Origin of the sequence: Sphingomonas sp. SORGH_AS_0950 (assembly GCF_030818415.1) — a bacterium.
Lineage (GTDB): Bacteria > Pseudomonadota > Alphaproteobacteria > Sphingomonadales > Sphingomonadaceae > Sphingomonas.
In genome coordinates this window covers 1,150,932-1,207,806 of record NZ_JAUTAE010000001.1, presented here as the reverse complement: position 1 = coordinate 1,207,806, position 56,875 = coordinate 1,150,932, and the positions used below count along the sequence as shown (strand labels likewise).

Genomic DNA, 56,875 nt, shown 5'->3' with positions numbered 1-56,875 from the left:
GGGGTCGCGCGGCTCGACCCGCGTCGCGTTGCCGAGGTGGCCGCGCTGCCACGTGACTATGATCTGCAATCGACGCTGCTCCGCCTCGCTGCGCAGGCGCGGGCGACGCATATCCTGCTGCCCGCCGATGCGGAGAAGGCCGGGCACGGCATCGTCCACCGCGCCGAGACGCTGGACGCGCGGGGGCGGGCGGTCGTCGCGCGGCTGGTGTCGGGACGGCGGAGCTGGTTCGATCGCTATATCCTGGCGCCGATCGCCCGGCTGGCGCTGCCCCGGCTGGTCGAACGCTCGGTGCCCGCCCATGTCGCGGGCGGGGTCGGGGGCGGCGCCGGGCTGCTCGGGCTGATCCTGATCCTGACGGGATTTCCGGGGCTTGGCCTGTTCCTGGCGATGATCGGCACGCTGGGGCTGGGGCTGGGCGAGACGCTGGCGGGGTTGCGCGACGAACAGGGGGCGGCGCGCGCGCTGTCGGCCGCGATCGCGGTGCTGACGGCGCTCGCCATCATGGCGCTGGGGTGGCAGCATTACCGGGCCTGGGCCGACGATCTGGGGCTGGCCATGGCGCTGGTGCTGGTCGTCCTCGGCATATTGGCGGAGCGCGCCGCACTCTATCGTTTCCGCCGCCGCTGGTGGGCGAGCCCGCCCGCCTATCTGTTAGTGATCCTGCCCGCGACGCTGCTCGGCATCGGCCTGTGGGGGCTGGTGCTGGCCAGCATCTATGCGATTGCGACCCTGGCGTCCGCAATCGAGACATTACGCGCGCAAGTTTAGTGTCGCATTAAGATCAAACGGGTTAGCGGTTCGGAATGGCGGTCGACCCGGACCCTTATCATGCCGTGCATTGGCAGGGCGCGCGATTGTCCGCGCGGGTCGCGTCGGCGCGCGCGCGCGATACGCGGCGGCGGCGGGCGGCGCTGGTCGATCTGGGGCTGGATGACGATGGTCGGTTGAGCGAACGCATCCGGCTGACCGTCATCGCGCGGCTGCACGATCTGGTCGAGGGGGTGGCGCGCGACCTGCGGCACCAGGCGGGGCTGTACATGGAGGGCGAGGTCGCATGGCGCAGCCCCGTGGCCGCCACCGTCGAGCGGCTGCGCCGGGCCGGGCTGCTCGCCGATCCCGAACTGGTGACCGAACTCGTCGCGCAACTGCGCCAGCGGCTGCTGGCCGACGCCCTGCCGACCGAGGCGTTGGCGAGCGACGGCACGAGCCTGCTCGTACGGCTGGCCGAGGCGCCCGACCCCAATGTCTCCGACGCCGCACGTGCCGTGCTGCTGGCCGAGGGGGCGAGCCGGGCGGCCGGGCAGGGGAGCGTCGCGCCCTGTCTGCCCGAAGCGCTTCACCGCCAGCTGGTCTGGACCGTGGCCGCCGCGCTGCGTGATGGTGACGACCCCACGCTCGACCGCGCGCTGACGCTGGCGGCGGATCATCTGCTGGCGGCGCAGGCGGACGGGATTCGGCCGGACGTGGCCGCGCGTCGGCTGGCGGCGGCGATCGATGCGCGGGCCGGGGAATTGCCCGAACTGCTGGTCGAGAGCCTGTCCGACCGGCAACTGGGCTTGTTCATCGCCTTTCTCGCGCGCGGGACCGGCATCGACGATGCCGATATGCGCGACATCGTGCTGGAGCCGGAGGGGGATCGCCTGTGGCTGGTGCTGCGTGCGCTCGACATGAACCGGGCGACGCTGGGCCGGATCGGGCTGGCGCTGAGCGAGGCGGATGGCGCCCGCGATATCGAGGGGTTCGCCGACGCGCTGGACGCGATCATGACGGTCACGGTCGAGGATGCCAGGCGTGCGCTCGCCCCGTTGACCCTGCCGCGCGGGTTTCGCGATGCGATCGACCGACTGGACGGGGCTGTCCGCCGGTGATCGCGATGAGCGGCCCCGGCGAATCGATGGTGGCGCGGGCCATCCTGGACGGCAGCGACCGTATCCTGTCGGCCGACCCGCCGATCGAGCTGTTGCACATCCGCGCGGGCGGCGACTCGTCCGACCGGCTGGCGGTGGCGCCGATCGCGCGGATCGCCCGACTCGCACGGCGGCTGGGCGTGGCGGTGTCGCGCCGGGTCGTCGTTGCCGATGACGAGGGCGATCTCGACCTCTGGGTCCAGGCCCGGCCAGAGACGGGGCAGATCCGGCTGAGCGTCAGTGGCTGGCGCGACCGGGCGGCGTGGAAGCCGCGCGCGACGCCTCCCGATTATGCGACGGCGGGTGCCGACTTCCGCTGGGAAACCGACGCCGCGCTGCGCCTGACATTCCTTTCGCCCGAAGCCGGCCTGCATCATGGCATCGACGCCACCGCGCTGCTGGGGCGTCCGCTCAGCGCGCTGTTCGCCTTCGATACCGGCGAGGCGGGGCTGTTCAACGAGGCGGCCCCGCTCGACGGACGGGGCGCGCGGCTGGTGCCGACCGATGCGGCGGTCCGGCTGTCGGCGGCGGTGCGCCATGACGGGATGGGCGGCATAGCGGGGCTGATCGGCGCGACCTATCTGGTCGATCCGGAGGGTGGGGACGAGGATCCGGCCGCCATGCTGGGCGATCCGCCGCTGACCGAGAGCTTCACCGCCGGGCTGGACCGAGCGCTGCGTACGCCGCTGGCGCGGATCGTCGCCAATGCCGACAGCATCGCCGCACGGGCGGACGGGCCGATCGCGGCCGATTATGCCGAATATGCCAGCGATATCGCGCATGCCGGTCGGCATCTGCTCGGGCTGGTCGACAATCTGGTCGAGTTGCAGGCGGTCGAGCAGCCCGATTTCACGCTGCCCGCCACGCCGATGGACCTGGCCGACGTCGCCCGCCGGGCGGCCGGGCTGCTCGCGGTTCGCGCCGATGCGGCGGGGGTCCGGGTGCGCCGCCCCGATCCGGCGGAGACCATGCCCGCGACCGGCGATTTCGGCCGTTCGCTCCAGATCCTGATCAACCTGATCGGCAACGCGCTGCGCTATTCGCCGGAAGGCGGCGAGGTGGTCATCGGCGTCACGCGCGAGGAGGAATGGGCGCTGGTCCGCGTCACCGACCAGGGCAAGGGGATCGCCCCCGAGGATCAGCGGCGCATCTTCGAGAAGTTCGAGCGGGTCGACCCGTCCGAGCCCGGCGGCAACGGCCTGGGCCTCTACATCGCGCGCCGTCTGGCGCGCGCGATGGGGGGCGATCTGAGCGTCGAGAGCGTGCCGGGCGAGGGCGCGACCTTCACCTTCGGGCTGCGCGCCCAATAAAAAGGGCTCCCGAAGGAGCCCTTTTCCTGTCGTCGCGATCCGTTCAGCGCCGCCGCCGGGGCAGCCTTCGCGCGATCAGGATCATCAGCAATCCCGCCACCGCGACAAAGGCCCCGCGATCGGCCCACTGGCCCTGGCCGAGCATGAAGCTCTGTTCGGGCCAGTGGATATAGCCCAGCCCCTGACCGATCCATAAAAGCCCGGTCAGCGTCAGCATGACACCGATGGCGATCAGGATCGGCCGGAACCGGTTCATGGCTTAGCGCTGCTCGACCGGAACGTACGAACGCTGCGTCGGGCCGGTGTACAGCTGACGCGGACGGCCGATCTTCTGGTCGGGGTCGGTGATCATCTCGTTCCACTGCGCGACCCAGCCGACGGTGCGGGCGAGCGCGAACAGAACGGTGAACATCTCGGTCGGGAAGCCGATCGCCGACAGGATCACGCCCGAATAGAAGTCGACGTTCGGGAACAGCTTCTTCTCGACGAAATAATCGTCGCTCAGCGCGATCTCTTCGAGGCGGAGCGCCGTCTCGAACAGCGGATCATTGACCTTCAGCGCGTCGAACACTTCGCGCACGGTCTTCTGCATCACGGTCGCGCGCGGGTCGTAATTCTTGTACACGCGGTGACCGAAGCCCATCAGGCGGAACGGATCGTTCTTGTCCTTGGCGCGCGCGATGAACTCGGGGATGCGATCGGGCGTGCCGATCTCGCGCAGCATGTTGAGCGCGGCTTCGTTCGCGCCGCCATGCGCCGGACCCCAGAGGCAGGCGATACCCGCCGCGATGCAGGCGAACGGATTGGCGCCCGACGAGCCCGCCAGACGAACGGTCGAGGTCGAGGCGTTCTGCTCGTGATCGGCGTGCAGGATGAAGATGCGGTCCATCGCCTTTTCGACGGCCGGGTTCACTTCATAGGGCTCGGCGGGGACGCCGAAGGTCATGCGCAGGAAGTTGCCGGTGTAGGACAGCGAGTTGTCCGGGTACAGGAAGGGCTGGCCCACGCTGTACTTGTACGCCATCGCCGCGATCGTCGGAATCTTGGCGATCAGGCGGTGCGAGGCGATGGTGCGCTGCACCGGGTCATGGATGTCGGTCGAGTCGTGATAGAAGGCCGACAGCGCGCCGACCACGCCGCACATGATCGCCATCGGGTGCGCGTCGCGGCGGAAGCCACGGAAGAACGCCGCCAGCTGCTCATGCACCATGGTGTGGCGCGTGATGGTGTTGGTGAAGCCCGACAGCTCGTCCTGGTTCGGCAGTTCGCCGTTCAGCAGCAGATAGGCGACTTCCATGAAGCTGCTATTCTCGGCCAGCTCGCCGATCGGATAGCCGCGATGGAGCAGCACGCCCTCGTCGCCGTCGATATAGGTCAGCTCCGACCGGCACGAGGCGGTCGAGGTGAAGCCGGGGTCATAGGTGAACGCGCCGGTCTGCGCATAGAGCTTGCGGATATCGACCACGTCCGGGCCGATCGAACCCGACATGACCGGATAGTCGAACTCTTTGCCTGCGATGTTGAATTTCGCGGTGTCGCTCATGCTCAATTATCCTTCCTATCTGCGGTCATCTGGTCCGCGATCCGACCCAGGCTTTCCTCACGGCCCAACAGGCTGAGCACGTCGAAGATCCCCGGTGACGTCTTGCGTCCGGTCAAGGCAGCGCGGAGCGGCTGAGCGACCTGGCCGAGCTTGACGCCCTCTGCCTCGGCCACCTTGCGTACCGCGTCTTCCAAAAGCTCCGTATCCCAGTTGTGCACCGCGTCAAGCGCGGTGTGTACGGAAAAGAGAATGTGCCGTGCCTTTTCATCGAGAAGACCGGCGGCGGCATCATCCATGGTCAACGGACGGGTCGCGAAAAGGAACCGCGCGCCATCGGCCAATTCGTTCAGATTGGTGGCGCGCGGCTTCAGCGAGGGCATGGCGGCGGTCAGCAGCGCGACGTCCTCCACGCCCATGCGGCCCGCGGTCAGCGCGGCGAGGCGCGCGTCGTCGGCCTCGCGGATATAATGGCCGTTGAGATTTTCCAGCTTCTTCAGGTCGAAGCGCGATGGCGCCTTGCCCACGGCGGCGAGGTCGAACCACTTCACCGCTTCGTCCCGCGTGATGATCTCGGCATCGCCATGACCCCAGCCCAGGCGGAGCAGATAATTGTCGAGTGCTTCCGGAAGGATGCCCATCTCGTCGCGATACGCCTCGATCCCGACCGCGCCGTGACGCTTGGACAGCTTGGCGCCGTCCGATCCGTGGATCAGCGGGATATGCGCATAGATCGGTTCGGCCCAGCCCATCGCCTTGTAGATGGGAAGCTGGCGGAAGGCGTTGTTGAGGTGATCGTCGCCGCGGATCACATGGGTCACGCCCATGTCATGGTCGTCGACCACCACCGCCAGCATATAGGTCGGCGTGCCGTCCGAACGGAGCAGGACCAGATCGTCCAGCTCGGCATTCTGCACGGTGACGCTGCCCTGCACCCGGTCCTCGATCGTGACCGCCCCTTCGCGCGGGGCGCGCAGGCGGACGACGAAGGGCTGGCCCTCGGGCGCGGTCGCGGGATCGGCGTCGCGCCAGGGCGAGCGGATGCGCAGGGGCTGCTTGGCGGCCTGCGCGGCCTCGCGCTGGGCGGCGATCTCGTCCTGCGTCATGTAGCAGCGATAGGCATGGCCCTTGGCCATCATCTCGCGCGCCACCTCGGCATGGCGGTCGGCGCGGGCGAACTGGAACACCGCCTCGCCGTCCCAGTCCAGGCCCAGCCAGCGCATCCCGTCCAGGATCGCGTCGATCGCAGGCTGGGTCGAGCGGGCGCGGTCGGTATCCTCGATGCGCAGCAGGAACTTGCCGCCATTCGCCTTGGCGAACAGCCAGTTGAACAGCGCGGTGCGCGCGCCGCCGATATGGAGGAAGCCGGTCGGCGAGGGCGCGAAGCGGGTGACCACTTCGCCGGCGGCCGACCCGGTGGCGATATCATCTGTTGCGCTCAACCGCGCATACTCCCAATCATGAATTTCGATGGCCTATTCAGCCGCCGCAGCCCCTAGCATCAAGCGCGGCCCTCGCCAAATGCCGCGCTGGACGGCGTTGGAACTTTGGGCGGAACGCGAGCGGACGCAGCTGGCGCTGTGGATGCCGGTGGCCTGGGGGCTGGGCATCGCCTTGTGGTTCGTCCTGCCCGATCCGCGCGGCTGGGCGGCGCTGATCTGTGTGGCGGGCGGGGTCGGGCTGGCGGCGTTCACCCTGTCCGGGGGCGGCCGCGTGACGCGCGCTATCGGCATGGCTGCGCTGCTGGTCGGCGGCGGCGCGGCGCTGGCCTGGGCGCGGGCCGAGTCGGTGGCGGCGCCGGTCCTGGCCCGCCCGGTGCTCGCGACCATGACGGGCGCGGTGGAGGGCGTCGACCGGCTGGCGGCGCGCGGGCTGATGCGGCTGATGCTGCGACCGTTAGAGGCCAGCGTCGGGCGCGGGCGGGCGATCATGCTGCCGCCCCATGTCCGGGTGTCGCTGCCCATCGAGGATGTCCCGGGCGGTCTGGGGCGTGGGGCGATCATCCGCCTGCGCGCGCGACTCATGCCGCCCGCCGGACCGATTGCGCGCGGCGGCCATGACTTTGCCCGTGCCGCCTGGTTTCAGGGGATCGGCGCGACGGGGCGCGGCTTCGCGCCGGTCGAGGTCTTGCGGCCATCGAGCCGGGGAGAGGGGCTTCGCCAGCGGCTGTCTTCCCATATTTTCGCGCGGATCGAAGGGAGTGCGGGCGGTATCGCAGCCGCGCTCGCAACCGGCGATGTCGGCGGTATTGGCGAGGCGGATGCCGAGGCGATGCGTCGGGCGGGTCTCGCGCATCTCCTGTCGGTCAGCGGGCTGCACATCACGGCGGTGGTCGGGATCGTCATGGTCCTGACGATCCGGCTGCTCGCGCTCTGGCCATGGCTGGCGCTGCGCGTGCGGTTGCCGCTGGTCGGGGCGCTGGCGGGCGCGGTCGCGGCGATCGGCTATACCGCGCTGACGGGGGCGGAGGTGCCGACGATCCGGTCCTGTGTCGCCGCCATGCTGGTGCTGGCGGCGCTGGCGCTGGGACGCGAGGCGATGACGCTGCGGCTGGTCGCGGCGGGGGCGTTCATCGTGCTGCTCTTCCGGCCCGAGGCCCTGATGGGGGCGAGTTTCCAGCTGTCCTTCGCGGCGATTACCGCCATCGTCGCGCTGCACGAACATCCCGCCATGCGGCGCTGGTTCGGCCCGCACCCCGACTGGCGCTGGTCGGCGGCGCGGCAGCTGGGGGCGTTGCTCGTCACCGGGCTGGTGGTCGAGGCGGCGCTGATGCCGATCGCCATCTATCATTTCCACAAGGCGGGGCTGTACGGTGCCTTTGCCAATATCGTCGCCATTCCCTGGACGACCTTTGTCGCGATGCCGCTGGAGATGCTGGCGCTGCTGCTCGATCCCGTGGGGCTGGGCGCGCCCTTTTGGTGGCTGCTCGGCCATGCGCTGGGGGCGCTGCTCTGGCTGGCGCGGCAGGTGGCGGCGATGCCGGGGGCGGTGATGGCGCTGCCGGTCGCGCCGAACGGGGCTTTCGCCGTGACGATCCTTGGCGGACTCTGGGTGGCGCTGTGGCGGACGCGGTGGCGATGGCTGGGCGTGCCGGGCGTGGCGATCGGCGTGATCGCCATGCTGGCCGCGCCCTTGCCCGACCTGATCGTGACCGGCGACGGTCGCCATGCCGCGATCCGCACCGGCGGCGGCATGGCGCTGCTGCGGGAGCGGGCGGGGGATTATGTCCGCAATGCGCTATCCGAAATCGGCGGCAGCGACGATGCACCGCTTGCGCTGGTCGACCAGGCGGAGGCGCGGTGCGGCGCCGATATCTGCCTGACCCGGATCATGCGGGACGGGCGCGTCTGGCGGGTGGCGGCGACCCGGAGCGGCTATGCGCTGCCCTGGGCCAGCCTGATCGCGCTGTGCGACCGCGTCGACATCATGATCGCCGACCGGCGGCTGCCCGAGGCGTGTCGCCCGCGCTGGTTGAAACTCGATGCCCTCGCCTTGCGCCGCAGCGGCGGCGTGACGATCCAGCTGTCGGGGCCCGTGGCCGAAACCGCGCGGATGCCGGGGGACCGGCACCCCTGGATCGTGGCGAGCGAGGCGCGTGGACGCTGACCCGCTCGCCCCCTTATCAATCGTAGCGGCGCAGAATGCCCGACAGCTTGCCCTGCACCCGCACCTGGGCGGGCGCGTAACGCTGCGGATCATAGGCGCGGTTGGCGGGGTCGAGCCGGATCATCGAGCCTTCGCGACGGAAATATTTCAGCGTCGCCTCCGCCTCGTCGATCAGCGCAACGACGATCTGGCCGTCGCGGGCAATGTCGGTGCGGCGGATCAGCGCATAGTCGCCGTCGAGGATACCCGCCTCGACCATCGAATCGCCCGACACCTCCAGCGCATAATGCTCGCCCGTGCCGAGCAGGGCAGCGGGGACGGCCAGGGTCGAGCTGCCCTCGAACGCCTCGATCGGGACACCTGCGGCGATACGGCCGTGCAGGGGAATCTCGACCACGTCATTGGCGGGCTCGGCGACCGGCTTCGCGGCGGGCGGGCGCGCATCGGCCGCGCTGGCGGCGGCGGCCACCGGCTTTTCCGGCCGATCGGGCATCCGCAGCACCTCCAAAGCGCGGGCGCGATTGGGCAGGCGGCGGATGAAGTTGCGTTCCTCCAGCGCGGAGATCAGGCGGTGGACACCCGATTTGGACTTGAGGTCCAGCGCCTCCTTCATCTCCTCGAAGGAGGGCGAGACGCCGGTTTCCCGCAAACGGTCGTTGATGAAGCAGACAAGCTCATGCTGCTTTGCGGTGAGCATCGCGATCCTCCGTCCAGAACAGACGTGGAACTTATATGGAACGGAAAGGCTTGCGTCAAGCGAGCATCAGGATTTCCGCCGAGTCGCCCGCACGGGCCGGGGGCGCGTGCGGCGGGCGGATCACCAGGCATGTCGAACGCGCCAGGGTCAGCAGCATCGAGCTGTCCTGGATGGCCGCCGCATGGATGCGCCCGTCGATCATCGCGGCGCGCAGATAGTCGATGCGCGGACCGTTGGCGGGCAGATCCTCACCCAGAATGGCGGGGATCGCGCTGGGGAAGGGATCGCCCGCGCCCGCCATATGCGCGACCAGCGGCTTGACGAAGAGGATCGCGGTGACGAAGGCCGACACCGGATTGCCGGGCAGGCCCAGCACGACCATGTCGTTCAGCCGCCCCGCCATCATCGGCTTGCCGGGGCGGAGCGCGATCCGCCAGAAATCGATGCTGCCGCCCGCCGCCTTCAGCGCGGGCTGGACCAGATCATGGTCCCCCACCGATGCGCCGCCGGTCGTGACCAGCAGATCGGCCGCGACCCCAGCAAAGGCATCGCGCAGCCGTTCCAGATTGTCGGGCAATATGCCCAGGTCGATGATCTCGACGGGCAGGTCGGCGAGCAAAGCGGCCAACATCACGCCGTTCGACTCCGGCAGTGCGTCGGCATCCCCCTGTCCAGGGGGCACGAGTTCGTCGCCGGTCGCGGCGATCGCGATCCGGACGCGCGGGCGGACGGGCAGGGTGCCATGGCCGCCGGTCGCCGCCGCCGCGATCCGCGCGGGCGTCAGCCGCTGCCCGGCGGCGATCAGCCGGTCGCCCTGCGAAAAATCCAGCCCGCGCCGCCGGACATTGCGCCCGCGATGCGCCGGGCCTTCGCCGGTCAGGGTCAGCGTCCGGTCCTCGCGCCCCGCTTCTTCCTGGACCAGCACCGTGTCGGTGCCCGGTGGCAGCGCGGCGCCGGTGAAGATGCGCGTCGCCTGTCCGGCCTCGACCGTCTCGGGAAAAGGGCGCCCGGCGGCGCTTTCGCCAATCACCGTCCACGGCCCCGGCATATCGCCGAAGCGGATCGCATAGCCGTCCATCGCCGACAGGTCGCGCGACGGCTGGGTCCGCTGCGCCAGCACGTCCCGCGCGGCCCAGCGCCCGGCGGCGTCGCGCAGGGCGAGCTCGATCACGGGCCGGTCGGGGGCGAGGGCGAGCAAGCGCTGTTGGGCTTCGGCAACGGGTAGAAGAATGGCGGTCACTCCTGTTGGCGACAAGACGCGTCGTCGGCGCTGGCGTTCCCGCAGGCGGGCCGGTCAGGCGTGCCAGTCACCCGACTTGCCGCCGGTCTTGGACAACAGGCGAATATCGCCGATCGTCATGCGCTTATCGAGCGCCTTGGCCATGTCATAGACGGTCAGCAGCGTGACCGACACGGCCGCCAGCGCCTCCATCTCCACCCCGGTCTGGCCCGCCGTCGCGGCGGTGGCGGTCGCGGTCACGCCTTCGGCATCCAAGGTCAGTTCGATCTCGACCTTGCTGAGCGGAAGCGGGTGGCAGAGCGGGATCAGGTCGCTTGTCTTCTTGGCGGCCATGATCCCCGCGACCCGCGCGACGGCCAGCACGTCACCCTTCTGGACGCTGCCCGCCGCGATCGCGGCGGCGGCCTCGGCCGACATGGTGATCCGCCCCTGCGCCACCGCCTGCCGGGCCGTCACCGACTTGCCCCCGACATCGACCATCCGCGCCGACCCGGTCTCGTCCAGATGGGTGAGGCCGGTCATCCGATCAGTTCGCGGGTCGCCGCCTCGACATCCTGCTGGCGCATCAGCGCTTCGCCGATCAGGAAGCAGTGAATGCCATGCTCGGCCATCGCGTCGAGATCGGCGCGTGTCGTCAGCCCGCTTTCGGCGACGAAGGTGCAACCCTGCGGCGCGCGCCCGACCAGTTCGTAGGTCCGCTGAAAATCGACCGAGAAGTCCCTGAGGTCGCGGTTGTTCACCCCGATCAGCCGCGACTTCAGCCGGGCGGCGCGCTCCATCTCGGCGGCGTCGTGCACCTCGACCAGCGCGTCCATGCCGCACTCGATCGCGGCGGCCTCGATCTCCTGCATCTGGCCGTCGTCCAGCGCGGCGACGATGATCAGGATGGCGTCGGCCCCCAGCGCGCGGGCCTCATGCACCTGCCAGGGATCGACCATGAAGTCCTTGCGCAGCACCGGGATCGACACCGCTGCGCGCGCTTGCTCCAGGAACAGGTCGGCCCCCTGGAACCAGCGCTCATCGGTCAGCACCGACAGGCACGCCGCGCCCCCGGCCTCATAGGCGCGGGCATGGGCGGGGGGATCGAAATCGGCGCGGATCAGGCCCTTGGAGGGGCTGGCCTTCTTCACCTCGGCGATCAGCGCATGGCCGGTCTTGGCGTCGAGCGCCGCGCGAAAGCCGCGCGGGGCGGACACCGTGTCGATCTTGGCATCGAGATCGGACAGCGACATCGTCGCCTTGCGCGCGGCGACATCGGCGCGCTTGGTTTCCAGGATGCGGTCGAGCATCGTCATCGGTAAGCAATCCATCGATCGAGAAGCGCCGAAGCCTCGCCGGTGTCGATCGCGCGGGCAGCGGCCACGGCCCCCTGGGCCAGATCGGCGCTATGCCCCGCGACCAGCAAGGCGGCGGCGGCGTTGAGGAGAACCGCGTCGCGATACGCGCCCGGCTCTCCGGCGAGAAGGCGGCGAAGCGCCTCGGCATTGTGCCGGGCGTCGCCGCCGCGAATGGCAGTGATGGGATGGCGGGGCAGCCCCGCATCCTCGGGCGTGATCGTCGCAGGCGCGGCGACATCGCCGACCGACACCGCGATGCTGGGCCCGGCGCCCGACAATTCGTCCAGCCCTTCCTCACCCGACACGACCAGCGCCGCCGTCGCGCCCAGCTGATCCAGCGCCTCGCCATAGACCGAAGCATAGTCGGGCCGCGCGATGCCGATCAGCTGGCGGCCGACATGCGCGGGATTGGCGAGCGGGCCCATCAGGTTGAAGATCGTCCGCCGCCCGATCCGCCGCCGGATCGGGGTGATCCGCGCCATGGCGGGGTGGTGGTTGGCGGCGAAGAGGAAGGCGATGCCGATATCGCTCAGGCTGGCCTGCGCCACCTGTCCGGCGCGCTCCATGTCGAGGCCCAGCACCTCCAGCGTGTCCGCCGCGCCCGCCTTGGACGAGGCGGCGCGGTTGCCATGCTTGGCGACCGGCACGCCGAGCGCCGCCACGACCAGCGACACGGCGGTCGAGACGTTGAGCGTGTGATGCCCATCGCCGCCCGTCCCGCAGACGTCGATCGTGCCCGGCGGCGCCGTGATGGGGATCAGCCGCTCGCGCATGGCCCGCGCGGCCTCGGCGATCTCGATCGAGGTCTCGCCGCGCTCGGCCAAGTCGGTCAGGAAGGTCGCTGTCGCCTCGTCGCCGGCGCGACCGTCGAGAATATCGGCAAAGGCCGCATAGGCCGTCTCGCGCGACAGCGGGCTGACGGGATCGGGCAGCAGCGCGATCGTGGTCACGCGGGCGTCTCGACCGGCGGACGCAGCCGCTCGGGCAGGTCGTGCGCCACGCCCGCTTCGCGCAGGAAGTTGGCGAGCATCGCATGGCCATATTCGGTGGCGATGCTTTCCGGGTGGAACTGGACGCCGTGGATGGGCAGCGTCGCGTGGCGGAAGCCCATCACCGTGCCATCCTCGGCACGCGCATTTACCACCAGGCTGTCGGGCACGTCGTTGACGATCAGCGAGTGATAGCGCGTTGCGGTGAAGGGCGAGGGCAGGCCCCGGAACAGCCCGGTGCCGTCATGATGCACGGGCGAGGTCTTGCCGTGCATCAGCCCGCCGCGCTGGACCAGTCCGCCGAAATGCTGGCCGATCGCCTGATGGCCCAGGCACACGCCCAGCAGCGGCCGGCCCGCATCGGCGGCGGCGGCGACCAGGTCCAGGCTGACGCCCGCCTCGGTCGGGGTGCAGGGCCCCGGGGAGATGAGAAAGGCTTGCGCCCCCGACGAGAGCGCTTGGCCCGCCGAGATCGCGTCGTTGCGGACCACCTCCACCTCGCTGCCCAATTCCTGAAGATAATGGACGAGGTTCCAGGTGAAGCTGTCGTAATTGTCGACGACCAGGATCATGATCCCGCCATAGCCGATCGCACGGATGGTGCAACGCCCGCCGCGCCGCGCCGGGCGGCCGGAGGTGCGAAATTGTCGGGCCGCGCGACACATGGCCCTAAATTTGCCGGAATTCGGCCGTGGGGAGAGGCCGTTCAGCGTGGAGCCATGCGCGGCGTTCGACGTTGTCGTCTCAAAGGAGTTTCGTCGCCATGGTTCGTGCCGCCCTGATCGCCGCCCTGCTATTGACCCCCGGCGCGGCGCTTGCCCAGCAAGCGGGGCAGGATGCGCAGGCCGCCTCCGGCCAACCGCCCAAGCGGGTGCGCCAGGTGACGCTGACCGGCGACCAGAAATGTCCGCCCAGCACGTCCGAAGAGGTGGTGGTCTGCGGCCGCGTCGACGAGCCCTACCGCATCCCCAAGGCGTTGCGCGACGACAAGCCGATTCCCGCGCAGAACCAGAGCTGGGTCAACCGTGCCGCGACGATCGATCAGGTCGGCCGGGTCGCGGGCGGCATCCCCGACACCTGCTCGCCGGTCGGCACGGGCGGGCAGAGCGGGTGCAGCATGACCTGGAACCGCCAATATTCCGAGGAACGCCGCGCCCGCCGCGCCGAGGCGATCCCGCCGTCCGCTGACGGGCAGTGAGGGCGGTCGCTTAGGGTCGATCAACGTGCGGGATTACTTCTTCTTCCCTCTCCCCTGTCCAGGGGAGAGGGTTAGCGAAGCTTGCCAGCCTGCTGGCTAGCGCAGCTTGGGTGAGGGGTTGAGCGAGCCCAAAGGCTCGCGCGCTCGCCAAGCGAGCGCCCACCCCTCACCCAGCTCCGACTAAGCCTTTGCTCTCGCAAAAGCCAAGTCTGCGCAACCCTCTCCCCTCTGCGAGGGGCGAGGGAAGAAGAAGCTGTCCTGAATGTCGATCCGCCCCAGTTTCCTCGCGTTGTAGCGATACTGGACGGGCGACCCGGCCCTGAGCCGCCTTACTGCCCGAAACCCCCGTCACCCGCCCGCGCGACCGCATCGCGTGCGGCGGCGAGCATGGCTCCCGCCTTGGCCTCGCATTCGCGCTGTTCATAGGCCGGGTCGCTGTCGGCGACGATGCCCGCGCCCGCCTGGACATGGATGGTGCCGTCCTTGACCACCGCTGTCCGCAGCACGATGCACGAGTCCATCGATCCGTCGGGCGAGAAATAGCCGACGCCGCCCGCATAGGCGCCGCGCTGCTCGGGTTCCAGCTCGGCGATGATCTGGCAGGCGCGGACCTTGGGCGCGCCGCTGACCGTGCCCGCCGGGAAGCCCGCGAACAGCGCGTCGAGCGCGTCCTTGTCGTCGCCCAGCTGTCCGACGACGTTGGACACGATGTGCATCACATGACTGTAGAATTCGACCGTATAGCTGTCTGTCACGCGGACGCTGCCCGCCGCCGAGGCGCGGCCGACATCGTTGCGGCCCAGGTCGAGCAGCATCAGATGCTCGGCGCGCTCCTTGGGATCGGCGAGCAGGCTGTCGCGATTGGCGGCATCCTCGGCACGCGTCTTGCCGCGGGGGCGGGTGCCCGCGATCGGCCGGATCGTGACCTCGCCCGCGCGCACCCGGACGAGGATCTCGGGGCTCGACCCGATCAGCGAAAAGCCCGGCAGGTCGAGATGATAGAGGAAGGGCGAGGGGTTGATCCGCCGCAGGCTGCGATACAGCTCGAAGGGCGGCAGCGCGAAGGGCGCCGAGAAACGCTGCGCCAGCACCACCTGAAATATGTCGCCCGCGACGATATAGTCCTTCGCGCGCGCCACCATCTCCGCATAGCGGCCGGCGGGCAGGGCGGGGGCATAGCTGGGCTCGGGCAGCTCGGCACGGACCGGCGGCGGCAAGCGGGTGGAGGCCAGCCGCGCGGCGGTGGCGTCGAGCCGCTCCTGCGCCTCGGCCAGCGCGCGTTCGGGATCGCGGACATTCTCGGGCCAGACCGGTGCGACGAGATAGAGCGCGTCGGCCAGCCGGTCGAACACCAGGATGACGGTCGGCCGCACGAAGATCATGTCGGGCAGGCCGAGCGGATCGACCGGGGGCTTGGGCAGCGCCTCGACCAGCCCCACCGTCTCATAACCGAAATAGCCGACCAGACAGGCGAGCGCGGGCGGCAGCCCCTCGGGCACGTCGGCGCGGCATTCGGCGACCAGCGTGCGCAGCGCTGCAAGGGTCGGCGCGGCACACGGCTCGAACGCGTCGCGATCGGTCGCCCAGCGGCGGTTGATCGCGGCATCATGCCCGTCGGCGCGGAAGACGAGATCGGGGGCCAGCCCGATCAGGCTGTAGCGCCCGCGCGTCGCGCCGCCCTCGACCGATTCGAGCAGGAAGTCGCCGCGTCCGGGCTCGATCAGCTTCAGCGCGGCGGCGACCGGCGTCTCGGTGTCGGCGATCTGCCGCCGCCACACCAGCGCGGGCCGCCCCGCCTTCAGCTGGGCGAGCGCGGCGTCATCGGCGTGGGGCTCAGTTGCCGCCATTGTTCAGCAGCTCCGAGCGGACCTTGGCGATCGCCTTGGGATCGGTCTTGACGCCCAGCGTGTCGCGGACGGCGCGGGCGAATTGCGAGACATATTCGCGGCCGACCAGGCGGCCAATGTCCCCGCGCGCGGCGCGGATCGCGGCGTCATTGCCGGTCGCATCGCCCGCCTCGATCTTCGTCACGCGCAGGATGTACCAGCCTTCGTTCTGCGGGGCCTCCAGCGTGCGCGCCTTGTTCTGCGGCATCGAGAACAGCAGCGCGAGCGGAGCGGCGGCAGGGGTGTTCTGCGCGGCGGCGAGGTCGCGGCGCGACGCGGCGATCGGGCGGACCGGCGGCACGGCCAGCCCGGTTTCCTTCAGCGCCTGCGCCATCGGCATGCCCTTGTTCACCTTGGCGAGCACGGCATTGGCCAGCTTGCGCGCGGCGGCGCGGGCGCGATCGGCGTTCAGATCGGCCAGCACCTGCGCGCGGACCTGCGCCAGCGGACGGGGTGCGGAGCGCTGGATCTGGCCGACGCCGACGATGGCGAAGCCGCCGTCCTGGCCGACCGGAACCAGCTGCGGCGCGTCGCCTTCCTCGGCGGTGAAGGCGGCGGTGATCATCGCGCGCTGTTCGGGCGTCGGCTGGAAAGCGGGCGCGTCGGGCGCGGTGCCCTGCGCGGTGACGGCGGGGGTCGTCTGCGCCTGCAGCTTGCGGTCTGCGACCACTTCCTCGAAGGTCGCGTTGCCCGACAGCGAATCCTCGATCGCGTTGCGCATCTCGCCCAGCGCGGCCGCCTGCTTCTGCTTGGTCAGCTCCGCGACGATCTCGGGACGGACCTGCGCCAGCGTCTTGCCCGGCACCTGGGTCACGCCGTCGACACGGGCGACGACGAAGCCGAGGGTGCCGCGCACCGGGCCCACGACCGTCCCCTTGGCGGCGGCGAACACCGCATCGGCGACCGGCGCGGAGGCGAGCGCGGCATAGGCCGCCTTGTCCAGACCCTTCTGCACCGAAGCCTCGAGCCCGGCGGCGCGCGCCGCATCGGCCAGGCTGGTGCCGCCCTTCGCCTTGGCGGCCAGCGCGTTCGCGCCCGCCTGATCGGCGACGATCACCTGCGTCACGTCGCGCTTTTCGGCGGCGGCGTAGCGCGACTGGTTGCTCTGATAATAGCGGGCGATCTCCGCCTCGCTGGGGGTCGCCTTGGCCGCGACGGCGGCGGGGGTGACCAGCGCATAGCGGACGACGCGACGCTCGGGCAGCGTGTAGCGCTGGACGTTGCGCGTGTAGAAGGCCTGGATGTCGGCGTCGCTGGGCGCTGGGCCGGTGGGCACCAGACGGGTCGGGATGAAGCCGACCTCACCGCCGCGCTTTTCGAGCAGCAGCGAGGCATAGGGCAGCGCCATCTGCATCGCCATCTGGGTCGCACCGATGGTCGGCACGGTCAGCTGCTGCGCGAACAGGGTGCGCTCCAGGTCGGTGCGGACCTGCGCGTCGGTCATCTTCCGCTGGGCCAGAAGCTGCTGGTAAAGCGCCGGATCGAACTGGCCATTGGGGCCGCGAAAGGCCGGGATCGAGGCGATCTGCCCGTCGATCAGGCGGCGCGAGACGACCATGCCCTGGTCCTTGCCGAACTGTTCGAGCGACAGGCCGGTGATCTCGCGCTGGAGCACGCCCTCGAACCCGCCCGCCGCCATGAACTGCGCCATGTCGAAGGTCGGCTGTTCCTGGCGATAGGCGGCGACCTCGTTCTGCGCGGCGGTGCGCAGGTCGTTGGCGGTGATCTTCGCATCGCCGACCTTGGCGACCGACGAGCCGGTCAGCCCGCCCGCCATGCCCGAGATGTTGGACACGTCGCCCGCGGCGAACGCGATCGCGATCACGCCCAGCACGATGAAGGTCACGACGACGCCGGCCTTGGAATTGATGATCCGGCGGAAGAAGCTGAGCATGGACGACCGATCGGCAAAGGATAAAAACGGATGTGCTTTAGGGGCCCGTCGCGCCCGCATCAAGCTTGCGCGGATCGCATGATCCGCTATCGGTGTTGAACACGTATAACAGTCGACAGATGAGGAGCCCGGTTATGGCACGGCGCAAAATGGTGGCTGGCAACTGGAAGATGAACGGTTCGCGCGCCGCCCTGGCCGAGCTGGACGCGATCGCGGCGGCGGCGCTGGCGGCTCCGAATGTCGATGTCGCGATGGCGGTGCCCTTCACGCTGATCGCCGCGGCGGCGGAGCGGGTGCCCGATCTGGCGATCGGCGCGGAGGATGTGCACGAACGCGATTCGGGCGCGCATACCGGCTGCGTCTCGGCCGGGATGGTGCGCGAGGCGGGGGCGCGCTTCACGATCGTCGGCCATTCCGAGCGCCGTGCCGACCAGGGCGAGACGAGCCAGGACGCCTGGGCCAAGGCGGCGGCGGCGCATCGCAACGGCCTGAAGGTCATATTGTGCTGCGGCGAGACCGAGGCGGAGCGCAATGCGGGCCGCGCCGAGCGGGTGGTGCAGGCACAGATCGAGAAGTCGGTGCCCGACAATGCCGATGGCAGCTGGTTCACCCTGGCCTATGAACCGCGCTGGGCGATCGGGACCGGGCGGACGCCGACCGTCGAGGAGATCGCGACGATCCATTCGATCGCCCGCGCCAAGCTGCGCATGCTGATCGGCGATGCGGCGGATGACGTGCGCATCCTGTATGGCGGCTCGGTGATCGGCGAGAATGCCGCGGCCCTGTTGTCGGTCGAGAATGTCGACGGCGCGCTGGTCGGCGGGGCCAGCCTGACCGCCGAGAAGTTCGTGCCGATCATCGAGGCGGCGGCGGGGTTGTGATTGGGGTTGGGGTTGGGCGTGGCCTTCGACTGCGCTCAGGCTGAACGGAAGTTGGGGATCTGGTCCAATCCCTATAGCCGTTCACGCTGAGCGAAGTCGAAGCGCACGCCCCACCGCCGATCAAACCCCCGAATAGCGCCCCTTCAACATCCGATACGCCGCGCGCAGGGCATAGGCGTCACCCCCCTTGGGGCGTCCCGGCTTGCCCGAAGGCCGCCACGCGAACACGTCGAGATGCGCCCAGGCCGTATCCCGGGGCACGAAGCGCCGCAGGAAGAGCGCCGCCGTGATCGCCCCCGCAAAGCCGCCATCGGGGGCGTTGACCATGTCGGCGATGTCGGACTTGAGCATATCGTCATAGCCGTCCCAGAGCGGCATCCGCCACACGGGATCGTCCTCCGCCACGCCCGCCGCGAGCAGGTCCGCCGCCAGCGCCTCGTCATCGGTGAACAGCGGCGGCAGGTCGGGGCCCAGCGCCACGCGCGCCGCGCCGGTCAGCGTGGCGAAGTCGAGGATCAGCTGGGGCTTCTCCTCGCCCGCGCGAGTCAGCGCGTCGCCCAGGATCAGGCGGCCCTCGGCGTCGGTATTGGTGTTCTCGACGGTCAGGCCCTTGCGCGTGCGCAGCACGTCGCCGGGGCGGAAGGACGCGCCCGACACCGCATTCTCCACCGCCGGGATCAGCAGGTGCAGCCGGACCGGCAGCTTGGCCGCCATGACGAGGCCGGCCAGCGCCAGCGCATGCGCCGCGCCGCCCATGTCCTTCTTCATCAGCCGCATGCCCGCCGACGGCTTGATGTCGAGCCCGCCGGTGTCGAAGCACACGCCCTTGCCGACGATCGCGATACGCGGATGGGCGGGATTTCCCCAGGCAAGCTCGATCAGGCGCGGCGCACGGTCGCGCGTCGCGGCCTGCCCGACCGCGTGGATCATCGGATAGTCGCGGGCGAGCGTTTCGCCCGCCGTGACGGTGACGGTGGCGCCATGGGCCTGGGCCAGCGCCTCGGCCTGCGCTTCCAGCTCGGCGGGCCCCAGATCGCCGGCACCCGTGTTGACCAGATCGCGGACCAAGGCGGTCGCGGCGGCGATGCGGAGCATCTCGTCCCGGTGCGCGACGTCGCGGGTCAGCAGCACGCGCGGACCCGCATCCTCTGCCTTGCGATAGCGGGTGAAACGATATTGGCCGAGCAGCCAGCCCAGCGCATTGGCCCCGACCTCCGCGCCGTCCAGGCGATAGCTGCCCTCGGGCAGCGTCTCGGCGAGCTTTGCCAGGGCCCAGGGCGCGGCGGGATCGGCGACGCCCGCGACCACCGCGATGCCGTCATCCTGCGGCACGAGGATATGGCTGTTGGGCTTGGCGGTGAAGCGCTGCGCCGCCGCCAGCGCGCGGGTCGCGGCGGGCTGGCGGCTCAGCCAGCCGTCAAAGCCGTCGGCGGTCAGCAGCGTGATCGCATGGGCGCTCTGGCCGCGATCGGGTTGGAGCAGGGGGGTAAAGTCGGTCATTCGGCGGGACTCACGAGAAATTGTTCGATCTTTCCGGTCGCACCCGGCTCGGCATAGGTGCTGATGCGCAGCGTGCGGTTCGGATAGGTCACGCGGTAGGAACGGTTGACGAACCCGCCACGCAGCCGGGTCTTGCCCGTCTGTTCGATCGTCTTCGGCGCGCCGAGCGGCGACAGGCTCGCCCGATAGTCGGCGATGGTCGCGGGGGTGAAATAATAGGCCGCATCCTCGGTCAGCAGCGATCGGTCGAGGCGCCCCGCCTGAAGCTGGGCATAGACCCGGCGAATGCGGTCGAGCGCGGCGGCATCCCCGGCATCGGCCTTGGGCGCGGGCAGGACGATGTCGGATATGCCCTTGGCGATCCGCCCCTGCGCATCGGCGAACCAGGCATTGACCGCGACCACCACGGCGGCCTTGTCGTCCGGATAGACGATATTCTCGGTCAGGAAGCCGACCGCCTCGCCGCTATGCTCGACCACGCGGCGTCCATCGGCGGTGCCGACCGCGACGCCCAGCCCGTAATTGGTGTTCGATCCGTCTGCCAGCTTGACCGGCGTCTCCTGCTCGGCCCAGTCCTTCGCGGGCAGCAGCGTGCGGTTCATCCGCGCCACGTCCCATTTCGCCAGGTCGCGCGGCGCCATGGACAGCTCGCCCGCCGCATAGAGCCAGCCGGGGGCCGCGGGCGTCTCGACCCGGACGGGACCGAGCGCATGGCGGAGATAGCCCTGGGGGAAGCCCGGCCCGACCGCCTTGTCCTGATCCACCGCGCGGATGCCCAGCGGGCGGAAGACGCGCGCCTGGAGGAAGTCGAGCAGCGGCTGGCCCGATACCTTCTCGACGATCAGGCCCGCGACGACATAGCCGGTGTTGGAATATTGCCACTGGGTGCCGGGCGCGAAGTCGAGCGGCGCCTTGGCCCAGCGGTCGACGATCCCCTGCGGCGTGGTCGGGGTCGCCATCGCCTTGAAGCTGTAATCCTGCGGCCAGTAATCGCGCAGGCCCGAGGTATGGCTGAGCAACTGGCGGATGGTGATTGTGTCGCCGCCGCTGATGCCGGGAATATATTGGGCGACGGTGTCGTCCAGCGACAGCTTGCCTTCGTCCGCCAGCAACTGGATCGCGGTCGCGGTGAACTGCTTGGACACAGAGGCGATCTGATAGGGAAGCGCCGGATCGGCAGGGCCGCGCTGCCCCTCGAACTGCTTGCCGTAAGCCTTGACGAGCACGATTTTGCCGCCGCGCACCACCGCGATCGAGGCGGAGGGGACGCCGGTATCGGCTAGCGTCCTGGTCACCAGCGCATCGATCTTCTGGGTTTCTGCCGGGGTCAGGGCTTGCGCAGCGAGCGGAGCGGGGGCGAGCAGCGCGACGGCCGCCAGCAAGGTCGGGTATCTCATGCGCTCCAAGGAAGCAGGTTTGTGGGGGCGGTGCAACGGGAGTGAGGCGGGTGTGGGAGCGTGGAGGGCGGTCGTGCCCCCCTCCGTTCAGCCTGAGCGTAGTCGAAGGCCATGCTACGACATCTGCCAAGCCTGAAGATCACTGTGTGGAGAACGAGTCCCTTGGCCTTCGACTACGCTCAGGCTGAACGGGGGGATGGGAGACACCCGGCGCTTTTTCCTGGCCACCCCGGCGAAGGCCGGGGGCCAGTTGCGACGTTCTGCGTTGGAGACCTCGTCGCGCGCCTAGGAGCGCTGGCCACCGGACCCCGGCCTTCGCCGGGGTGGACTGCGGGAGACGGACGAATGACCACCGAACTGACCATCCTCGGCTGGTCGATCATCCTGTTGTTCGTCCATCTCGCGCTGCAATCCCAGCTGGCGACGCTGGACCGGGGCATCGGCTGGAATGCGGGGCCGCGTGACGGGACTCCGGCGCCGCTGGGGCCGCTTGCCGGGCGGGCGGAGCGTGCTTCGGCCAATTATCGCGAGACCTGGCCCGTCTTCATCGCGCTGGCGCTGGGGCTGGCCCTGACCGGCCGGAGCGGCGGGATGGCGGCGACCGGCGCGTGGATCTGGTTCCTCGCGCGGGTCGCCTATGTGCCGCTCTATCTGTTCGGCGTCCGCTATGTGCGGTCGCTGGCCTATCTGGTGTCGATGGCCGGGATCGTGATGATGCTTATCCGTTTCCTGTGACGGGGACGCCGTACAGGTCGTGCTCGTCGGCATCCTCGATCGCGACCGCCACGATATCGCCGACCGACAGATGCCCGGCATCGCGCAGGAAGACCTCTCCGTCGATCTCGGGCGCGTCGGCCTGGGACCGGCCGGTCGCGCCGCCTTCGTCATCCACCGCGTCGATGATGACGGGCAGGGTGCGGCCGACCTTGGCGGCCAGCTTGGCGGCGGAGATGGCGGCGGTCTTTTCCATGATCCGCGCGTAACGCTCCTCCTTCACCTCCTCGGGAACGTGATCGGGCAGGGCGTTGGCGGCGGCGCCCTCGACGGGCTCGAAGCGGAAGGCGCCGACCCGGTCGAGCTGCGCCTCGTCCAGCCAGTCGAGCAGATATTCGAAATCCTCCTCCGTCTCGCCGGGAAAGCCGACGACGAAGGTCGAGCGGATCGCGATATCGGGGCAGATGTCACGCCACTGGTGGATGCGCTGCAACACCTTGGCGTCGTTGCCGGGCCGCTTCATGCGGCGGAGCACCGACGGCGCGGCGTGCTGGAACGGGATGTCCAGATAGGGCAGCACCAGCCCTTCCGCCATCAGCGGGATCACCTGATCCACATGCGGATAGGGATAGACATAGTGCAGCCGCACCCAGGGCGCGATCTTGCCCAGTTCGCGGGCGAGATCGGTCATGTGCGGCACGACCTCCTGCCCCTTCCACATCCGGGGTTCCTTCCGGATGTCGATGCCGTAGGCCGAGGTGTCCTGGCTGATGACCAGCAGCTCGCGCGTGCCCGCCGCGACCAGCTTTTCCGCCTCGCGCAGGATGGCGTCGGGGCGGCGGCTGACCAGGTCGCCGCGAAGCGACGGGATGATGCAGAAGCTGCACCGGTGGTTGCAGCCCTCGGAAATTTTCAGATAGCTGTAATGGCGCGGGGTCAGCTTCAGCCCGGCGTCGGGGATCAGGTCGATATAGGGCGACAGGTTGGCGGGCGCGGCGGCGTGGACCGCCTCCACCACTTGCTCATATTCATGCGCGCCGGTGATCGCGAGCACGTCGGGGAAGCGGGTGCGGATCGCCTCGGCCTCCTTGCCCATGCAGCCGGTCACGATGACGCGGCCATTTTCCTTGATCGCCTCGCCGATCGCCTCCAGGCTTTCCTCCTTGGCGGAGTCGAGAAAGCCGCAGGTGTTGACGAGCACGACGTCGGCGCCCGCATAGTCGGGCGACATCTGATAGCCGTCTGCGCGGAGCTGGGTCAGGATGCGTTCGCTGTCGACCAGATTCTTGGGACAGCCGAGCGAGACCATGCCGACACGCGGCGGAGTAGGGAGTTTGGTTGCCATGGGATACGCGCGCACATAGTCCAAATCGTCGCGCTTTTCCAGATGCGCTTGCGCCATGTGGTCGACACGTCCGCGCGATACCGGCATGAGGGATGCAAATTCACAAGGGTTAAGCGCGATGCTGGCGATCGGATTGATGTCGGGAACCTCGCTCGACGGGGTGGATGCCGCGCTGATCGAGACGGACGGCGAGGCGCAGCGGCGCGCGATCGCCTTTCGCAGCGAGCCCTATTCGGATGCCGCGCGCACCGAACTGGCGGAGGCCACCGCCATGGCGCTGACCTTCGACCGACCGCGCGCCAGCCCGCCGATCGTCGCGGCGAGCGAGTTGATCGTGCGCACCCATGCGATGGTCGTCCAGAAGCTGTTGCGCGATGCCGGGATCGGTGCGGAGGCGGTCGATGTCATCGGCTTTCACGGCCAAACGGTCGCGCATCGCCCCGATCGCGGCTGGACCTGGCAGATCGGTGACGGACAGGCGCTGGCGGATGCGACCGGGATCGTCACCGTCTCCGACTTCCGCTCGGCCGATGTCGCGGCGGGCGGGCAGGGGGCGCCGCTGATCCCGGTCTATCACGCCGCACTGGCGGCCGGGCTGGAGAAGCCGGTGGCGATCCTCAATCTGGGCGGGGTGGCGAACGTCACCTGGATCGGCGACGACGGCGCGCTCGTCGCGTTCGATACCGGCCCGGCCAATGGCCTGATCGACAGCTGGATGGAGGCCGAGACCGGGCAGCGTTACGACGCCGATGGCGCGCTGGCGGGCAGCGGACGGGTGGAGCCGACCGTGCTCGACACGATGATGGACAATGGGTGGTTCGACCTCGCCCCGCCCAAGTCGCTCGACCGCAACGACTTCACCATCCAGCCCGCGCGGGGGCTGTCGGCGGCGGACGGTGCGGCGACGCTGACCGCCTTTACCGCGCAGACGGTGGCGCGCGCGCTCGACCATCTGCCCGCGCGGCCCCGGCGTCTGTTGGTCGCGGGCGGCGGGCGGCACAATGCCACGATGCTGGCGATGATCGCGGCGGCGACGGGGCTGACGCCCGAGCCGAGCGATGCGCTCGGCTGGAACGGCGACGCGATGGAGGCGGAGGGCTTCGCCTATATGGCGGTGCGTCGGCTGAACGAGCGGCCGATTAGCTTTCCCGGCACGACCGGCGTGCCGCAGCCGATGACCGGGGGCGTGATCCACCGCCCCGCCGGGGGATAGTTCAGGCGATCGGGTATGACCGTCGTCCCGGCGAGTCCCGCTCCGGCCCTGGGGCAGATCGACATCCAACGCTGCCTTTTCTTCCCTCGCCCCTCGCAGAGGGGAGAGGGTTGCGCAGACTTGGTCTTTGCGAGAGCAAAGGCTTAGTCGGAGCTGGGTGAGGGGTGGGCGCTCGCTTGGCGAGCGCGCGAGCCTCTGGGCTCGCTCAACCCCTCACCCAAGCTGCGCTAGCCAGCAGGCTGGCAAGCTTCGCTAACCCTCTCCCCTGTCCAGGGGAGAGGGGAAGAAGAAGGCATCATGAATGGCGACCGGCCCTAGCGTTGGGGCTTCAGGGGTTTGTCGGCCTTGACCGGCACCGGACAGCCGTCGATCTCGCGGACCACGGCATATTGCGGGTCGGCATCGGGCATCTCGTTCAGCTTGTGCAGGCCGACGCTCGGCGTCTTGCGGCTGACCCGCCTTTCCTTCGGTGCGCAGCGTTCGGGCAACTGGCCCAGCGTCGGGGTGACGGGCCACGCCTCATCGGCGGCGGACAGGGCGAGCAAGGCGAGCAGCGACAGCATCGGCATCCTCCCAGATGACGGGCGTCAGCCTATCATGACGCGCCGTTACCGACAATCAGCGTGCGACATAGGCGTCGATCAGCGCGCCGACATAATCGGGCTTGGCGCCGGTCAGTTCGGGTGCGGTACGGCCATTGCCATAGATGAAGCCGTAGATGGGATAGGTCGTGCTGCCCAGGCCGTCCGAGTCGCGGAACCAGACCTTCACCACGCTCCAGTCATTGGCGGGCGACACGTCGAACAGCGTGACGTCCTGCTCGGCATGGCCGCGTTCGCCATTCTGGATCGACCAGTTGGCATGGGTCAGCATCAGCACCCGGTCCTCGACCACGCGGCTGACCACCGCGACATGGCCGAGCGGCAGACGGCTGGTCTTTTCGAAGACGACGACCGCACCGACCCGGGGGGCATGGCCGCGCGGATATTTCCCCGCCGCCTGCGACCACCATGTCCAGGCATCGCCATAAAGCGAGATGCCCGAGGCTTGCCGCGCGAAGGGGACGCACTGGCCGACATAATCCAGCAGCGAGCGCGCGTCCGAGGGGATGGCGACCGTCAGCGCACAGAGTGAGAGAGTTGCCTTGGACACCACGCCTTTCATCTCTGTCACGGTAACGAGCCTCGCTTAATCGTGAACTGTACAAGATGGTTAATGCGGCCTTAGGGCGATCAGCCGAGCGTTCGCCGCGACCGATCGAGGCTTTGCGGCCGTCATGGGGCTATCCGCGCCGCGCGCTGGCCCGCGCCTCCAGGATGTTCCACAGGCCGCGATGCTGGACGAACAGCTGGGTCGCGCCGAATCCGCGCGCACGCGCCAGGCCGATGGCGGTATCGTCTTCGGGATCGTCCAGGATCGGATCGGGCATCGTGCCGGGCAGTGAGGCCAGCCCGAACCGCCGCGCCGCCTGGTCGAGCACCTGCCGGATTGCGCGCCAGTCTAGGATCAGCGCGGAGACCGCGCCGGTCGCGCAACCGCGCCGGTCCGAGTTGGCCAGCATTTCCAGCGTGTGGCGCAACTGGGTCAGCGCCGCATCGGTCTGTGCCTGTCCCGGCGTCGAGGGCAGCGGCCCCGCCGCCGATGTCAGATGCGCCAGATAGGCGCGTTCATGGGCAAAGGCGGTGGACGACTGGATCAGCCATGGCAGGGTGTCGATCTGGATGCCGCGCGCCATCGCGTAATCGATCATGCAGGGGTGATTGCCATGCACCGCGCAGACCGCATGGACCGCGTCGGTCAGGTCGTGGAGCAACGCCTGCGGCAGCAACAGCGCCTGGACATGCGGGTGCCCGGCGCTGCCCAGGCGCGCCATGATCGCCCCGATATCACCGCTTCGGTCATTCTGTATGTCAAAGGCCGTCGAGCTTGCCATGTCCATTCCGAAAAAGACCGGGGGCCACGTGCGGATAGGATGCGCCTTCCGACCCCGGAGCTTCGGCCTAATCCAAATTCGTTAACGGCCGGTTTACGAATAATGGAAAGCATTGCGATCCGCGGGAAATCGTGGGGAGCGGGACGGGCTGATCGCCGCCGATCCGGCATGGTGTCGATCCGGCTTTACGGAACGCGGTCTCGTCGCGATAACGCCCGGCGACGCGCCGGGGGCGCCCCCGGTGGCAATGAGGCTTGGAGTGGTATGAATGCGCAAATGGGTGCTGGGTCTGGCGCTGGCGTCGGTCGGGGCGTCGATCGCGATGGGATTGGGGGCGCCCGCCATGGCGGCTGAACCGGAAAAGCAGGGCGAACTGACCCTGGCGCGCGTGTTCGGCAGTCCCGACCTGTCGGGGTCGCAGCCGCGCGGGCTGCGCCTGTCGCCCGACGGCACGCTGCTGACCTCGCTGCGCCCGCGCGCCGACGAGCGCGAGCGGCTGGACCTCTGGGCGCGCGACACCCGCACCGGCGCGGAACGCATGCTGGTCGACTCCAAGAAGGTCGGCTCGGGCGCCGAACTGTCCGAGGCCGAGAAGATGCAGCGCGAGCGTGCGCGCATCGGCGGGTCAAAGGGCATCGTCGCCTATGACTGGGCGCCCGACGGCAAGTCGATCCTGGTGCCGCTGGACGGCGACCTGTATCTCGCCGGGCTGGACGGGCAGGTCCGCCGCCTGACCAATACGCCGGGCGGCGAGCTGAACCCGATCGTCAGCCCCAAGGGCGGCTATGTCAGCTTCGTGCGCGACCAGAATTTGTGGGCCATGCCGCTGGCGGGCGGAGAGGCGCGGGCCTTGACCACCGAGGGCGGCGGCACCGTCCATTTCGGCGAGGCGGAATTCGTCGCGCAGGAGGAAATGCACCGCTTCACCGGCTATTGGTGGAGCCCCGACGAGCGTTACATCGCGGTCGAGCGGTTCGATGATGCGCCGGTCAAGGTCGCGGTCCGCGCCGCCATCGGTGCGGCGGGCACCAAGGTCTATGAACAGCGCTATCCGGCGGCGGGCACGCCCAATGCGCTGGTCGACCTCTATGTCATGAAGGCGGACGGATCGGCCCGGGTGAAGGTCGATCTGGGCACCAATCCCGACATCTATCTGGCGCGCGTCGACTGGACGCCGGACGGCAAGACCCTGCTGGTCCAGCGTGAGAGCCGCGACCAGAAGATGCTCGACATGCTGCGCGTCGACCCGGTGACCGGCAAGTCGACCATCCTCTTCACCGAGCGTTCGGGCCAGCGTAGCTGGCTGAACCTGTCCGACGCCTATCGCCCGATGAAGGACGGCAGCCTGATCTGGCGGTCGGAGCGCGACGGCTATGGCCATCTCTATCACTTCGCGAACGGCCAGTGGACGCAGCTGACCAAGGGCCCCTGGGTCGTCACCAATCTGGTCGGCGTCGACGAGGCCAAGGGGCGGCTGTACTTCACGGGCCTGAAGGACGATGTGCTCGAACAGCATCTCTATGCCGTCGACATCGCGCATCCGGGCGTCGTCACCCGCCTGACCGAGCGCGGCTATACCAACAGCGCGACGATGGACTCCTCGGCCAGCCGCTTCATCGTCTCGCGCTCCAGCCCCAGCCAGCCGACCCAGGTCTATCTGGCCGACACCACGGGCAAGCGGCTGAGCTGGATCAACGAGAATGCGATCGTCGCGGGCCATCCCTATGCGCCCTATCTCGCCAGCCACCGCGAGACGCAGTTCGGCACGATCAAGGCCGATGACGGCACCACGCTCTATTGGGAGATGATCACTCCCAAGCTGGAGCCGGGCAAGAAATATCCCGTCTTCTTCCAGCATTATGGCGGCCCCGGCACCGGTCAGCAGGTCACGCGTGGCTGGCAAGGGGCACTGCCGCAATATCTGGTCGATCAGGGCTGGATCTTCTTCCAGATCGACAATCGCGGCTCGTATAATCGCGGCAAGGCGTTCGAGGATGCCATCTATCACGCGATGGGCACGGTCGAGGTCGCCGATCAGCTGGCGGGGGCGAACTATCTGAAGAGCCTGCCCTTTGTCGATCCCGCGCGGATCGCGACCTATGGCTGGTCGTACGGCGGCTATATGTCGATCAAGATGCTGGAGAAGACGCCGGGCGTCTATGCCGCCGCCGTGTCGGGCGCGCCGGTGACCGATTGGCAGCTTTACGACACCCATTATACCGAGCGTTATCTGGGCGACCCGCGCACCGACCCGCAAAGCTATGCGACGTCGCAGGCGATCACGGATGCCGCGAAGATCCGCGATCCGCTGATGCTGATCCACGGCATGGCCGACGACAATGTCTTCCTCGACAACGCGACCGCCTTCGCCGCCGAGATGCAGAAGACCGACACGCCGTTCGAGATGATGCTCTATCCGGGCCAGACCCACCGCGTCGGCGGGCCGGGCATTTCCGAGCATCTGTGGCACACGATCCTGAACTTCCTGGACCGGACGGTGAAGGATAAGCCGGCGAAGTGATCCCGATCCTCCCCGGCACGGGGAGGGGGACCATGCGCAGCATGGTGGAGGGGGCTGGCGGCAAGGGTTGACCTGTGCGGCACGTCCTCTCCGTCAGCGCTGGCGCGCTGCCACCTCCCCGTAACGGGGAGGATGTACGAACATGGCATGGCATTCCTGAAGACCTTCCACCTCTGGCCCTTCCTCGACACGCTGGTCAGCTATCTGACCGCCTTCGTGCTGGGCACGGTGATCGGGGCCGAACGGCAATATCGCCAGCGGACCGCGGGCCTGCGCACCAATGCGCTGGTCGCGATCGGGGCGGCGGCGTTCGTCGATCTCGGTCAGCGGCTGGGCGGCAATGTCGAGTCGATCCGCATCATCGCCTATGTCGTGTCGGGGATCGGCTTCCTGGGCGCGGGCGTCATCATGAAGGAGGGGATGAACGTCCGCGGGCTCAATACGGCCGCGACCCTGTGGTGCTCGGCGGCGGTCGGCTCGATCGCGGGCAGCGACATGGTGGCCGAGGCGGTGCTGCTGACCGGCATCGTCCTGCTCGCCAACACCGCGCTGCGCCCGCTGGTCGATGCGATCAACCGCATCCCCGTCGAGGGGCGGCATGTCGAGGCGACCTATTCGGTCAGCCTGACCACGACCGCCGCACAGGCCGGGCCAGTCGGCGACCTGCTAGTCGAACATCTGGAGGGCGCGGGCCTGCCGGTCGGCGAACTGGATAGCGAGGAGCGCGGAGAGGATCAGGTGACCGTCACCGCGATCCTGACCAGCACCATCGTCGAGGCGGGTGAACTCGACCGCATCACCGACCATTTCCAGAGCGTCCACGGCATCGCCCACGCGACCTGGGCGGCGAGTACGCATGACTAAACTCCCCTCCCGCAGGCGGGAGGGGTTGGGGGAGGGGCGTGCCGCACGCGCCGGTCTCGGTGAGACTCCGGGCCCTCCCCCCGGCCCCCTCCCGCTTGCGGGAGGGGGAGGCGGCCTAAACCCCCGCTTGCCTTTCCCAAACGCGCACTATTCGTAAAGTCGGTGGACGTATCCGCGCAATGACGCTACCGGCTCAGGCTTCCGAGTGGAGGGTTTAATGGGTTATCGCGTGGTGGTCGCCGGGGCGACGGGCAATGTCGGCCGGGAAATGATCAACATTCTGGCGGAGCGGGAATTCCCGATCGACGAGCTGGCGGTCGTCGCCTCGTCGCGCAGCCAGGGCGACCAGATCGAATATGGTGAGACCGGCAAGATGCTCACCATCAAGAATATCGAGCATTTCGATCCCACCGGCTGGGACATGGCGCTGTTCGCGATCGGGTCGGACGCGACCAAGGTCTATGCCCCCAAATTCGCCGCTGCGGGCTGCATCGTGATCGACAATTCGTCGCTCTATCGCATGGACCCGGACGTGCCGCTGATCGTGCCGGAAGTGAACCCCGATGCGATCGACGGCTATACCGCCAAGAACATCATCGCCAACCCGAACTGCTCGACCGCGCAGATGGTCGTGGCGCTCAAGCCGCTGCACGACAAGGCGACGATCAAGCGCGTCGTCGTCGCGACCTATCAGTCGGTGTCGGGCGCGGGCAAGGCGGGCATGGACGAGCTGTTCGAGCAGAGCCGCAACATCTTCGTCGGCGACCCCGCCGAGCCCAAGAAGTTCACCAAGCAGATCGCCTTCAACGTGATCCCGCACATCGACAGCTTCCTGGAGGACGGCTCCACCAAGGAAGAGTGGAAGATGGTCGCCGAGACCAAGAAGATCCTCGACCCCAAGGTCAAGGTGACGGCGACCTGCGTCCGCGTGCCCGTCTTCGTCGGCCATTCCGAGGCGCTGAACATCGAATTCGAGGACGAGATCTCGGCACAGGAAGCGCAGGACATCCTGCGCGAGGCGCCCGGCGTCATGCTGATCGACAAGCGCGAGGACGGCGGATACGTCACCCCGATCGAATGCGTCGGCGACTATGCTACCTTCATCAGCCGCGTGCGCGAGGACTCGACGGTCGATAACGGCCTGTCGCTGTGGTGCGTGTCGGACAATCTGCGGAAAGGTGCGGCGCTGAACGCGGTGCAGATCGCCGAGCTGCTCGGCCGTCGCCACCTGAAGAAGGGGTAAGTCTCGATCCTCCCCGGAACGGGGAGGGGGAGCATCGCGAAGCGATGGTGGAGGGGGCTCTCCGACGGGCAGTCCTATCGGGAAGTCCCCCTCCGTCAGCGCTGCGCGCCGCCACCTCCCCGTATCGGGGAGGATAAGGGGTTCACCGCCCCATATACAGCCCCGGCCGGTGCCAGGCGAAGAGGATCAGGCTGATCGCCGCCGCGCTGATCGCAGACCAGATCAGTTGGGTGCCCGTCACCACCGGGATGGCCAGGCTGAGGATCACGACGTCGAGCGCGACCTGGGTCAGTCCCATATTCCATCCGTGCTTGCGATAGAGCCAGATGGTGATGACCCCGGTGCCGCCGACCCCCGCCTGGTGCCGGGCGAGCGACAATATGCCCATGCCGATCACCGTACCGCCGACCAGCGCGGCAAAGGCCGGGTGGACCGCATCGACATGCACCGACACCCGCGTGATCGCCGAGGCGATGCCGATCCCGACATTGACCAGCACCGTCTTCACCGCGAACCGCGCGCCCATCACCTTGTGCGCGAACAGGAAGAACGGGATATTGACCAGCGTGAACAGCACGCCCGCGGGCAGCGGGATCAGATAGGACAGCAACAGCGCGACGCCCGCGATCCCGCCGGTCACCAGCCCCGCCGCTTTCAGGAACACCAGCCCCACGATCAGCAGCGTGCAGCCGATGAAGATGGCATAGGCGTCTTCGAGCAGGCTGTGCGGCCGCCCGATCGGGCTGGGCGGCAGGGTCTCGGCGGCGGGAGCGGTGGTTGCGGTCATCAAGCGTCCGGTTATGGGTCCGGCATCCGCTCCATCGGCCCGCTTCTGGCGGCAGGCATGGCGCCTTTTAGCGCAACTGCTTAGCCAAGCCAAATGGCGGGCGGCGGGCCCGCGCCATCGTCCGCCCGAAGGGTACAAATTATTGGGGGTGGCGACACGCGCCGCGCGGGCATAGGGCGCGCCGATGACCATCAAGGAGCGCCACGGCCTCGCGGCCCTGACCGACAAGGAGAAGCAGACGCTGCGCCTGATCGTCCGGGGGCATGACGCCAAGTCGGTCGCGCAGACGCTCGACCTGTCGGTCCACACCATCAACGAACGGCTGCGCGACGCGCGGCGCAAATTGTCGGTGTCGAGCAGCCGGGAGGCGGCGCGGATGCTCCTCGATGCGGAAGGGGGCATGGTCGTCCCGCCACCCCCCGAAAAGTCGGGGGACATGACGATCGGGGAGGACCGCCAGGCCGCGACGGAGGATCAGGCCAGGGCGCCGATCGGCGGCGTGGGGCGCGGCGGACGCCGTTTCCCGATCCTCATAGGAGCCTTGCTCATGACCCTTGCTTTCGGCCTGATCGCCCTTGTCGGCCTGCCTTATATGCTCGCGACGTCGCCGCAAGATGCCCCGGTCGCCTCCGCCGCCCACGACCCGGCGGTGGTCGACGCCGCGCAGCGCTTCCTGGCGCTGGTCGATCAGGGACGCTGGGCGGACAGCTACCGCGCGACCGGCTCGGCCTTTCGCAGGATCAATAGCGAGGCGGTATGGGCGGCGGCTTCCGAAAAAATGCGCGCGCAGATGGGGACGATGGTTTCGCGGTTGTTCCTCTCGCAGGAAAATCTGCCCGCGCCGCCCGATGGCTATGAGGTGGTGAAATTCCGCGCGCGCTATTCCAGAGCGGGCGATGTCATCGAGACGGTCACGCTCGAGCATCAGGCGGGGGCGTGGCGGATCGTCGGCATCACGGTCGGCTGAGCCACGGTCTTTCCGCCGTCGGAGACGGGCCCGTTCGCGGCATTCCGGCCGCAAACGGGTCCACATCCCGCGCGATCTATATTAGGGCGATCCGGTAGCCCCGCTTTCCTACCGGAGACTTGATCCTTGGCCGAAACCGCCCCCGAAACCCGCTTCTTCGACAGCTTCGACGGGACGCCGATCGCGTGGCGCGAAATGGGGGAGGGGCGGGCGCTCGTCCTGATCCATGGTTATTTCTCCGACGCGAACACCAACTGGATCCGCTATGGCCACGCCGCCGCCATCGCGGCCAGGGGCTACCGGGTCATCATGCCCGATCTTCGCGCGCACGGCGAAAGCGGCAAGCCGCATGACCCCGCCGCCTATCCGAAGGACGCGCTGACCCGCGACGGCCATGCGCTGGTCGAGCATCTCGGGCTGACCGATTACGACCTGGGCGGCTATTCGCTGGGCGCGCGGACGGTCAGCCGGATGCTGGCCACCGGCGCGGAGCCGGGCAAGGCGATCTTTGCGGGCATGGGGCTGGAGGGGCTGCTCCATACCGGGCGACGGGTCGATCATTTCACCAACATCCTGACGCGTCTGGGCGAGCATAAGCGCGGTTCGCCCGAATGGATGGCGGAGGCGTTCCTGAAGACCACCGGCGGCGATCCGGTCGCGCTGCTGCATATCCTGAACACCTTCGCAGATACGCCGCTATCGGCAATCGAGGGGTTCGACCTGCCCGCTCTGGTCGTCGCGGGCGTGGAGGATTTCGACAATGGCGCGGCGGTCGATCTGGCCGACGCGCTGCCGCGCGGCCGCTATGTCGAGATTCCGGGCAATCACATGAGTTCGGTGACCAAGCCCGAACTGGGGGAGGCCATCGCCCGGTTCCTGACCGCTTGACGGCGGCGGGCAAAGCCGCGCAACTGCGCGTCATCGGCTCCGCTTCGAGAGCAATGTGATGAATTCAGGGGGAAAATGATGCTTCGCTCCGCCGTTTCCGGCACCGTGCTCGCCTTCGCGCTGGCGGGGGCCGCCCATGCCCAAACCGCCCCGCAGCCGGCCGCGACCCAGCCCCCCGCCACCGTCGCAGGCGCCGATGCCTTCGTCGCGGAGGCCGAGAAGACGCTGGCCGACAAATCGGTCGGGGCGCAGCAGATCGCCTGGGTCAACGCGACCTATATCACCGACGACACCGACGCGCTGGCCGCCGCCTCGGGCGCGGAAATGACCGATCTCGCGGTCCGCTACGGCCTGGGCGCGGCGCGCTATCAGGCGCTGCCGGGCCTGTCCTATGACACCAAGCGCAAGCTGGACCTGCTGCGCGGCGGCATCACGCTGCCCGCGCCCACCACGCCCGGCGCGGCGGCGCAGCTGTCGATGCTGACCACGCGCATGTCCTCGGCCTATGGCAAGGGCAAGGGGCTGCGGAACGGCCAGCCGATCAACGGATCGGATATCGAGGCCGCGATGGGCAGCGAGCGCGATCCCGCCAGGCTGAAGGAAATGTGGGTCAGCTGGCATGACAATGTCGGTGCGCCGATGCGCGCGGACTATGCGCAGATGACCGCGCTCGCCAACCAGGGCGCCAGGGAGCTGGGCTATGTCGATGCCGGATCGCTGTGGCGGTCGGGCTATGACATGCCGCCGGAACAGTTCGCGCAACTGACCGACAGGATCTGGGGCGAGCTGGAGCCGCTGTACCAGGCGCTGCACACCTATGTCCGGTGGAAGCTGAACGAGAAATATGGCGATGCCGTCCAGTCGAAGACCGGCCCGATCCGCGCCGACCTGCTCGGCAATATGTGGGCGCAGGAATGGGGCAATATCTATGACCTCGTCGCGCCCAAGGGGGCGGGCGATGTCGGGTACGATACCGGCGAGCTGCTGAAGGCCAAGGGCTATGACCCGATCCGGATGGTGAAGGCGGGCGAGGGCTTCTACTCCTCGCTGGGCTTCGCGCCCCTGCCGCAGAGCTTCTGGCAGCGTTCGCAGATCGTGAAGCCCGCCGACCGCGAGGTGATCTGCCACGCCTCGGCCTGGGATGTCGACAACAAGGACGATATCCGGATCAAGATGTGCACGAAGGTCAATGCCGACGACTTCGTGACCATCCATCACGAACTCGGCCATAATTACTATCAGCGCGCCTATAAGGACCAGCCCTTCCTCTACAAGAACGGCGCCAATGACGGATTTCACGAGGCGATCGGCGATACCGTCGCGCTGTCGATCACGCCCGATTATCTGGTGAAGATCGGCCTGCTCGACCCCGCCAAGGTGCCGAGTGCCGACAAGGATATCGGCCTGTTGCTGCGCCAGGCGATGGACAAGGTGGCGTTCCTGCCCTTCGGCCTGCTGATCGACAAGTGGCGCTGGGGCGTGTTCTCGGGCCAGATCCCGGCCGGGCAATATCAGGCGGGCTGGGACGCACTGCGCCTGAAGTACCAGGGCGTGGTGCCGCCGGTCGCGCGCGACGAGACGAAGTTCGATCCGGGTGCGAAGTATCATATCCCGGCGGGCGTGCCCTATGCGCGCTATTTCCTGGCGCGGGTGCTCCAGTTCCAGTTCTACAAGGCGGCGTGCGACCAGGCCGGGTGGAAGGGACCGCTCCACCGCTGCTCCTTCTATGGCAACAAGAAGGTCGGCGAGAAGCTGAACGCGATGCTGGCCATGGGTCAGTCCAAGCCCTGGCCGGACGCGCTTCAGGTGTTCACCGGCAGCCGCGAGATGTCGGGCAAGGCGCTGGTCGAATATTTCGCGCCGCTGAAGACGTGGCTGGATCAGCAGAACAAGGGCAAGCCGCAGGGTTGGTGATGTTGCGAGGGGTGAATGGCGTTGCCCGCCCCTCCACCACTCGCTTTCGCGAGCGGTCCCCCTCCCCAAGCTGTGCTTGGGGAGGAATGAAGCGGCACCCCAAATCCTCCCCATCTTTGATGGGGAGGGGGACCGCCGCGAAGCGGTGGTGGAGGGGCGCTTAACCCAACGCCCGTTCAGGCTGAGCGAAGTCGAAGCCCACGCCTGACCATAGGCCAAGGGGACAGGCTTTCCCCGTGGCCTTCGACTTCGCTCAGGCTGAACGGAGGTTGGGGATCACTTCTTTCGGTCGTCCTTGCCGTTGTCGCTCTTATCCGTATCCCGCTTCGGCGTACTCCCCCGCAACGACAGCAGCGCCGCGGTCAGCCCGGCGGCCGCCGCCAGACTTCCCAAAATCGACGCCACCCCCCATTTGCCGCCGACCCGGTCCAGCCCATGCTTGCCCAGCGCCGGTGCCGGTGCGGGCTTGATGGGGGCAGGCTTGCGCGGCGGCGACTTGCGCGGCATGGTCCGCTTGGTCGATCGCGGCTTGGGCGGTGCCTTGGGCTTGGCGGCGGGTTGGGGGGCCTCGGCGGCCTCATCCTCTACCGCGACGGGCTCGGCCTCTTCGCGCGGCTTGTCCTCGACGGGCTTGGGTGCCGGGCGTTTGCGTGGGGCGGCGGTGCCCGCTGTCTTGGGCGCGGCGCGGCGGCGGGGTGGGCGTGGCTTCCTGGTGTCCGGTGTATCGACCATCGACATTCCCCCTGTTTCGGTCCGTCTGCGTAACGCTTCGCCCCGCCGCCGGTTGCCGGTCAGCGGAAGGGCGGCTCGTTGAACGCGCGCAGCTTGCGGCTGTGCAGCTTGTTGCCCTCGCGGCGCAGCTGTTCGCACGTCTCGATGCCGATCCGCATATGCTCGCTGATCGCGCGCTCATAGAAGCGGTTGGCCTGACCCGGCAGCTTCAGCTCGCCGTGCAGCGGCTTGTCCGACACGCAGAGCAGCGTCCCATAGGGCACGCGGAACCGATAGCCCTGCGCCGCGATCGTCGCGGACTCCATGTCGATGCCGACCGCGCGGCTGAGCGAGAAGCGCAGCGCCGACTTGGAATAGCGCAATTCCCAGTTGCGATCGTCGGTGGTGACGATCGTGCCGGTGCGCAGTCGACGCTTGAGGTCGTCGCCCGACTGGCCGGACACGATCTCGGCCGCCTTGGCCAGCGCGACCTGCACCTCGGCGATGGCGGGGACCGGAATTTCGGGCGGCAGCACATCGTCCAGCACATGGTCGTCGCGCAGATAAGCATGCGCCAGCACATAGTCGCCGATCCGCTGGCTGGGACGAAGCCCGCCGCAATGGCCGATCATCAGCCACGCCTCGGGCCGCATCACCGCCAGATGGTCGCAGATCGTCTTGGCGTTGGACGGGCCGACGCCGATATTGACCAGGGTGATGCCGGTGCCGTCCTTGGCGACCAGGTGATAGGCTGGCATCTGGTGCCGCCGCCACGCGCTGTCGGTGACGATCTTGTCGACATCCTCGGGCCGCTCGATCACCACGCCGCCCGCGCCCGACAGGGCGGTGAAGCGCGACCCCTCGCCCAGTTGCGAGGCGCCCCAGCGGACGAACTCGTCGACATAGCGGTGATAGTTGGTGAACAGCACGAAACGCTGGCAATGCTCGGGCGGCGTGCCGGTATAATGGCGCAGCCGGGCGAGCGAGAAGTCGGTGCGAAGCCCGTCGAACAGCGCCAGCGGCCGGTTGCCGTCGGCGGTCATCCACAGCCCGTCGGCGATCTCGTCGCCGATATGCGCCAGCTCGGTCGCGGGGAAGAAGCGCGCCAGCTCCGCCGCCGACACCGTGTCCAGGCTCAGCGCATGGCCGGGATCGAGCACATAGGGGAAGGGGATTTCCTGCCGCCCCGCCACCGCCTCGACGGTGACGTCGTAATCCTCGATCAGCAGGGTCAGCTGCTCGACCAGATAATCCTTGAACAAGGCGGGCTTGGTGACGCTGATCCGATAGTCGCCCGGCGATACCAGCCGACCGAAGGAACGCATCGGGGTCGGGCGTCCGACGTCGCCGCGAAAGACCAGGCGGATTTCGGGATAGGCGAAACAGCCATGCGCCCGGTCGTCGAGCGAGGGCACGGTGCCGTCGCGAAGATAGGCGGTCAGCGCGTCCTTCAGCCGCGTGACGGAGGCGGTGTAGAGGCGGTCGAGTTCCTCGACGATCTGTACGGCATTGGTCATGCAACAGGAGCTAGGCCCTGTCGCGGAAGCTGGCAAGCGGGTGCGGACGATGCCATGGCCGTCCGCACCCGCCCCGTGGGGTCAGGCGCCCTGCGTCGAATTCTCGTCGTCGCTGGCGGTGCGCAGCTTGGCCGCGCCGAACGCCGCCCCGGCCACCGCCGCCGCGACGCCCGCCGCGATTCCGGCGGCGGCATAGGGGTGGCTCTTCACCGTGTCACCGGCGGCCTTGGCCGCGCCCTGCGCCTTTTCGGCCAGGCTCTTGGCCTCGGCCTGCTTCTCGGGGGGGACATAGGTGGTCATGCCATGGTTCCTCTTGTCTGTTGATCCTCGCGTGTAAAACGCATGGGGACTTGGGGCTGTTCCGCCAGCGATCCAAATCCCCGCGCCGTCCGCTGGATCAGAGCTGGCTGAGGAGGTGCTCGGCCGAGCTGACCTTGAATTCGCCGGGCGCCTCGACGAACAGCTGTTCGACCACGCCGTCATTGACCAGCATGGTGTAACGCTGGCTGCGCAGGCCCATGCCGAACTTGGTGCCGTCCAGCGTCAGGTCGACCGCCTTGGCGAAATCGCCATTGCCGTCGGCCAGCATCGTGACGCCGCCCGCGCCCTGCACCTGGCCCCAGGCCTTCATGACGAAGGCGTCGTTGACCGAGGTGCAAGCGATCTCGTCCACGCCCTTGGCCTTCAGCGCATCGGCCTGGGCGATGAAGCCGGGCAGGTGCTGCGCCGAGCAGGTGGGGGTGAAGGCGCCCGGCACCGCGAACAGCGCGACGCGGCGACCGGCGAAGTAATCGGCGGCGTTCACCTGCTCGGGGCCCTCGGGCGTCACCTTGACCAGCGTGGCGGCGGGGAGGCGGTCTCCGACCTTGATCGTCATCGTTGCAATCCTTGGGGCATCGCGGCCCGGCACCATGCCGGGTGTCGGGGCCGTCCATGCCGCCAAGCCGCCCCGCATTTCAAGCATGGCGAGGCGAAGCGGTGATCCCTATAGTCGGGATGTGCATCAACTGACCTATCTCTCCGGCCAATTCCTGCTGGCCATGCCCGGCATGACCGATCCCCATTTCGATCACGCGATCATCGCGATGTGCGCGCATGACGAAGGCGGCGCGCTGGGCATCGGCGTCGGCGCGACGATCGACGGCATCGGTTTCCACGCGCTGCTCGATCAGTTCGGCATCGCGCCCGGCGACGCCCCCGACGCGCCGGTCCATTATGGCGGCCCGGTCGAGCCCCGGCGCGGCTTCGTGCTGCACAGCCATGACTGGCAGGGGCAGGACAGCGTCGATGTCGGCGGCCGCTGGGTCCTGTCGAGCACGGTCGACGTGCTCCGCGCCATCGCCGAGGGGCGGGGGCCGGAACGCTGGATCGTCGCGCTCGGCTATGCCGGGTGGGATGCGGGCCAGTTGGAGGGTGAGCTGCGCGAGCCGGGATGCTGGTTCAATGTCGGCGGCGAGCCGCGCATACTCTACGACGTCGGCGCGGGCGCGCGGTGGCAGGCGGCGTTCGGCGCGGCCGGGGTCGATCCGCGCCAGCTGGTGACCGGCGGCGGCACGGCCTGAGCCCCGGTTCCCGCCGGTATCGACCCGCATCCGATACCCGCTCAACGATATAAAGATATCTTTATATTTGATCCCTAAGGCGATCGCCGCTAAGGCGTCGGCCGTGCCGATCGGCGTTTCCCACGTCTTGGTCGGCCCCATTTTGCACGGAGTTTCGTCGTGTCCACGACTGCTGCCACCAAGAACGATTACGTCATCAAGGATATCGGCCTGGCCGATTTCGGCCGCGCCGAGATCAAGATCGCCGAGACCGAGATGCCCGGCCTGATGGCCCTGCGCGAGGAATTCGGCGCGGCGCAGCCGCTCAAGGGCGCGCGCATCACCGGCTCGCTGCACATGACGATCCAGACCGCCGTGCTGATCGAGACGCTGACCGCGCTGGGCGCCGATGTGCGCTGGGCGACCTGCAACATCTTCTCGACCCAGGACCATGCCGCCGCCGCGATCGCCGCTGCGGGTATCCCCGTCTTCGCCGTGAAGGGCGAGACGCTGGCCGAATATTGGGACTATGTCGGCGACATCTTCGACTGGGACAAGAATGGTGACGGCACCACCGCCAACATCATCCTGGACGATGGCGGCGACGCGACCATGTTCGCACTGTGGGGCGCCAAGCTGGAAGCCGGCCAGACCTTCGGCGAGCCGGAGAATGAGGAAGAGGTCGAGTTCCAGCGTTCGGTCAAGGCGTTCATCGCCAAGAAGCCGGGCTATCTGACCCAGACCGTCAAGAACCTGAAGGGCGTGTCGGAAGAGACCACGACCGGCGTGCACCGCCTGTACGAGATCGCCAAGAAGGGCGAGCTGCCCTTCCCGGCGATCAACGTCAACGACTCGGTCACCAAGTCGAAGTTCGACAATCTGTACGGCTGCAAGGAATCGCTGGTCGACGCGATCCGTCGCGCCACCGACGTCATGCTGGCGGGCAAGGTCGCTGCGGTCGCCGGGTTCGGCGACGTGGGCAAGGGCTCTGCCCAGTCGCTCCGCAATGGCGGCGCGCGCGTGCTCGTGACCGAGATCGATCCGATCTGCGCGCTGCAGGCGGCGATGGAGGGCTTCGAGGTCGTGACCATGGATGAGGCCGTGAAGCGCGCCGACATTTTCGTCACCGCGACCGGCAATGCCGACGTCATCACCGCCGATCACATGAAGGCGATGAAGCCCATGTCGATCGTCTGCAACATCGGCCACTTCGACTCCGAGATCCAGATCGCGGCGCTGTCGAACTACAAGTGGACCGAAGTGAAGCCCGGCACCGACCTGGTCGAGTTCCCGGACGGCAAGCAGATCATCGTGCTGGCCAAGGGCCGCCTGGTGAACCTGGGCTGCGCGACTGGCCACCCCAGCTTCGTGATGTCGGCCTCGTTCACCAACCAGACGCTCGCCCAGATCGAGCTGTGGACCAAGGGCGAGAACTACAAGAACGAAGTGTACGTTCTCCCGAAACACCTCGACGAGAAGGTCGCCGCGCTCCACCTCGAAAAGCTGGGCGTCCAGCTGTCGAAGCTGAGCGAGAAGCAGGCCGCCTATATCGGCGTGCCGGTCGAGGGTCCGTTCAAGCCGGATCATTACCGCTACTGATCCCGCTCGGCTCCGGCCGATGGGAAGGGAAAGGGGGCTGCCCGGCCGGGCGGCCCCCTTTTTCGTGCGGGACACGCGGCGCTCTTCTTCATTCTGGCGCATCGCTGGCGGATCGGGTTAGAGGAGTAGGGATGCGCAGCCTTGCCCCGGACCTTGTCGGATGATCGCGATCAGCAGCGTCGAGGCGGCTCTGTTGGGGGCGGCGGCGTGCGCCGTCATCGTCACGGGCATGGTCCTGATGTTCCTGGGGCTGCGCGCCCGCAAGGAAGCCTCGGCGGTGCGGCTGGAGCGCGACCGGCTGGATGCATTGCTGCGCGCCGGACCGGCGCAGGCCATGCTGGTGCGCAGCGACGGGCGGATCGACATGCCCCGGCGCCTGGCCGACTGGCTGGGCCTGCCCGACGTCGCGCGCTTCCCCGAGGAGCTGGGGGACGAGGTCTGCGGCCTGACCCCCGACGACAGCGCCGCGCTGGGCATCGACCTGATCGCCGCGCAGAAGACCGGCAAGCGTTTCCGTCGGATCATCCGGCCGCAGGGATCGCCCAGGACGCTGCTGTTCGACGGCGCGCGCGCGCCGCAGGATCAGGGCGCGGGCGGCGCGGTGGTCGTCTGGGTCTTCGACATGACCGATGCGCAGGACGAGATTGCGCGGCTGGATGCCGAGACCAAGCGGCTGGGCAATGCCTTCCAGGCGCTGACCGGGCTGATCGAGGCGGCGCCGCTGCCCATGTGGTATCGCGGCGACGACCTGCGGCTGGCGATGGTCAACACCGCCTATGTCGAGGCGGTCGAGGGGCGCGATGCGGCCGATGTGGTCGGGCGCGGGCTGGAACTGGTCGAGGGATCGGGGCGCGGCGGCCCGCTGGCGGGGGCGGCGGCGGCCCGCGACCAGGGGCGGCCGCACGAACAGGTTCTGCCCGCGACGATCGACGGCGCGCGGCGCGCGCTGCACATCTTCGACGTGCCGCTGCCGACCGGGGGCATTGCGGGCTTCGCGGTCGATATCGAGGATCTGGAACAGTCGCGCGCGGGCGCCAAGCGCTTCGCCGAGGCGCAGCGCGCGATGCTCGACCGGCTGTCGGCGGCGGTCGCGCATTTCGGGCCCGACCGGGGCCTCGTCTTCTGCAACCAGCCGTTCCGCCGGATGTTCGCGATGCGCGCCGAATGGCTGGCCGACCATCCCGAATTCGACCGCGTCCTGGAGCGGATGCGCGAGGCCAGTCGCAGTCCCGAGGTCCGTGACTTCCCCGGCTGGAAGGCCGAGCGCGCCGCCTGGTTCCGCCAGGCGGGGGGCGGCATCGAGGAGCAATGGCATCTGCCCGGCGGCACCCATTTGCGCGTCGTCGCCCAGCCGTTGCCCGATGGCGGCCTGCTGCTGATCTTCGAGGACCGGACCGAGGAGGTGCAGCTGGCCTCGGCGCGCGACACGCTGTTGCGCGTGCGGACCGCGACCTTCGACAATCTGTTCGAGGCGCTGGGCGTCTTCGCGGCCGATGGCCGGTTGCAGCTGTGGAACAACCGCTTCCGCGCGCTCTGGGGGCTGGAGGAGGAATTCCTGTCCAGCCATCCGCGTGTCGATGCCTTTGTCGATCGGGTCGCCGGGCGGCTGGCGACGCCCAGCCGGTCCGAGCTGATCGTCGAGCTGGTCCGGTCCGCGACGCTGGAGCGGCAGCAGCGCAGCGGGCGCGTCGCCTTTGCCGACGGGCGGCATTTCGAATTTGCGGGTGTGCCGTTGCCCGACGGCAACGCGCTGTTCACGCTGCTCGACATCACCGACAGCCGACGCGCCGAACAGGCCGCGCGCGACCGGGCCGATGCGCTGGAGGCGGCGGACAAGGTCAAGACCGCCTTCGTCGCCAATATGAGCTATGAGCTGCGCACCCCGCTGACCTCGATCAGCGGTTTTGCCGAGATGCTGCATGGCGGCTTTGCCGGGCCGCTGCCCGATACCGCGATCAGCTATATCGAGGCGATTCTAGAATCGACCGAGCGGCTGGGGCTGCTGGTCGACGATGTGCTCGACCTGACCCGCGATCAGGTGGATGCCGACATTGCGCGCGAGGATGTGCAGTTGGGCCGCGTCGCGCGCGCGGCGGCGGACACGATCCGTCCGGTCGCGGGGCGGCGCAAGCTGGACTTCGCGGTCGAGATTCACCGCTCGCTCGGCCGGATCACCGGCGACCGCCGCCGCCTGCAGGAGACGATCGAGCATCTGCTGCGCCATGCGGTCGAACAGACGCCCGAGGGCGGCCGAATCCTGCTCCATGCCGATGGCGATTCGGCGCGCGCGCGGATCGTGGTGTCCGACGACGGCCAGGGCATGGACGAACAATCGGTCGCCCATGCCTTTGACCGCTTCGCCGAGCCGGGGATCAAGGCCACCGGCGAGCGCGCGCTGGGGCTGGGCCTGCCGCTCGCCAAGCAGTTCGTCGAGGCGCATGGCGGCACGATCAGCCTGTTGTCCGAACCGGGGCAGGGGACGCTGGTCACGGTGGAACTGCCGCGAAGGGTGGCCGACAAGACCCCGACCACAAAGGAAAAGCCATGACGATCCGGCTGGCCGATGCCGCCGCCACCGAGGATTTCGGCCGCCGCCTGGCCGCGCATCTCCGCCCCGGCGACGTGGTGACGCTGACCGGCACGCTGGGCGCGGGCAAGACCAGCCTGGCGCGCGGGCTGCTGGCGGCGCTCGGCCTGCCCGGCGAGGCGCCGAGCCCGAGCTTCGCGATCGTCCAGCCCTATGCCCCGCCCGAAACGGCCTTCCCCGTGCTGCATGTCGATCTCTACCGGCTCGACGGGCCCGAACAGCTGGAGGAGCTGGGGCTGGACGAAGCATTGTGGGACTCGGCGCTGGTCGTCGAATGGCCCGACCGCGCGGGCCCCGATGCCTGGCCGCAGGCGCTGGCGCTGGCGCTGGAGATGGATCCGGATGGCGGACGTGTCTTGACAGCCATGGTCCCCTCGGGCTGGGAAGCGCGATGGCCGATATGACCCCGCCGGCGGACGCCGCCGCCTTTCTTGCAAGCGTCGGATGGGAGGGGGCGGTGATCGCGCCGCTCGCCGGTGACGCCTCGTTCCGCCGTTATTTCCGCGTCACGCGCGCTGGCCACAGCGCCGTCCTGATGGACGCGCCGCCGCCGCATGAGGACCCGCGCCCCTTCATCGCGATCGCGCGCTGGCTGGTCGGCCGGGGCTTTGCCGCGCCCGCGATCCTGGGGGCGGACGAGGTGCGCGGGCTGGTCCTGATCGAGGATTTCGGCGACGACCGGATGCGCGAGGCGATCGAGGCCGATCCCGACGCGACGGCGAAGCTCTATAGCGATGCGGTCGACCTGCTCGCCGCGCTGCGCGGCCACGCGCCCGAGGGGCTGGCCCCCTATGATGCCGCCGTCCTTCACCGCGAGGCGGCGCTGTTCCCCGAATGGTACACGCCCACCGTCGGCCTGGATGTCGATGTCGAGGGCTATCGCGCTGCCTGGGACCGGGTGTTCGCCCATGCCATCGCCGACAATCCCGTCACCGTGCTGCGCGATTATCATGTCGAGAATCTGATGCTGGTCGGGCCGATGCGGACGCTGGGGCTGCTCGACTTTCAGGACGCGCTGGCAGGGCATGCCGCCTATGACCTCGTCTCGCTGCTTCAGGACGCGCGGCGCGATGTCGAACCGTCGATCGAGCAGGCGATGCTGGAACGCTATCTGGGCGCGACGGGCGAGGGGGATGCGTTCCTGAACGCCTATCATGTCCTGGGCGCGCAGCGGAACGCCAAGATCCTGGGCATCTTCACCCGGTTGTGGAAGCGCGACGGCAAGCCGCGTTACGCCGCGCTCTGCCCGCGAGTCTGGGCCTATCTGGAACGCGATCTGTCGCAGCCGGTGCTGGCGCCGGTCGCGGCCTGGTTCGACGACAATGTGCCGCCCGAGTTGCGCGGCGATCCCCATGTCCTTGCATCGCGGGGCGACGGCGAATGACCCGACAGCTTTCCATTCGGCCCACCCCGGCGGGCCTCGTGCCGCGCACCGCGATGGTGATGGCGGCGGGGATCGGCAAGCGGATGCGCCCGCTGACCGCGACCCGGCCCAAGCCGCTGGTATCGGTGGCGGGCAAGCCGCTGATCGACCATGTCTTCGACCGGCTGGTCGCAGCGGGCGTCGAGCGGGCGGTGGTCAATGTCCATTACCTGGCGGACCAGCTGGAGGCGCATCTGCGCGACCGGTTCCCGGAGATCGAGATCGTCATCTCGGACGAGCGCGACCAGTTGCTGGAAACCGGCGGCGGGCTGGTCAAGGCGCGGCCGCTGCTGGGGGATGCGCCGGTGCTGGTGGTCAACAGCGACAATCTGTGGGTCGACGGGCCGGTCGACGCGATCCGCCTGCTGGCATCGCGCTGGGACGAGGCCGCGATGGACGCGCTGCTGCTGATGGTGCCGCTGGCGCGCGCGCACAATCATCAGGGGCAGGGCGATTTCCATCTGGGCGCCGATGGCCGGATCACCGGGCGGCGCAGGCCCGGCCGGGTCGCGCCCTTCTCCTATACCGGGCTCCAGATCCTGCATCCCCGGATCATCGCCGATGCGCCCGAAGGGGCCTTTTCGACCAACCTGTTCTGGGACCGCGCGATCGCGGCCGGGCGCGCCTATGGCCAGGTGCATCAGGGGCTGTGGTTCGATGTCGGCACGCCGCGCGCCATTCCGCAGACGGAACTGATCCTCGCGGATGGCTGAGCCGCGCCGCCCGAGGCTGCACACGATCCCGGCGCATCGCGGGTTCGCCGATGCGCTGGTCGCGGGGCTGATGCGGCGCACCGGCGGCGATCCGCTGGTGCTGGCGCAGGGCATGATCCTGCTGCCGACCAATCGCGGCGTCCGCGCCGTGACCGAGGCGTTCGTGCGCGCCAGCGGCGGCGGCCTGATCCTGCCGCGCATGGTGGCGCTGGGCGATCCCGAACTGGGCGAGGCGGCGGGCTCCGCGATCGATCCGGCGGATGCCGAGGCGCCGCCGCCGCCCGCCATCGCGCCCTCCGCACGCCGGATGATCCTGGCCCGGCTGGTCGAGCAGGAACGCCAGCGCGCCGGTCAGCCGGTCACGGCGGCCGAGGCGGTGCGGCTGGCGGGCGATCTGGCGCGCACGCTGGACCAGATGCTGGTCGAGGAGGTCGATCCGGCCAAACTCGCGGCGCTCGACCTGGGGCCCGAACTGACCGAGCATTGGCAATCGGCGCTGGCGACCTTCTCGGTGGTGCTCGACCGCTGGCCCGCGGTGCTCGCGAAGATGGGGCGGATCGATGCGGCGAAGCGGCGGACGCTGCTGCTCGACCGGATCACCGCGCGCTGGGCCGAGGCGCAGCCCGCCGGGTTCGTCTGCGCGGCGGGCGTCACCGACACCGCCCCTGCGGTCGCACGGCTGCTGCGCTGCGTGTCGGAGATGCCGGGGGGATCGGTGGTGTTCGCCGGGCTGGACCTGACCATGCCCGACGAGGAATGGGACGCGCTCGGCCCCCACAAGTCCGACCCCGATACCGGCCGCACCCGGCGATCGATCGAGACGCATCCGCAATATGCACTGAAGCTGCTGCTCGACCGGATGAGCGTCGGGCGGGGCGAGGTGACGGTGTGGCGCGGCGGCGGCGATTATGACGCGGGGCCGGTGCGCGGCCGCGCCATCGCCAATGCCATGGCCCCGGCGGACTTTACGGCCAAGTGGACCGAGATGCCCGCTGAGGACCGGCGGCTGTCGGGCGTGTCGACCATCGAGCTCGCCACCCCCGCCGAGGAAGCCCAGGCGATCGCACTGGCGCTGCGCGAGGCGATCGAGGAGCCGGGTCGCACGGCGGCGCTCGTCACCCCCGATCGCGCGCTGGCGCGGCGGGTGGCGGCGCATTGTCGGCGGTGGAACATCCTGATCGACGATACGGCGGGGCGGCCTTTGTCGATCCTGCTGCCGGGGACGTTCCTGCTCCAGCTGGCCGAGGCGGCGGCGCAGCATTTCGCGCCCCTGCCGCTGCTGGCGCTGCTCAAGCATCCGCTGATCCGTGGTGAGATGGACCGGGTGGCGTGGTTGGACGGCGTGCGTGCGCTCGACCGGGCGCTCCGGGGGCCGCGTCCGGCGCCGGGGCTGGACGGGATCGCCGCGCATGTCGCCGACAAGCCGACCGCCGCCGCCTTCTGGAGCCTGGCCGCGCCGATGCTGGAGGCGGTGGGGCGGACCTTTGGCGACGGGCCGCAGGGCCTGCGCACCCTGCTCGCCTGTCTGCGCGAATGCGGGCAGAGCCTGTGCGGCGACGCGCTGTGGACCGGACCGGCGGGGCGTGCGGCGGCGGAATTCCTGGCGGGCTATGAGGAACAGGCCGATCATGGCCCCGCGCGCGTCGATCCCGCCGAATTGCCGGGCCTGCTGCGCAGCCTGTTCGACGAGATCGCGGTGCGCGCCATCCCCCGCGAGGGGCAGCATCCGCGCCTCGCCATCTATGGCCCGATCGAGGCGCGCCTCCAGACCGCCGACCTGATGATCGCGGGCGGTCTGAATGAAGGCGTCTGGCCGGGGCGGCCCGCACCCGATCCGTGGCTGGCGCCGCGCATCCGCTCGCTGCTGGGGCTGGTGGGCCTGGAGCAGCGGATCGGCATCGCCGCGCATGACCTGGCACAGGCGATGGGCGCGCCGCGCGCGATCCTGACCCGCGCGCGCCGCGACGCCAGCGGGCCGACGCTCGCCTCGCGCTTCTGGCTGCGGCTTCAGGCGATGGCGGGCGACCGGTTCGAGGCGCATCCGACCCTCGCGCGCTGGGCGGAACGGCTCGACCGGCCCGACGACTATACCCCGGCGGATCGCCCCGCGCCCAGGCCGCCCGCCGCGCTGCGCCCCACGACCATATCGGTGACCGAGGTCGACCGGCTGAAGGCCGATCCTTACGCCTTCTACGCGCGCCGGGTGCTCCGCCTGTCGCCGCTCGATCCGGTCGATGCCGATCCCAGCGCGGCGTGGCGCGGCACCGCCGTCCACGACATTCTGGAGATGTGGTGGAAGGTGGACCGTTGCGACGTCTCGGCGCTTCGCCCGCGTGCGCTGGCGATGCTGCGCGACCAGCGGACCCATCCGATGATGCGCGCGCTGTGGCAGCCGCGTCTGATCGAGGCGATCGACTGGATCGCCGCCGAGGTCGCCGCCAAGGCCGCCGAGGGCCGCCATGTCCTGAGCGCGGAAGGCAAGGGCGAGGCCAAGCTGGCGGGCGTCACCCTAACCGGGCGGTTCGACCGGATCGATAAGTCGGCGGACGGCGCGCTGGTGGTGATCGACTACAAGACCGGCAAGCCGCCCTCCACCACAGCGGTGCGCGAGGGGTTCAGCCTGCAACTCGGGCTGCTGGGCCTGATCGCCGAGCGTGGCGGGTTCGAGGGCGTGTCGGGCAAGGCGGGCGGTTTCGAATATTGGTCGCTGGGGCGCGGACGCGAGGGGCTGGGCTATATCGCCACCCCGGTCGACCCCGACGGCAAGCGCGAGCGGATCCGCACCGACGAGTTCGTCGCCATCGCGGCGTCGAATTTCGCCGAGGCGGCCGGGCAATGGCTGACCGGGGACGCGCCGTTCACCGCCAAGCTGGTGCCCGAATATGCGCCTTATGCGGAGTATGACCAGCTGATGCGGCGGGATGAATGGTATGGCCGTGATCGGTAAATTCTGGGCTGTGTTCGCGCGTGATGGCGTGGCCTTCGACTTCGCTCAGGCTGAACGGAGCGGGGGCTTGGGTCCTACCTCCGTTCACGCTGAGCGAAGTCGAAGCGCACGGGACTCCCGCCGCCCGGAGCATGCCGCATGAGCGCGCGGCCCATGGCGAACCTGCCCCCGCTAAAGGGCGATCAGGCCGCCGCCAGCGACCCCGCCGCGCATGTCTGGCTGTCCGCCTCGGCCGGCACCGGCAAGACCCAGGTGTTGGCCGCGCGCGTGTTCCGCCTGTTGCTGCGCGGCGTCGCGCCCGAGGCGATCCTGTGCCTGACCTTCACCAAGGCGGGCGCGGCCGAGATGGCGCAGCGGATCAACAGCCGCCTCGCCGCCTGGGTGCGGATGCCCGAGACCGAGCTGTTCGCCGATCTGAAGGCGCTGGGCGAGACCGCGACCCCCGACCTGCGCGAGCGGGCGCGGACGTTGTTCGCGCGCGTGCTCGACGCGCCGGGCGGCGGCCTGCGTATCCAGACGATCCACGGCTTTTGCCAGGGGCTGCTGGCGGCCTTTCCGGTCGAGGCGGGCCTCGCCCCCGGTTTCCGCCCGCTGGAGGCGCGCGAAGAGGCGGTGCTGGCGCGCGAGGCGCTGGCGCGGATGCTGGAGACCGCCGAGCGCGAAGGCCGGGTCGGCCCGGTCGAGACGGTCGGCGCGCTGTCGCTGCGGCTGGGCGAGGGCGGGGCGGAGGCGTTCCTGGCCGCCTGCGCCCGCGCGCCCGGTGCGCTGGAGGCGCTGCCCACCGGCATCCAGCCCTGGTTGCGCCGTGCGCTCGACCTGCCCTCGGGCGATATCGACGAGGCTATCGCGGACGGCGTCGAGGATATCGACGAGGATGCCGTCATCCGGCTGGCGGGCGCGAACCGCGCCTGGGGCACCGCGACCGGCGACAAGGCGGCGGCGGCGATGGAGTGCTGGATCGGCAGCGACCGGGCGGGTCGCGTCGCCGGGCTCGAAGAGCTGATGGGCACGGTCTTCACCGCCAAGGGCGAGCCGCGCAAGGCCTCCAAGAAGCTGACCGATGCCGATCCCGATTATGAGGATATGGCACGCGAACTGGGCGAGGCGTGCCGTCACCTGCTGGGCCTCGCCGCCCGCGCGCGTCATGCCGACCTGCTCGCCGATGCGCTGACCGTGGGGCGCGACTATGCGCGGGCCTATACATTGTCCAAGCGGGCGATCGGGGCGGTCGATTTCGACGACCTGATCCGCACCACCGTCGATCTGCTCGAGCGGCCGGGCATCGGCGAATGGGTCCGCTACAAGCTCGACCAGGTGACCGAGCATGTGCTGATCGACGAGGCGCAGGACACCAATGCGCATCAGTGGCGGATCGTCCGCGCGCTGGCCGACGAGTTCTTCGTCGGGCGTGGCCTTTACGCGCCCTCGACGCGGACGCTGTTCACCGTTGGCGACCATAAACAGGCGATCTTCGGTTTCCAGGGGACCGACCCGATCAACTTCCAGGCGGCCGAGCTGCATTTCTCGCGCCGTGCGGACGAGGTGGCGGGTGATGACGACTGGCCCGAGGACGAACGCGGTCTGCCGTTCAACCAGCTGTCGCTGACCCACAGCTTCCGCTCGACCACGCCGATCCTCGAGTTCGTCGATGCGGCGATCGAGGCGCTGGGCGAACCCGGCATGGGCATGGGGCATGCGGTGGAGCGCCACGCCAGCGAGGTGAAGGGCCCCGGTCGCATCACCCTGTGGCCGCCGGTCGCGGCGGGGGGCAGCGACGAGGACGAGGAAGGCTGGATCGACGATGCGGTGCGCAAGGTCGCCACCGACATCGCGCGCGCCGTGCGCGGCTGGCTGGACGATGGCGTGATGCTGGAGAGCAAGGGCCGCCGTCTTGAGCCGCAGGACATCATGATCCTGGTCAAGCGGCGCGGTGACCTTGCCTCGCTGATCGTCGCGCGCCTCTATGCCGAGGGGGTGCCGGTGGCGGGCGTCGACCGGCTGCGGCTGAACGCGCCGCTGGCGGTGCAGGACCTGCTGGCGGCGGTGCGCTTCGTGTTGCAGCCCGAGGACGATCTGTCGCTGGCCGCGCTGCTGGTGTCGCCGCTGATCGGCTGGTCGCAGGAGCGGCTGATGGCGGCGGGGCACCGGGCACGCGGTGCGCTATGGGCGCATCTGACCCGGACGCTGCCCGCCGAGGACCTCGCGCCGCTTCGCCAGATGCTGGCGCGCGCCGACGTGTCGACACCCTATCAATTCCTCGAGGAACTGCTGTCGGGGCCGCTCGACGGCCGCCGCAAGCTGATCCGCCGGTTGGGGACCGAGGCGCGCGACCCGATCGAGGAGCTGCTGGGCGCCGCGCTGACCTTCGAGAGTACGACGACGCCCTCGCTGCAACGCTTCCTCGACTGGTTCGACCGGGGCGATGTCGAGATCGTGCGCGACCCCTCCGCGCCGCTGGACGCGGTGCGGGTGATGACCGCGCATGGGTCCAAGGGGTTGCAGGCGCCGCTGGTCATCCTGGCCGACGCCACCGCCGACCCGACCGCGAGCCCGCGTTCGATCCTGCGCTGGACGCCCGAGCCGGGGGCGCAGCCCATTCCCGTCTTTCCGCCGCGCGCCGAGGAACGCGGCGGGCCGCTCGACGCGGTGGCCGCCGAGATCGCCGCGCGCGAACTGGCCGAGCATTGGCGGCTGTTCTACGTCGCGGCGACGCGGGCGGAGGAGCAGCTGGTGGTGGCGGGCGCGCTGGGCAAGCGGGCGGCGGGCGTGCCGCCGATGCACAGCTGGTACGCGACCTGCGCCCGCGCCATGACCGCGCTGGGCGTGCCGGAGGTCGAGCCGGGCGACGGTCGGTCGCGCGTCTTCCTGGGCCGCAGGCCGCAGGAGCCGGTCGCGCCGCGCCCCGGTGCGGTCGTCGTGACCCGGCGCGAAGACGTCGCGCTGCCCGACTGGGTCCACCGGCCCGCGCCGCAGGAGTCGCGCCCGCCGCGCCCGCTCGCGCCGTCGCAGCTGGGTGAGGATATGGTGGCCGACCCGCCGCCCACCCCCGCGATGCGCGCGGCGGCGGAGCGGGGGCGGTTGATCCACTGTCTGCTCGAACGCCTGCCCCCGGTCGCGCCGGATGCGCGGCGCGGCGCGGCGGAGCGCTGGCTCGTGCAGGCCGCCGGGGTCGAGGATGCGGGCCTGCGCGCCGATGTGACGCAGGCGGTGTTCGCGATCCTGGACGATCCGGCCTATGCGCCGCTGTTCGGGCCGGGATCGCTGGCGGAGGCGCCGATCGCCGCGACGCTGGCCAATGGCCTGGTCGTGTCGGGGCGCGTCGACCGTCTGCTGATCGACGGCGACGAGGTCCGGCTGATCGACTACAAGACCGGGCGTCGCGCGCCGGGGGGCATCGACGATGTGCCGGTGTTCCATCTGGCGCAGATGGCGGGCTATGCCGCCGCGCTGGAAGTGATCTTTCCCGGCAAGCGGGTGTCGGTGGCGCTGCTCTATACGGCGGGGCCCAGGCTCGTCCCGGTGCCCGACGCGCTGCTCGCCGCGCACAAGCCCGGCTATCGCGACCGGGAGCAAAGCTTGCCGCTCGGTGGTTGAGCCACCGAGGCCCGCGCCCTAGATGGGTGACAATTCAAGGAGTGTAGTGAACATGGCAACCAAGCAGATCACCGACGCCAGCTTCGAGGCGGACGTCCTGAACTCCGACAAGCCGGTGCTGGTCGATTTCTGGGCCGAATGGTGCGGACCGTGCAAGATGATCGGCCCGTCGCTGGAGGAACTGTCCGAGGAACTGGGCGAGCAGGTGACGATCGCCAAGCTGAACATCGACGACAATCCCGACGCCCCCGGCCGTTACGGCGTGCGCGGTATTCCGACGATGATCCTGTTCAAGGGCGGCGCGGCCGCCGCGACCAAGGTCGGCGCCGAGCCCAAGGGCCGGATCAAGGCCTGGCTCGAAGGCGCGCTGTAAGCAATCCATAGCGCCCACTGAACGGGCATGGGACGGTTTTTGCGAGGCCCCATGCCCTCCCCAAACCCCTCCCGCCTGCGGGAGGGGCCTTTTTGTCCGGCGCGGCTCGAAAAGGCACGCCCCTCCCGCAAGCGGGAGGGGATGGGGGAGGGCATGGGGTCTCACCGAGACCACCGCCCGCCGCCGATCAACTCAGCGGGATCATCACCACATCGCGGAACGGCGCGCGGTCCTGCAACGCCGCATACCAGCGCTCCAGATTGGGCCGTGACGGCCGCTCGACCGGCAGCTGGAACCACGTATTCGCATAGGCCGCGACGGGAATATCCCCGATGCCGAACGTCGCCCCCGACAGCCATTCCTGCCGCCCCAGCACATCGTCCAGGATCGCCGACAGCCCCGCCGCCCGCGCCACGCTCCGTTCGATCAGCGCCATGTCGCGCGCCTCGGGGGCGGTGCGCACCATCTGGAAGAAGATCGGCCGGATCGCATCCGCCCAGGTGAAGCCCCAGTCCATCCACCGCTCCACCGAGGCCCGCGCCTGCGGATCGACCGGATAGAAAGCCTCGCCGCCCTGGTTGGCCGCCAGATAGCGCAGGATGCTGTTCGACTCCCACAGGACGAAGCCGTCATCCTCGATCGTCGGGATCAGCGCGTTGGGATTGAGCGCGCGGTAGGCCTGATCCATCCCGAACGGGCCGCCGATATCGCGCCGGTCATAGGCCAGCGCCATTTCCTCGGCCAGCCAGACCACCTTCTTGACGTTGTGCGAGTTGATCCGGCCCCAGATGGTCAGCATGGGCGTCAGCTCCGATAATCGGCGTTGATCGAGATATAGCCGTGCGTCAGATCGCAGGTCCAGACCGTCGCCGCGCCTTCGCCCAGGCCCAGATCGACGCCGACCGCGATCTCCTGTCCCTTCAGATGCGCGGCGACCGGGGCCTCGTCATAGCCTTCGACCGCCAGGCCCTCGCGCGCGACCAAAGTCTCGCCGAAGCGGATCGACAGCTTGTCGCGCTCGGCCGGTTCGCCCGCTTTGCCGACCGCCATGACGACGCGGCCCCAATTGGCGTCCTCGCCCGCGATGGCGGTCTTGACCAGCGGCGAGTTGGCGATCGACATCGCGATACGGTGCGCCGAACGGTCGCTCTCGGCGCCCTCGACCCGGATCTCGATCAGCTTGCTCGCCCCCTCGCCGTCGCGCACGACCAGCAGCGCGAGCTGGCGGCACAGATCGGCCAGCGCCGCGCGGAAGGCGTCCGCTCCGTCGCTGTCGTCATCGGCGAGCGGGGCATTGCCCGCCTTGCCCGTGGCGAAGGCCAGCACCGTGTCGCTGGTCGAGGTGTCGCCATCGACCGTGATGCACGAAAAGCTGCGGCCATTGGCGGCGCTCAGCGCGCGTTGCAGGAATTCGGGTTCGACCGCGGCGTCGGTGAAGATGAAGCCGAGCATCGTCGCCATGTCGGGCGCGATCATGCCCGATCCCTTGATGATCCCCGCCAGCGTCACCGTGCGGCCATCGACCATGGCGGTGGTCGTCGCGCCCTTGGCGAAGGTGTCGGTGGTCATGATCGTGGCGGCGGCGTCCTCCCACCCGCAGGGCGCGGCGGTGAAGGCGGCGTCCAGGCCCGCCTCGGCCTTGTCGATGGGCAGCGGCACGCCGATCACGCCGGTCGAGGCGACGAACACGTCCGAGGGCTGGCACTCCATCGCGGCGGCGGTGCGCGCGGCGATCGCCTCGACGGCGGCACGGCCCCGATGGCCGGTAAAGGCGTTGGAATTGCCCGCATTGACGACCAGCGCGCGGGCCTGGCCCAGCACCAGCGCCTTGCGGCACCATTCGACTTCCGGGCTGGGGCATTTGCTGGTGGTCAGCACGCCCGCCACGCTGGTCCCCTCGGGCAGCGTCACGAAGGTCAGGTCGCAACGGTCCCAATTCTTGTACCGCGCGCGGGCGACGCGCAGCGTCACGCCGTCGATCGCGGGCAGGGCGGGGAAGGGCTGGGCGAGGGGCGAGGTGGCGGTGCTCATGGGGGCCAGCTACATAACCGAGCGGGGGGCAGGGGCAAGCGCTTCCATCGGCTTGACCCGGATCGGGGCGGCGGCTTTGATGGCGATCGTCGGGATCGGGGGACGGACGATATGTGGGGTGCAGGGCGCGGGCTGCGAAATGGCGTGCTGGCGCTGGTCGGCGTGCTTGCCATAGTGTTGTTCATCCTGACGTCGTTCTCGATCGAATGGGCTTATGAACGCAGCCGGCAAGGCGGTCTGGGGAGCTTGCCCCGCGATCTTCCAGTTCCGGCCGTCCCGCCGCGCATCCTGGGCAATCCGGCCGCCGCTTTCGGACCCGATTCCTATCCGGATGAGGCGATGCGTCAGGGGTGGGAGGGGCGTTCGAGCCTTGCGGTCCTGGTCGATCCGGACGGGCACCCGACCCGATGCGAGGTTCTGGAAAGCAGCGGTCATGCGGTGCTCGACGAAGCGACCTGCGCCATGGTCGTGGGCCATGTCCGGTTTCAACCCGCCCGCGATGACAAGGGGCAGGCGGTGCGCGGCATCTATCGCGGTTTCAATGTCCGCTGGGAGCTGCCGCGCCTGCCGACGGACGTGCGATGACTGTCGAGGCTTGCCGGACCATGCAACGGATGGACGCGCCGCGCGTATCTGCCTAAGACAAGCCTCGCATGAACCTGCTTCTGCTCCTTTCCGCCCTTTTGTCCGCGCTGACCGGCGTGGGCGCGAGCGCGCGTGGGCAGGAGGCGCGGGGCGTCGTGGCCGAATGCAGCATCGTGGCGGCCGCCAAGCAGGCCGCCGTCGCGCGCGCCGCGACCCGGCCGGTGCAGGTGCTGGCCACGCTGGTCGTCAGTGCTCAGCCGCTTGCGCTGTTCCGGGCGGCCGCGCCGCGGCCGGTCGCCGCGATCTTCATGGGCCGTCGGCGCGAATAGCCCCGGCGTCGGCCCCGGCCGACCCCTTCCTTGCCATTGCAGTCGCGCGCGCCCGGCCTTCCGTTGGCGGCGCGCCCATCTCACGATATTTCAGTCAGGAAATCGCTTATGTTCGGCGGCCTCGCCAAGTCCCTGTTCGGTTCGTCCAACGACCGCTACGTCAAGTCGCTCAAGCCGACCCTCGCCAAGATCGCGGCGTTCGAGCCCGAAATGGAGGCGATGACCGACGCGCAGCTCGCCGCGCAGACGGTGAAGTTCCGCGAGCAGCTCGATCAGGGCGCGACGCTCGACAGCCTGCTGCCCGAGGCGTTCGCGACCGTGCGCGAGGCGGCGAAGCGCGTGCTGGGCCAGCGTCACTATGACGTGCAGATGATCGGCGGCATCGTCCTACATCGCGGCGAGATCGCCGAGATGCGCACGGGCGAGGGTAAGACGCTGGTCGCCACGCTCGCCACCTATCTGAACGCGCTGCCCGGCAAGGGTGTGCACGTCGTCACCGTCAACGATTACCTCGCGAGCCGCGACGCCGCGACGATGGGCCGGATCTACAATTTCCTCGGCCTGACCACCGGGACCATCATCCCGAACCTCGATGACGGCCAGCGTCGCGCGGCCTATGACGCCGACATCACCTATGGCACGAACAACGAGTTCGGCTTCGACTATCTGCGCGACAATATGAAGTATGAGCGCTCCTCGATGGTGCAGCGCCCCTTCAACTACGCGATCGTCGACGAGGTCGACTCGATCCTGATCGACGAGGCGCGCACCCCGCTGATCATCTCGGGCCCGACCGATGACAAGTCGGAGCTGTATATCGGCGTCGATGCGATCGTGAAGCAGCTGACGGCCGACGATTACGAGAAGGACGAGAAGCAGAAGTCGATCATCCTGACCGAGGACGGCACCGAGCGCGCCGAGCGCCTGCTGGAGGCGGCCGGGCTGCTCCAGGGCGAAAATCTCTACGACTTCGAGAATACCCAGGTCGTCCACCATCTGAACCAGGCGCTGCGCGCGAACATGATGTTCAAGCGCGACACCGATTACATCGTGAAGGATGGCAAGGTCGTCATCATCGACGAATTCACCGGCCGCATGATGGACGGGCGTCGCTGGTCGGAGGGGCTTCACCAGGCGGTCGAGGCGAAGGA

50 protein-coding genes (2 of these 50 only partly in view) are annotated in these 56,875 nt (G+C 69.1%); 26 read left to right on the top strand and 24 right to left on the bottom strand.

From position 1 onward, the window contains the following. The 3 genes in view from QE385_RS05065 to QE385_RS05055 are tightly spaced (at most 35 nt apart) and all read left to right on the top strand, a layout consistent with a single transcriptional unit that may run on beyond the window. Window positions 1-771: the 3' portion of a hypothetical protein gene (locus tag QE385_RS05065; protein WP_307099692.1), read on the top strand. It extends 360 nt beyond the left edge of the window; only the last 771 of its 1,131 coding nucleotides appear in the window; its start codon lies off the left edge, out of view; it ends in the stop codon at window positions 769-771. Window positions 772-806: 35 nt separating this feature from the next. Continuing rightward, complete coding sequence (locus tag QE385_RS05060) at window positions 807-1,871, top strand: DUF2336 domain-containing protein (protein ID WP_307099690.1); 1,065 nt, start codon at window positions 807-809, stop codon at window positions 1,869-1,871. Window positions 1,872-1,876: 5 nt separating this feature from the next. Further along, on the top strand, window positions 1,877-3,220 hold the full coding sequence (locus QE385_RS05055; protein WP_307104563.1) for a sensor histidine kinase KdpD: 1,344 nt from the start codon (window positions 1,877-1,879) through the stop codon (window positions 3,218-3,220). A gap of 43 nt (window positions 3,221-3,263) precedes the next feature. Here the strand turns inward: QE385_RS05055 and QE385_RS05050 are convergent, their stop codons facing one another. The 3 genes from QE385_RS05050 to gltX are packed head-to-tail and all read right to left on the bottom strand — an operon-like array spanning window position 3,264 to window position 6,202. Beyond that, window positions 3,264-3,476, bottom strand: coding sequence for a hypothetical protein (locus QE385_RS05050; protein WP_307099688.1), 213 nt, complete (start codon window positions 3,474-3,476; stop codon window positions 3,264-3,266). Window positions 3,477-3,479: 3 nt separating this feature from the next. Further along, complete coding sequence (locus tag QE385_RS05045; RefSeq protein WP_307099687.1) at window positions 3,480-4,763, bottom strand: citrate synthase; 1,284 nt, start codon at window positions 4,761-4,763, stop codon at window positions 3,480-3,482. Between the two features lie 2 nt (window positions 4,764-4,765). After that, entirely contained in the window at window positions 4,766-6,202 is a 1,437-nt protein-coding gene (gltX, locus tag QE385_RS05040; protein WP_307099685.1) for a glutamate--tRNA ligase, read from the bottom strand. Between the two features lie 79 nt (window positions 6,203-6,281). On the opposite strand from gltX, the gene QE385_RS05035 reads away from it, so the two are divergent. Then, window positions 6,282-8,366: a ComEC/Rec2 family competence protein gene (locus QE385_RS05035; protein ID WP_307099683.1), complete on the top strand. Its 2,085-nt coding sequence runs from the start codon at window positions 6,282-6,284 to the stop codon at window positions 8,364-8,366. Window positions 8,367-8,382: 16 nt separating this feature from the next. On the opposite strand, the gene lexA is transcribed toward QE385_RS05035, so the two are convergent. From lexA to QE385_RS05005, 6 genes are read right to left on the bottom strand one after another with little or no spacing between them, the layout of a single operon-like run. Then, a complete protein-coding gene (gene lexA / locus QE385_RS05030) occupies window positions 8,383-9,063 on the bottom strand; it encodes a transcriptional repressor LexA (protein ID WP_307099681.1) in 681 nt (226 codons plus the stop codon). A gap of 55 nt (window positions 9,064-9,118) precedes the next feature. Then, complete coding sequence (gene glp / locus QE385_RS05025) at window positions 9,119-10,303, bottom strand: gephyrin-like molybdotransferase Glp (protein ID WP_307099679.1); 1,185 nt, start codon at window positions 10,301-10,303, stop codon at window positions 9,119-9,121. A gap of 54 nt (window positions 10,304-10,357) precedes the next feature. Continuing rightward, window positions 10,358-10,825, bottom strand: coding sequence for a cyclic pyranopterin monophosphate synthase MoaC (moaC, locus tag QE385_RS05020; protein WP_307099677.1), 468 nt, complete (start codon window positions 10,823-10,825; stop codon window positions 10,358-10,360). After that, window positions 10,822-11,598 carry an indole-3-glycerol phosphate synthase TrpC gene (gene trpC, locus QE385_RS05015; RefSeq protein WP_307099675.1) on the bottom strand — a complete coding sequence of 259 codons (777 nt, stop codon included), beginning with the start codon at window positions 11,596-11,598 and terminating at the stop codon, window positions 10,822-10,824. The genes moaC and trpC overlap by 4 nt, the downstream gene beginning before the upstream one ends. After that, complete coding sequence (gene trpD, locus QE385_RS05010; protein ID WP_307099672.1) at window positions 11,595-12,590, bottom strand: anthranilate phosphoribosyltransferase; 996 nt, start codon at window positions 12,588-12,590, stop codon at window positions 11,595-11,597. Before trpD ends, trpC begins: the two co-directional genes overlap by 4 nt. Further along, window positions 12,587-13,201, bottom strand: coding sequence for an aminodeoxychorismate/anthranilate synthase component II (locus QE385_RS05005; protein ID WP_307104562.1), 615 nt, complete (start codon window positions 13,199-13,201; stop codon window positions 12,587-12,589). Before QE385_RS05005 ends, trpD begins: the two co-directional genes overlap by 4 nt. 191 nt (window positions 13,202-13,392) lie before the next feature. On the opposite strand from QE385_RS05005, the gene QE385_RS05000 reads away from it, so the two are divergent. After that, a complete protein-coding gene (locus tag QE385_RS05000; protein ID WP_307099670.1) occupies window positions 13,393-13,827 on the top strand; it encodes a hypothetical protein in 435 nt (144 codons plus the stop codon). 329 nt (window positions 13,828-14,156) lie between these two features. Here QE385_RS05000 and trpE read toward each other — a convergent pair whose 3' ends face one another. Continuing rightward, window positions 14,157-15,674, bottom strand: coding sequence for an anthranilate synthase component I (gene trpE / locus QE385_RS04995; RefSeq protein ID WP_307099668.1), 1,518 nt, complete (start codon window positions 15,672-15,674; stop codon window positions 14,157-14,159). After that, window positions 15,661-17,607 (bottom strand): peptidylprolyl isomerase, encoded by a 1,947-nt coding sequence (locus tag QE385_RS04990; RefSeq protein ID WP_307099665.1) that lies wholly within the window; start codon window positions 17,605-17,607, stop codon window positions 15,661-15,663. Before QE385_RS04990 ends, trpE begins: the two co-directional genes overlap by 14 nt. Window positions 17,608-17,741: 134 nt before the next feature. Between QE385_RS04990 and tpiA the strand changes: the two genes are divergently transcribed. Further along, window positions 17,742-18,488, top strand: coding sequence for a triose-phosphate isomerase (gene tpiA, locus QE385_RS04985; protein ID WP_307099663.1), 747 nt, complete (start codon window positions 17,742-17,744; stop codon window positions 18,486-18,488). A 120-nt stretch (window positions 18,489-18,608) separates the two neighbouring features. On the opposite strand, the gene QE385_RS04980 is transcribed toward tpiA, so the two are convergent. Beyond that, entirely contained in the window at window positions 18,609-19,988 is a 1,380-nt protein-coding gene (locus QE385_RS04980; protein WP_307099660.1) for a M17 family metallopeptidase, read from the bottom strand. After that, window positions 19,985-21,385 carry a serine hydrolase gene (locus QE385_RS04975; RefSeq protein WP_307099658.1) on the bottom strand — a complete coding sequence of 467 codons (1,401 nt, stop codon included), beginning with the start codon at window positions 21,383-21,385 and terminating at the stop codon, window positions 19,985-19,987. The genes QE385_RS04980 and QE385_RS04975 overlap by 4 nt, the downstream gene beginning before the upstream one ends. A gap of 345 nt (window positions 21,386-21,730) precedes the next feature. Here QE385_RS04975 and QE385_RS04970 point away from each other — a divergent pair, with 345 nt between their 5' ends. Continuing rightward, window positions 21,731-22,120: an MAPEG family protein gene (locus QE385_RS04970; protein ID WP_307099657.1), complete on the top strand. Its 390-nt coding sequence runs from the start codon at window positions 21,731-21,733 to the stop codon at window positions 22,118-22,120. On the opposite strand, the gene rimO is transcribed toward QE385_RS04970, so the two are convergent. Then, window positions 22,104-23,444, bottom strand: coding sequence for a 30S ribosomal protein S12 methylthiotransferase RimO (rimO, locus tag QE385_RS04965; RefSeq protein ID WP_307099655.1), 1,341 nt, complete (start codon window positions 23,442-23,444; stop codon window positions 22,104-22,106). The two genes, QE385_RS04970 and rimO, sit on opposite strands and share 17 nt — an antisense overlap. 118 nt (window positions 23,445-23,562) lie before the next feature. Between rimO and QE385_RS04960 the strand changes: the two genes are divergently transcribed. Next, entirely contained in the window at window positions 23,563-24,657 is a 1,095-nt protein-coding gene (locus QE385_RS04960; protein WP_307099652.1) for an anhydro-N-acetylmuramic acid kinase, read from the top strand. A 314-nt stretch (window positions 24,658-24,971) separates the two neighbouring features. On the opposite strand, the gene QE385_RS04955 is transcribed toward QE385_RS04960, so the two are convergent. The 3 genes from QE385_RS04955 to QE385_RS04945 form a co-directional block, all read right to left on the bottom strand. After that, window positions 24,972-25,220, bottom strand: a complete 249-nt coding sequence (locus QE385_RS04955) for a hypothetical protein (RefSeq protein WP_307099650.1) — start codon at window positions 25,218-25,220, stop codon at window positions 24,972-24,974. A gap of 55 nt (window positions 25,221-25,275) precedes the next feature. After that, window positions 25,276-25,821: a CHAP domain-containing protein gene (locus QE385_RS04950; protein ID WP_307104560.1), complete on the bottom strand. Its 546-nt coding sequence runs from the start codon at window positions 25,819-25,821 to the stop codon at window positions 25,276-25,278. Window positions 25,822-25,939: 118 nt separating this feature from the next. Beyond that, complete coding sequence (locus QE385_RS04945; protein ID WP_307099648.1) at window positions 25,940-26,530, bottom strand: hypothetical protein; 591 nt, start codon at window positions 26,528-26,530, stop codon at window positions 25,940-25,942. Window positions 26,531-26,858: 328 nt separating this feature from the next. Between QE385_RS04945 and QE385_RS04940 the strand changes: the two genes are divergently transcribed. The 3 genes from QE385_RS04940 to QE385_RS04930 all read left to right on the top strand — a co-directional run bounded on the left by QE385_RS04940 (window position 26,859) and on the right by QE385_RS04930 (window position 31,218). Further along, window positions 26,859-29,111, top strand: a complete 2,253-nt coding sequence (locus tag QE385_RS04940) for a DPP IV N-terminal domain-containing protein (RefSeq protein WP_373424631.1) — start codon at window positions 26,859-26,861, stop codon at window positions 29,109-29,111. Window positions 29,112-29,258: 147 nt separating this feature from the next. After that, window positions 29,259-29,975, top strand: a complete 717-nt coding sequence (locus tag QE385_RS04935; RefSeq protein WP_307099646.1) for an MgtC/SapB family protein — start codon at window positions 29,259-29,261, stop codon at window positions 29,973-29,975. Between the two features lie 217 nt (window positions 29,976-30,192). After that, entirely contained in the window at window positions 30,193-31,218 is a 1,026-nt protein-coding gene (locus QE385_RS04930) for an aspartate-semialdehyde dehydrogenase (protein WP_307099643.1), read from the top strand. A 142-nt stretch (window positions 31,219-31,360) separates the two neighbouring features. Here the strand turns inward: QE385_RS04930 and QE385_RS04925 are convergent, their stop codons facing one another. After that, a complete protein-coding gene (locus QE385_RS04925; RefSeq protein ID WP_307099641.1) occupies window positions 31,361-32,005 on the bottom strand; it encodes a YitT family protein in 645 nt (214 codons plus the stop codon). 184 nt (window positions 32,006-32,189) lie between these two features. Here QE385_RS04925 and QE385_RS04920 point away from each other — a divergent pair, with 184 nt between their 5' ends. From QE385_RS04920 to QE385_RS04910, 3 genes are all read left to right on the top strand, one after another. Beyond that, on the top strand, window positions 32,190-32,972 hold the full coding sequence (locus QE385_RS04920) for a DUF4019 domain-containing protein (protein WP_307099639.1): 783 nt from the start codon (window positions 32,190-32,192) through the stop codon (window positions 32,970-32,972). 126 nt (window positions 32,973-33,098) lie between these two features. Further along, on the top strand, window positions 33,099-33,860 hold the full coding sequence (locus tag QE385_RS04915; protein WP_307099637.1) for an alpha/beta fold hydrolase: 762 nt from the start codon (window positions 33,099-33,101) through the stop codon (window positions 33,858-33,860). 78 nt (window positions 33,861-33,938) lie between these two features. After that, entirely contained in the window at window positions 33,939-35,774 is a 1,836-nt protein-coding gene (locus tag QE385_RS04910) for a M2 family metallopeptidase (RefSeq protein WP_307099636.1), read from the top strand. A 276-nt stretch (window positions 35,775-36,050) separates the two neighbouring features. Here the strand turns inward: QE385_RS04910 and QE385_RS04905 are convergent, their stop codons facing one another. The 4 genes from QE385_RS04905 to QE385_RS04890 all read right to left on the bottom strand — a co-directional run bounded on the left by QE385_RS04905 (window position 36,051) and on the right by QE385_RS04890 (window position 38,879). Continuing rightward, the gene (locus tag QE385_RS04905) at window positions 36,051-36,506 is read right to left on the bottom strand and encodes a hypothetical protein (protein WP_307099634.1); all 456 of its coding nucleotides are present in this window, start codon (window positions 36,504-36,506) and stop codon (window positions 36,051-36,053) included. 59 nt (window positions 36,507-36,565) lie between these two features. Continuing rightward, entirely contained in the window at window positions 36,566-38,002 is a 1,437-nt protein-coding gene (locus tag QE385_RS04900) for an AMP nucleosidase (protein WP_307099632.1), read from the bottom strand. A gap of 81 nt (window positions 38,003-38,083) precedes the next feature. After that, complete coding sequence (locus tag QE385_RS04895) at window positions 38,084-38,302, bottom strand: hypothetical protein (protein WP_307099630.1); 219 nt, start codon at window positions 38,300-38,302, stop codon at window positions 38,084-38,086. Window positions 38,303-38,399: 97 nt separating this feature from the next. Beyond that, a complete protein-coding gene (locus QE385_RS04890; RefSeq protein ID WP_307099629.1) occupies window positions 38,400-38,879 on the bottom strand; it encodes a peroxiredoxin in 480 nt (159 codons plus the stop codon). Between the two features lie 121 nt (window positions 38,880-39,000). On the opposite strand from QE385_RS04890, the gene QE385_RS04885 reads away from it, so the two are divergent. The 9 genes from QE385_RS04885 (at window position 39,001) to trxA (ending at window position 52,779) form a co-directional block, all read left to right on the top strand. Beyond that, entirely contained in the window at window positions 39,001-39,564 is a 564-nt protein-coding gene (locus QE385_RS04885) for a YqgE/AlgH family protein (RefSeq protein WP_307099627.1), read from the top strand. A 159-nt stretch (window positions 39,565-39,723) separates the two neighbouring features. Beyond that, window positions 39,724-41,142 carry an adenosylhomocysteinase gene (gene ahcY, locus QE385_RS04880; protein ID WP_307099625.1) on the top strand — a complete coding sequence of 473 codons (1,419 nt, stop codon included), beginning with the start codon at window positions 39,724-39,726 and terminating at the stop codon, window positions 41,140-41,142. Between the two features lie 160 nt (window positions 41,143-41,302). Further along, window positions 41,303-43,690, top strand: a complete 2,388-nt coding sequence (locus tag QE385_RS04875) for a PAS domain-containing sensor histidine kinase (protein ID WP_307099622.1) — start codon at window positions 41,303-41,305, stop codon at window positions 43,688-43,690. After that, complete coding sequence (gene tsaE, locus QE385_RS04870; protein WP_307099620.1) at window positions 43,687-44,133, top strand: tRNA (adenosine(37)-N6)-threonylcarbamoyltransferase complex ATPase subunit type 1 TsaE; 447 nt, start codon at window positions 43,687-43,689, stop codon at window positions 44,131-44,133. The genes QE385_RS04875 and tsaE overlap by 4 nt, the downstream gene beginning before the upstream one ends. Further along, window positions 44,130-45,113 carry an aminoglycoside phosphotransferase family protein gene (locus tag QE385_RS04865; protein WP_307104556.1) on the top strand — a complete coding sequence of 328 codons (984 nt, stop codon included), beginning with the start codon at window positions 44,130-44,132 and terminating at the stop codon, window positions 45,111-45,113. Before tsaE ends, QE385_RS04865 begins: the two co-directional genes overlap by 4 nt. After that, window positions 45,110-45,865 carry a nucleotidyltransferase family protein gene (locus QE385_RS04860; RefSeq protein WP_307099618.1) on the top strand — a complete coding sequence of 252 codons (756 nt, stop codon included), beginning with the start codon at window positions 45,110-45,112 and terminating at the stop codon, window positions 45,863-45,865. Before QE385_RS04865 ends, QE385_RS04860 begins: the two co-directional genes overlap by 4 nt. After that, window positions 45,858-48,812 carry a double-strand break repair protein AddB gene (gene addB, locus QE385_RS04855; RefSeq protein ID WP_307099616.1) on the top strand — a complete coding sequence of 985 codons (2,955 nt, stop codon included), beginning with the start codon at window positions 45,858-45,860 and terminating at the stop codon, window positions 48,810-48,812. Before QE385_RS04860 ends, addB begins: the two co-directional genes overlap by 8 nt. Before the next feature lie 138 nt (window positions 48,813-48,950). Then, window positions 48,951-52,406, top strand: coding sequence for a double-strand break repair helicase AddA (gene addA, locus QE385_RS04850; RefSeq protein ID WP_307099614.1), 3,456 nt, complete (start codon window positions 48,951-48,953; stop codon window positions 52,404-52,406). Window positions 52,407-52,458: 52 nt separating this feature from the next. Further along, complete coding sequence (trxA, locus tag QE385_RS04845) at window positions 52,459-52,779, top strand: thioredoxin (protein WP_007404159.1); 321 nt, start codon at window positions 52,459-52,461, stop codon at window positions 52,777-52,779. 187 nt (window positions 52,780-52,966) lie between these two features. Here the strand turns inward: trxA and QE385_RS04840 are convergent, their stop codons facing one another. Continuing rightward, a complete protein-coding gene (locus QE385_RS04840; RefSeq protein ID WP_307099612.1) occupies window positions 52,967-53,578 on the bottom strand; it encodes a glutathione S-transferase family protein in 612 nt (203 codons plus the stop codon). Between the two features lie 5 nt (window positions 53,579-53,583). Continuing rightward, window positions 53,584-54,810, bottom strand: a complete 1,227-nt coding sequence (gene argJ, locus QE385_RS04835) for a bifunctional glutamate N-acetyltransferase/amino-acid acetyltransferase ArgJ (RefSeq protein WP_307099609.1) — start codon at window positions 54,808-54,810, stop codon at window positions 53,584-53,586. Window positions 54,811-54,954: 144 nt separating this feature from the next. Between argJ and QE385_RS04830 the strand changes: the two genes are divergently transcribed. The 3 genes from QE385_RS04830 to secA form a co-directional block, all read left to right on the top strand. Then, window positions 54,955-55,395 (top strand): energy transducer TonB, encoded by a 441-nt coding sequence (locus tag QE385_RS04830; protein ID WP_307099607.1) that lies wholly within the window; start codon window positions 54,955-54,957, stop codon window positions 55,393-55,395. Between the two features lie 68 nt (window positions 55,396-55,463). Further along, entirely contained in the window at window positions 55,464-55,724 is a 261-nt protein-coding gene (locus tag QE385_RS04825) for a hypothetical protein (RefSeq protein WP_307099605.1), read from the top strand. 108 nt (window positions 55,725-55,832) lie between these two features. Then, window positions 55,833-56,875 carry the 5' portion of a preprotein translocase subunit SecA gene (gene secA, locus QE385_RS04820; RefSeq protein ID WP_307099603.1) on the top strand. The gene runs 1,702 nt beyond the window's last position, so 1,043 of the gene's 2,745 nt are visible here — the first part of the coding sequence; the start codon lies at window positions 55,833-55,835; its stop codon lies beyond the right edge, outside the window.

Bases quoted from the DNA above. Each gene is read 5' to 3' on its own strand.
- tsaE (WP_307099620.1), top strand. From the start codon at position 43,687: ATGACGATCCGGCTGGCCGATGCCGCCGCCACCGAGGATTTCGGCCGC.
- QE385_RS04980 (WP_307099660.1), bottom strand. From the start codon at position 19,988: ATGACCGACTTTACCCCCCTGCTCCAACCCGATCGCGGCCAGAGCGCC.
- rimO (WP_307099655.1), bottom strand. From the start codon at position 23,444: ATGGCAACCAAACTCCCTACTCCGCCGCGTGTCGGCATGGTCTCGCTC.
- QE385_RS04930 (WP_307099643.1), top strand. From the start codon at position 30,193: ATGGGTTATCGCGTGGTGGTCGCCGGGGCGACGGGCAATGTCGGCCGG.
- QE385_RS04860 (WP_307099618.1), top strand. From the start codon at position 45,110: ATGACCCGACAGCTTTCCATTCGGCCCACCCCGGCGGGCCTCGTGCCG.
- QE385_RS04910 (WP_307099636.1), top strand. From the start codon at position 33,939: ATGCTTCGCTCCGCCGTTTCCGGCACCGTGCTCGCCTTCGCGCTGGCG.
- QE385_RS05000 (WP_307099670.1), top strand. From the start codon at position 13,393: ATGGTTCGTGCCGCCCTGATCGCCGCCCTGCTATTGACCCCCGGCGCG.
- trxA (WP_007404159.1), top strand. From the start codon at position 52,459: ATGGCAACCAAGCAGATCACCGACGCCAGCTTCGAGGCGGACGTCCTG.
- QE385_RS04905 (WP_307099634.1), bottom strand. From the start codon at position 36,506: ATGGTCGATACACCGGACACCAGGAAGCCACGCCCACCCCGCCGCCGC.
- moaC (WP_307099677.1), bottom strand. From the start codon at position 10,825: ATGACCGGCCTCACCCATCTGGACGAGACCGGGTCGGCGCGGATGGTC.
- trpE (WP_307099668.1), bottom strand. From the start codon at position 15,674: ATGGCGGCAACTGAGCCCCACGCCGATGACGCCGCGCTCGCCCAGCTG.
- QE385_RS04990 (WP_307099665.1), bottom strand. From the start codon at position 17,607: ATGCTCAGCTTCTTCCGCCGGATCATCAATTCCAAGGCCGGCGTCGTC.
- QE385_RS04970 (WP_307099657.1), top strand. From the start codon at position 21,731: ATGACCACCGAACTGACCATCCTCGGCTGGTCGATCATCCTGTTGTTC.
- QE385_RS04955 (WP_307099650.1), bottom strand. From the start codon at position 25,220: ATGCTGTCGCTGCTCGCCTTGCTCGCCCTGTCCGCCGCCGATGAGGCG.
- QE385_RS05045 (WP_307099687.1), bottom strand. From the start codon at position 4,763: ATGAGCGACACCGCGAAATTCAACATCGCAGGCAAAGAGTTCGACTAT.
- QE385_RS04865 (WP_307104556.1), top strand. From the start codon at position 44,130: ATGACCCCGCCGGCGGACGCCGCCGCCTTTCTTGCAAGCGTCGGATGG.
- QE385_RS05005 (WP_307104562.1), bottom strand. From the start codon at position 13,201: ATGATCCTGGTCGTCGACAATTACGACAGCTTCACCTGGAACCTCGTC.
- argJ (WP_307099609.1), bottom strand. From the start codon at position 54,810: ATGAGCACCGCCACCTCGCCCCTCGCCCAGCCCTTCCCCGCCCTGCCC.
- QE385_RS04900 (WP_307099632.1), bottom strand. From the start codon at position 38,002: ATGACCAATGCCGTACAGATCGTCGAGGAACTCGACCGCCTCTACACC.
- QE385_RS04945 (WP_307099648.1), bottom strand. From the start codon at position 26,530: ATGGCGCGCCTGGGCAGCGCCGGGCACCCGCATGTCCAGGCGCTGTTG.
- QE385_RS05035 (WP_307099683.1), top strand. From the start codon at position 6,282: ATGCCGCGCTGGACGGCGTTGGAACTTTGGGCGGAACGCGAGCGGACG.
- QE385_RS04950 (WP_307104560.1), bottom strand. From the start codon at position 25,821: ATGAAAGGCGTGGTGTCCAAGGCAACTCTCTCACTCTGTGCGCTGACG.
- QE385_RS05055 (WP_307104563.1), top strand. From the start codon at position 1,877: ATGAGCGGCCCCGGCGAATCGATGGTGGCGCGGGCCATCCTGGACGGC.
- QE385_RS04840 (WP_307099612.1), bottom strand. From the start codon at position 53,578: ATGCTGACCATCTGGGGCCGGATCAACTCGCACAACGTCAAGAAGGTG.
- QE385_RS04895 (WP_307099630.1), bottom strand. From the start codon at position 38,302: ATGACCACCTATGTCCCCCCCGAGAAGCAGGCCGAGGCCAAGAGCCTG.
- QE385_RS04890 (WP_307099629.1), bottom strand. From the start codon at position 38,879: ATGACGATCAAGGTCGGAGACCGCCTCCCCGCCGCCACGCTGGTCAAG.
- tpiA (WP_307099663.1), top strand. From the start codon at position 17,742: ATGGCACGGCGCAAAATGGTGGCTGGCAACTGGAAGATGAACGGTTCG.
- QE385_RS04935 (WP_307099646.1), top strand. From the start codon at position 29,259: ATGGCATTCCTGAAGACCTTCCACCTCTGGCCCTTCCTCGACACGCTG.
- addA (WP_307099614.1), top strand. From the start codon at position 48,951: ATGAGCGCGCGGCCCATGGCGAACCTGCCCCCGCTAAAGGGCGATCAG.
- trpC (WP_307099675.1), bottom strand. From the start codon at position 11,598: ATGACGATGCTCGACCGCATCCTGGAAACCAAGCGCGCCGATGTCGCC.
- QE385_RS04975 (WP_307099658.1), bottom strand. From the start codon at position 21,385: ATGAGATACCCGACCTTGCTGGCGGCCGTCGCGCTGCTCGCCCCCGCT.
- addB (WP_307099616.1), top strand. From the start codon at position 45,858: ATGGCTGAGCCGCGCCGCCCGAGGCTGCACACGATCCCGGCGCATCGC.
- lexA (WP_307099681.1), bottom strand. From the start codon at position 9,063: ATGCTCACCGCAAAGCAGCATGAGCTTGTCTGCTTCATCAACGACCGT.
- QE385_RS04825 (WP_307099605.1), top strand. From the start codon at position 55,464: ATGAACCTGCTTCTGCTCCTTTCCGCCCTTTTGTCCGCGCTGACCGGC.
- QE385_RS04925 (WP_307099641.1), bottom strand. From the start codon at position 32,005: ATGACCGCAACCACCGCTCCCGCCGCCGAGACCCTGCCGCCCAGCCCG.
- QE385_RS04920 (WP_307099639.1), top strand. From the start codon at position 32,190: ATGACCATCAAGGAGCGCCACGGCCTCGCGGCCCTGACCGACAAGGAG.
- QE385_RS05060 (WP_307099690.1), top strand. From the start codon at position 807: ATGGCGGTCGACCCGGACCCTTATCATGCCGTGCATTGGCAGGGCGCG.
- QE385_RS05050 (WP_307099688.1), bottom strand. From the start codon at position 3,476: ATGAACCGGTTCCGGCCGATCCTGATCGCCATCGGTGTCATGCTGACG.
- QE385_RS04875 (WP_307099622.1), top strand. From the start codon at position 41,303: ATGATCGCGATCAGCAGCGTCGAGGCGGCTCTGTTGGGGGCGGCGGCG.
- QE385_RS04940 (WP_373424631.1), top strand. From the start codon at position 26,859: ATGCGCAAATGGGTGCTGGGTCTGGCGCTGGCGTCGGTCGGGGCGTCG.
- QE385_RS04960 (WP_307099652.1), top strand. From the start codon at position 23,563: ATGCTGGCGATCGGATTGATGTCGGGAACCTCGCTCGACGGGGTGGAT.